Origin of the sequence: Paraburkholderia rhynchosiae (genome assembly GCF_002879865.1) — a bacterium.
Taxonomy (GTDB): Bacteria; Pseudomonadota; Gammaproteobacteria; order Burkholderiales; family Burkholderiaceae; genus Paraburkholderia; species Paraburkholderia rhynchosiae.
This window is the reverse complement of record NZ_PNXY01000002.1, coordinates 229,956-287,626: the sequence shown is the minus strand read 5'-3', so window position 1 is coordinate 287,626 and position 57,671 is coordinate 229,956. Positions and strand designations below refer to the sequence as shown.

Below are 57,671 nucleotides of genomic sequence, written 5' to 3'. Positions count from 1 at the left end.
GACATCTGATCTACTTATGTCACAATTGCCGCCGACGCTAGAGCTAAACGCGATGGGCTGGGCCGCCGCCAAGGCATAGCATGCCGGTGGAACCATGCTCAAACACGACGTTCAAGCGGTCTTGGATTCTTACTATGCAGAGGCGCTTACCGCGGCCGAGCCCGGCTTTATTCCATATTTTCGCGAGCTGTCGGCGCCGTTTCTCCTTAGCGTATCCCAGGCTTACCTCGACACGCACATCCGCGTAATGTTCATCGGGAAAGAAACCAACGGTTGGTGTGACAAGCTGGGGGCCTTTTACGAACGTCCGGATGGGATTGACATCGCGAAAACTCGCTACGAGGATCAACACGCCCGTGGCACCGGCAATAGTGAGTTCTTGAGGCAGTGGAAGCGGTTCGCTGATGCGTTCGCTGGAGGCGATCGAGCGGCCGTCTGCTGGAACAATCTAATGAAGATGGACTGGCATCGCCCGAGGCGCGGCTACTCGCGGACCTCGATCGGGCATTCCGCTCATTTGTTTAACTTCTCGGTGGCGGCCGTCCAGTTTGAAATTGAACTGCTTAAGCCAGACCTAATCATCTTCGGTTGTGGCCACAAGTACGATCGCGCCTTGAAAGCTGTGCTTCCGAAGCGTCGGGCTGTGAAGGTTGAGCCAAAGGCTCTTTGGCACTTCCGGTCGAATGGCATCGAGTGTTTCAGGACTTTCCATCCAGATGCGTGGGATCGTCACGCCCCAAGACCAATCAAAGAGTACTACCAGGAGATTATCGACACCGCTTCGAAGGTGTTTGCTGAGCGACTACCGATGCAGAATGCTTCGGTATAGGCTGCCTTTGTCTCAACGTGACCCTTGGAAATCGATGCTCTTCTGCACGGTCGTCCGGAGTACTGGCGGTGTGTTGACGAGCCGGAAGGCAGGAGCGGACCCACATGTGGCCTTCTCCTGCTTACGCGTCTTCTAGTCGCTTGAACAACTCTTTGTGCTGAGAGTAAATGGCGGCGAGTCGTGACCTATAGTCATCTTCCGCATATACCTTCGTTCCGGCTGCAGGCTTGCGGGCCCCACGCCACTGTGCTTGTCGTCTCTGAACAAGCTTTATCCGTACACTCTGCTTCATGACTCGTGCGAGGTAGTGGTGGATCCGTTCGAACTCATTTTCGCACCGGACATGGTCACAAATTCCGGCGCGACGTCGCCGCCCTGGATTGAAGTGTCGCTGGCTGTCGTGCTGGGGGATGGATTCTCGTCATCGCGTCTTTCGCTTCCCTGAGATCCAGGAAAGACGGAGCCATTCCCGTCAGAGTCTCGGAGTAACGCGCATGAAGTATTTCGTCCATACCAGCCGGAATCTGCGACTCGGTGATGTCAGTGAGCCACTGCTCATTCGGGGCTGCCGTCAGGAAGTCGCCGTTGATGGTGTCTTTACGCGCGGGGCTGATCTCGCCCAGATAGGAGCCGTAGCGACGTCGCATCGTAGTGGCAACGGCCGGACGCTTCTGCTTCATCAGACACCGCACGAATTTCTCGGGGACGAAGACTGGTCAACGCGGCGCCTACGCAACGGGGAGTCCGCACCTCTGGGCTGGGAGGTGCAAACTCTGGGCATTGCAATCATCGACGTCGAGAGACGACAAACCCTAATCGTCAGGTTTCGCCAGGACGACCGCTTCAAGAGAGACCGTCCGACAGCCAAGGCGGCACCTTAATGGTTGGAAGCTCCTCGTCGTTCTGAAGCGTGAGATCAACCTCGAGAAAGTCCAACCAAGCCGGCTCCAGGCCCAGCGGCCCGTTTTTCGCGTGCGGTTGCTGCTCCCTGTCCCTCTCCCATGCCGTCAACCGCTCCCGCATAGCTTTGTCGTCCGCGAAATGCTTGGCGAAAGTATCCAGCCGGGACACGTCCAGGCTCGGCTTCGAAGCTTTGACTAGTTCGCCAAAGGCGCGCCATAGCGAGCCGGACGGTTTCCGCTGCTTCGGCGTCGTACCGACCTTTCCCAACGCATTCTGAATATCTTCGTCCCTGCTAGAATTCTTGAAATGCGACGCCGAATCCTTCTCCAGAGCGCTGTGCATATTCCTTTTGTTTGCGTCCGGATCAAGGAGTTCGACGACCGGTAAGTAGGCCACCAGCACCATCGGCTCGGGCAATAATTGCGGTCGTGGTCGACCGCTCACCACATGGACCGGGTCGAGGTCGACGACAACCATCGCCTGGTCATCCTCCGAAAGCGCACCGTCGGCCTTGGCCGAGAGAATTCCTTTGCGCCAACCGTGATAGGGCGTCAGCGTTTCGATAAGCCCCGCAGAGGCACCATGCTGCTTCGTAGCCGAATCGATTCCGATAAAGCAGCTTCCCCCGCATGAGATAGCGGATATCGAAGCGTTGCAGAAAACGGTAGCCGTTCCCGACGCAAGGACGCTAGCCTGTCCGGCGTGCCAATAGTCATTGCTTCGGGACGTTGCGGCGGGCACCAACAGGATAGTGCGGCGGCTAACACCATGGGCCTGATCCACCGACAAAAAGTTGCCCAAACTTATGATGTCGCCGTCAACCATGTTACGGGCGTCTCCTGCGGCCGAATCAGGAAAGCGGTTGAGCATGGCAGCCGCTTCTTTCCGCAACGGACCTCGATTCGCTGGACTAGTAAGCAAAAATAGTTCAGAGCAGACGAGCTCCATGCAGTAGCGAAGCGACGGCATCTTTTCCGCAACAGCCCTTACGACCGGTCGGATGCGCTCGTTCGGTATGTTGCCAAGCTGGTCAAGCAGCTGATCAATTCCAAAAAGTGGCTGTAACGCACGCCAGTCCGGGCGGAAAAGTTCGTTGGCTGCTACTGCACGGTATTTCTTGCCCCGCACGAACCGCAAAGTCCGATGTGCGCTCTCCTCCCCAAAAAAAGTTTTCGCGAGCGCCTGGTCTGGTCGCCACAGCAATGTGAGCGGCGCCATTAGTGGATGAATGTCGGTGATACCCTCTTTCGAATCGAGACGATCAGGGATCGAGCGACCGAAATGACGGTAAGTCCCCGCAAGCACGGCGATGTTAGGATGTCGGCGCAACTCGTCTTCAAGCCACTCTATCGTTTCCCGGCGCACCGACACTTCGGGAAGCACCAGCAACTCCACCTTAAGATCGTGACACGCCTCAAGAGCGCGCTTAAGGAAGCGGCGCCGCCGATGTTCGGGCCAACTCGGGACGGATGCGGCATCTCCCTCTGGCCAGCCGTGTTCTTTTGCGCGCGCGGCGGCTCCATGCGCCCGCGCAAGAGTGCCATCGCCATCCAACTCCTTGAGCAAGTCATTGCGTTCGAGTGCTGGCATACCCATTCCGGCTAGCCCGACTTCGGCGATCGGATGGCTATAACTTTCCTCAATCCGCCATTGCAGCAAAGCGACACGCATATGTGACTCAGACTTGGCTTCGCCACGCATCGACCATGATGCGTGTTGACACTCTCGAGCCGTGCGGCGAGTCGCGTCCGTTTCCAAAGTCGCGTTCCGCGTCCCGCCAACCGGCGCTAGGGAAGCCTCGGGCGCTTCCGGGGTAATCCCTGCACCCATGCTTTCCGCGCCAGCTGGCTCGGCCCCGGGTACCGTCGTGATAACTGGTGCGGACGTTGTGGATTCGGCGGTAGAAAGCCCAGCTACACCAGGTTCAGCAGTGCCGGGGTCAGCAGTGTCGGGTTCGACGGTCGGTTCAGCGATAGAACGTTCGTCATCGGCGGGCTCAGGTGTAGCTGGCTCCTCCGAAGCGCTTTCAGCAGCCGTCGATTCCGCTTGAGCGGGTTGCGCAGCGACGGCATCTGCCCTGTTTTCGGGAAATTCGGCTGGAGCCGTAGGGGCAACGTCAAAACGTACGTCCGTTTTCGCCGTCAATGGCTCCGTTGTTCGCGTCGCCAATGTCGCGTCATCTTGCTCAGCGGCGGACTCGACGGACCACCATCGCCCCAGCTTGTCGTCCAGCGTGTGAACCGACAAGAGCTCGTTGTCTGAGCGCCGACGAACCTCAGTCCATGTCGCCAGCCGACTACGACCTCGCTGCACGCGAGCTACACTGCCGTTGGACCCGAGTCCGGAATACTGCAACTTCGCAAGGATCCATTGCTGACTGTCGGCATCGGTAAATGCGGTGTCGTCACGATGACGCCGATAAGCTGGGGCCTCGATCTGTCGGACGACCAGGCCCAAATGCCGGTCAACGTACGCGGTTGCCAACGGCAGAGCTGTCATGAGCGAATTCCAATCGACAACGTTGTAGGTCGGCAGATCGTCATACGGCCACGCCCACTGCTGGTTTTCGATACTTTCACCGGGCGCCGACTGCCATAGCCGCAATTGCTCATATAGGACGTGCAGCGGATTTTCGCTGGATCCATCTAGCACTTGCGGGGCAACGCTGGCGAGAATTCCCAGTAGCGCCAGCATCCATTGCCATGGCGTCGCTTCCTTTGCCCCCGCCCAATTGTCATCGCGCAGAAACTTGCACGCGGTCTCGTAGTCAAGCTGGGGATCCTGCCGCCCCGCGTCGGGAGAGTTCCAGCCTGGCGGTATCGGTAAACTCGCAGACAACGGCGCAGGATCCCGATGCCGCGCTGCACCCCACGCAGTCGCGACGAGACCACGCAATGCCGATCCAGTGGCGGCCAGCGAAAGGCCTATGTGCAAGGCATGCGCAGACCCGAAGTCCCCTCCGTGGTTCGATTGCTCGCCGGAATTCCCGGCATGGTCAGCACCAATCAGTTTGGCCAATGCGAGTATCAACGCAAGGTCAGTCCGCAGCGGCTCGCCTCTATAATCATGCGGCAATGGCAACCACTCCAGCACGCTCAGCGGCAGGCGTTGAAGGACGAGTGCGGGAAGCAAATGCAAGCGATCTCGCAGGTCACTCGCGCCCTTGTGCCGCAGACGCATGGCCATGCCGTGTGTCTCGGCCTCCGTATAAAGCACTAGTTTTACCTGCGCCGCCGGATCATGCGCCGGATCAAAACGACGAAGGATCTCCAATGAGCGCCTTACCGTTCTTGGCAGTCCATCCGGACCCTCGCGCTGAACCTGCGCGTCCGCGATTAATGTGCCGCGCAACTTGCTCAGTTGCTGGCGCAGCACATAGTCTTGGATTTGATTCGGATGCGCTAATGCGGTCTCGTCCGCCTCAGCCGAGGTCTCATCGTCCGGCAGATCAAACGCCATCCCCAGTGCGTCGCTTACCGCACACCCGAGACGCCACAATCTGGTGTATTCCCCGCCCGGTACGCTGACGCTACGCAATCCACCGCGTCCGTCCCGCACCCAGGCGCTGACACCGAGGTTCGCGCTTTCTAACGGGACAGAAACCAGATACCACTTGCAGGCGCCGACTTCCTTGACGCTACCCGAGACGGGCTCGTGAGCAACGTGCGCCATGATGACGACCCACTCTTTGCCCTCGTCTGCGTCTGCTTGCTGGATGACATGCAGCGTCTCAAACAGGTCTGCCGCAAAGCGCGCGCGATTTGCCGGCTCTAAAGAGTTGAAGGCAATTCGGAGACTCTGGTCACCACCAAAACGTTGCAGGCCATGTGCCAGTTCTTGTGGCTCCTTCCAATTGAAGGTGAGAGGAGGCACGCCTTGCGGGCCGACGTCGGCCATGGTTGCGCCCGCGAAGTGCGAAGGCAACCGCGCGTCACGACTGGATTCGAATGCATAAAGCTTTACACTCGAGCCGTCGTCGCCTTCCACGTAGGCCAGCATGCCCGCATCGACTACGGGGACCGGCGGCAAGACAAAGATGCTGCGCGACTGGATAATTCCATTGCCGACCAGGTCGCTGTATCTCCTGAGAATTTCCCACCGGCTGTGACGCGGCGGCCCCGCCGTGTTGGCTACCAGAAATTGCAGCGCAATCTTGCTGGCATCGGCGTCAACGCGTTCAACGACGAGTTCACCGCCAATTGCGGGCGCCTGAATATACGCGCAAGCCGTCTTGATTGCATCTGGACCGACGCTGTCGTTCGGCTGGAACCGGCTCGGCAACTGGTCCAGAGGATGAGACTGTCCGTCACGGTTGGTGTCATAGCGATTCAGGAGCATCGCTGCCAGGCAGAGCCAGTGGGTCAACGTCGGGGCCACCGACCGCTGCGATTCCACGTGCAATGGAGCTTTGGCAGCAGGCACGCGCTGCAACGCCTTCCACTGCACCTTCCTGACGCGACTCTGGATGTGCGCGCGATTTCGCTTCAGCGGCACTCCCTGTAGAAGGTCCTCTTTTTGCAAAATGGCTGCGGCAAGAGAGTCAAGGGATCTGCCATGCTGCTTTATCCATTCCTTGGTACGTCCTTGTTGCATGGATGGACTCCAGTCCATCAACATGTCGAGCCCCTCTACCGCAAACAAAACGTCATAGCCCTCACGTCCATAAAGAGCCGCCCATGCGTGCCCGGTGCACACTTCTTCCCACCACTGGCGAAAGACGTGCCAAAGTCTTGGCCACGTCTCAGGAGTGACCGGCTCGGAACGTTCGGCCGCTTGCGCGGCCACTTGCCACCAAAGCGCTCGAGCGCACTTGCCGAGGTCGCCCGGCCGCAAGTCCGGCGCCTGCATGGCTTCATGCACCTTTTGGTGAACGGTTGAAGGGTCATCCAGAAGACTGGGATGTCGCAACAGATGCAAGGCGCTTTGACGATCAATGGCACTGCTATCGTCTCCGTTCATGCCCCAGCCGGTTTCACCGTCGCCAATCATCGGCGGCTCCCACGCTGGCACAGACGGCGCCAATATGCGGCCACTGTTAAGTTGCTGCATGACGTCTTGTGGAGTGCCGGGTGCTACAGCATCGCCCTTCCGTACAAGTGTCAGGTCCAGACGCGACGCCGCGTTCTGCACGGCCTCGCGCAGCGCGTTGAGTCGTGCCTCAGAGTCGGCGAGCAAGACAATGTCGTCTACATATCGCGCGTATCCGACTCGCGGCCTATCCACATCATTCGGGTTACGCTGACTGGGCTGTCGCATGAACGCCCGAGCCGCTGCGTCGAGCGGGAACATCGCGATTGTCCCAATCCACGCCGAAATGACAGGACCTTGAGGAATGCCCTTGACGTGTGCACTATGGCGTTCGCCACCGTCATCGGGATCTCGATAATCATGTTCGAAAAGGCTACCGCATAGCAGATCGACCAGACGTTCTGCTGTCACTCCCGCATCGGGATGCGGCAGTTGCAGAATATCTGCAAAGTCCTCCGCGCCACTGACGGTAAGGGCCTGCTCAATCGACGCCAACAGCCGATCGCGTACAACATAGCGTTGGATCTCGTCGTAGTATCGCTTCGCATCGAGTCGCAGCACATGCACGTGCTCACCAATGGCCTTGGCCTGCCGGTCAAGTGAGCCCATATAGTCCCGCCAGCACTCAATGTACGGCCTGAACATGCCCTGGTCGGTAGGCTTGTGACGCCCTTCCAGCACGTCCATGTCAACCTGATAGGCGAAACTTAGGGTTGCCTCGTCGTGGGGACCACGCCCATCCTCGTCTATCGCAGGATCGAACTCGCGCGCACTGAAATAACCGGTTACGCGAATCTCCTTCTCCGTTCCGTACCACCGTACAGCGGGTATGCAATCAGAAAAGGCACGCGGTCCTTCGTGCGCAAAATCGTGCCGCTCGGTGAGCAGCTCGTTCATGAGGAACTGCTGTAGATGGAGGTCCGCTGGATGAGGCATGACCTTTCGCCTCGGATCTCCTAGCATCGTTTCGTCACTGGACAACTTGCGCGGCAAATGGACCGCATCGCATGCAGCCGCAGGACGCCAGGTTTGCTGCTGCAGGCGATCGAGGGCCAGCAAGTTGAATATCTGTGCGTTGCGATCTAGGACGCGCCAACTCTCGTCATCGCAGGGCAATTCGCCACGCCGGGAGCCGTGTTCAGCTAGCATCCGCGCGTGGTTCAGACGTGCCTCTTGATTTAACAGAACTGCCGGCACCGTGGCCGCGACCTGCCCGGAGGCGTTCTTCAAATGGGGCCGCAGGAGCGGTAGAAGTGCTTCAGCCCATTGTGGACGAGGCTCCGCCAATCCTTCGAGCCGCTGTTCCCAGTTGGCAGCGCCTCCGCTCAAGGCGCGCAACGCACGGGCGGCTTGCAGCAACGCTCTCTCTCGGGGATAGTGGGAGATCGCGCGCCACAGCTCATCGCTGACCAGCGGTGTCGCATCTTTGTATCCCAGGCTCGCAGCTAGCAGAATACCGACGGCCGGCAGGGAATGTTGCTTGAGTATGGCTTCCGCGCTGAATTGATCAGCCAAAGCCAGGATTTCGTCCGGGTCCTTCCCGCTCGCGGTGTGATCGCCGGCGGCGAAACCAACCCACATCGTCTCCACACCGGAGTGGCCAATAAGTTGCCGGACTGCCCGATTCGCGCCATCGAAGCCAGCTGCATCGCGATCAAAGAAGAGGCGTAAGCTGAGATGCGTGTCCTCGGGAAGGTTGACTCCATCAACCAGATCAATAAGGCCTTTGCGCTGGCTCTCACTCAGACTCGAACCCATTACAGCGACAACAGGTAGTCCGAGTGATTGCAGCCGCACGGCGTCCAGAAATCCTTCGACCACATACAGCATCGGCCTGGATTCGCCGGCTTTGACCAAGGTGTGCAGCGCTGCTCTGGCGAGGTCGGCGTTAAACAGGACTTCGGCTTTCCGAAATCCTGGCGTCAGCAGATATTTGGCAGCGACATTGCTCGACGCGCTGCCGCCGGGCACCGGGCTTGGCCGGTAGCGTCCAGCAAAGCCGACCAACCTGTTTCGGTCAGCGCGGATAGGGATTAATACGCGCCCGTCGTGAAAATAGTCTCGGAACTCCTCACTGAGATCCAGCGATGTCTGGAGATCAATTTTCCTTTCAGGCCGTAACCGCAGCAGCAACCCGACGGAGAGCAAGCCGTCAATCAGTTCCTGGCGGCGACCGAAAGTTTCGCCCCTCAGGGCGCGCACGAGAGAGGATCCAGCTGGCAAGCAACGCAGACCGAAGTCGTACGCGAAATCGCGGTCGAAGTGTCTCGCGGCACACCATTCGACGAATTCAGACTCGTCGTGCCTTTCCTCGAAGACCCGCTGTGCAAAAGTAAGTGCATCTTCGCGCGGCGCTTGCCTCGTAACACCGCGCCCAACGAGACCTGGCCTCGGCGTAACGCCCACGCTGCGGGCCAGCCACTCCACGGCTGGCCTGAACTCAAGGCCCTGCACTTTCTTGACGAGGTCGACAGCGTAGCCGTGTTCATGGCACGAGAAACAGTGGTAATGCGAATGTCGTCCAGCTTCTCGCGGGTACAACACGAGTGATGGCCGTGTGTCCTCGTGAAAAGGACAGAGAGCGACCAGATTCGCCCCGCGCTTCTCCACTTCCATCCCAAGGCGGCGAGCAACCTCCGGCACGTCCGCCGCCGCGAGCACCTCATCAAGGTCGTACCAGTCCATCCAATTTCCTGTTCTTTTTTTCCATAGATGGCTTCAACCCGCATGCCATACATGTCGGCGGCGCAATCGCGATCTCACGATTGAACGTCCACTTGCGAGACTAGATCTAACGTCAGGACCAAATTCTATATCAGCTTATGTACGCATCGGGTTTGCAATGCCGTCAAACTCATGTTCCGTCCCGCCTACACCTCGAACGTGAATGCCAGCGCAATATCCAACTGATGCGGCCGATGGGGCGTCTTGCGCCGGACTTCACGACCGTCGTGGACTTCCGTCGCGACAACGGCCCCAGCTACCTGAGCTTCGAACCAACCATGACACGAACGGCGGCAATGCGCTTATGAGTTGCCTCACAGCGGCCGATACTCCAACGGCAGCAAAGGCCGGCGGATTCAACCGGTCGATGCAACACAATGAACGTCGCATGAGCGGCGGGAGTGTTGCAAATGAAACAGAGGCGCCGGATCTATTACAGCGAAAGCCAGAAGGCATTGATGTGGGAACGCTGGCGTAAAGGCGAGTCGTTGCAGCACATCGCCCAGCTATTTGACCGCAATCACTCGTCAGTACAGGGAATTCTGGCGCAAACTGGAGGAATCCAGCCGGCACCCCGCCAGCGATCCAGGCTGGCGCTGACGCTTGCCGAACGCGAGGAGATTTCGCGAAGCCTCGTCGCAGGCGATTCGATTCAGTCAATCGCCCGGCGACTGTCGCGATCACCGTCCACGATCTGTCGCGAGATCAAGCGCAACAGTGGGCAGGCCGGCTATCGGGCCAGCCACGCCGACCAGCTGGCATGGGATCGGTCGCTGCGCCCGAAAGTCTGCAAACTGGTCGAGCACCGGATGCTGGCTCATATCGTGGCCAACAAGCTCCAGTTGCAGTGGTCGCCCCAGCAGATTGCTGGATGGCTCAAACGCGCCTGGCCAGGCAGCGAGGACTACCACGTGTCACACGAAACCATCTATCGCAGTCTTTTCATCCAGGCACGGGGTGCACTGAAGAAAGAGTTGCTGGAGCATTTACGGCGCACCCGGGCCATGCGCCGCTCGCGCCATCACACGCAGAAAACGGACGATCACGGCAGGATCCGTGACGCGGTATCAATCAGTGAACGCCCCGCCACCGTGGAAGATCGCGCGGTGCCGGGACACTGGGAAGGCGATCTCCTGTGTGGCAGTGGCGGCAGCCAGATTGCAACGCTTGTAGAGCGTCAGACGCGCTATGTGATGCTGGTGAAGATCGCCAGCAAGGACAGCGAAACAGTAGTCAATGCGCTCATCAAACACGCTGGAAAGCTGCCTCAGGAACTCTATAAATCGCTTACGTGGGATCGGGGAACAGAGATGGCGGACCACAAACGGTTCACTATCGCCACCGACATTGCGGTGTATTTCTGCGATCCCAAACATCCTTGGCAACGCGGCTCGAATGAAAATACCAACGGCCTGTTAAGACAGTACTTTCCGAAAGGCATCGACCTGTCGGTCTACTCACAGGCCAAACTCAACGCAGTAGCACGAAGGCTGAACGAGCGACCACGAAAGACTCTGGATTACGAAACACCGGCTGAACGGTTCCATCGAACTATTGCATCGACCGGTTGAATCCGCCCCGAGCAGCAGCCATACCGAAGTAACGCTCGGCGTCATGTTCGGACGGCGAGCCTTTCCCATGGACACGGTGCAACGGGAACTGCGCGGTTCTGCCTCAAGTGCCATTGGGAAATCACGGCCCGGGCCAATCGAGCAGCCCGATCCTGAATTAGCGAGTCGGTTCTCAATCGCCCCTACCAGATCGTCGGAGCGAGACTCGCCTCGCAGCATGTGCACTACCAGCCGATCTTGCAGTCCGGGATCAGTCAAAATACGGACGATCAGTTCCTTTGCTTTCCGCACAAGCGATCAACGCTATATCCATTCCGAGCAATCTAGGACCAGCACGCTCGAACACATAATCGCACGCTGCCAGCAACGGCAACTCTTCTCCGTAAAGCCTGTCGACGTTGCCCGCAGCAGCATAGTTTTCCAGCGGGTACCGGAAATCCACGGCGTCTTTTGGCTTGGACTGTCCGCGGTCCAGCCACGCGATCACTTTCGTCATCACGAGGCCAGGTATCGACGCAACGGGGATCTCGCAATGATCTGCGATGTGTACAGTCACCGCGCTATTCAGCGCTTCGGCGTAGCCCGCGACATTCATCACGATTGCCATGTCGGGCGGCCACGCCAGTTGCGATGGCGAAATCTCGACACCGCCGAAGGGAACCAGATCCGCTGGAAAGCCCTCTCGAACCGCTGACGAATAGTGAAGCCGATGCAAAATCGTCGTGTCCGGTCGGAAGGTCGGCTCCTGAAGAAGCGCAGCTCTGAGCGCTTTAAACGCCGGCAACTCTCGATGGCCGTGGCGAAATCGATGTCAGGACTTGCGCGATTGAGAGGGAGGCCATGAAGGTGGTACATCGCAATATCTCGCGCCGTCGCGCCGACAACGAAGTGCTGTAGGTTCATCAGCCGGGCAACGCGGTCCAGAATCTCAGTACAGCCCGCTTTGCTTCCGGCAGCGGCGGCGTCAGTTGCTTCATCCGTGTCTCATCGAGATGCCAGAAGGCGTCGATGATTTCCAGCGTGCCGGCGGGATCGGCACGCAATCGGCGGCGCTTGGCTAGCGCCATGATTGCGGCTGGTCTCGCCGCCGGTTCGACATAGAGCGTTTGCGAGGCTGGCCGAAGCTGTCCAGTCAATTTTGCAGCAGCAACTTTCCCACTCCGCCATGCTTGCCGCGCAGGAAGTTCTGCATGCTGCCACCACAATGGATCGCCCACTCCAAACCGTTGCACGTTGAGCTTCGGCAACAGGCGAAGCGGATAGTTGATCGTCCACGCTTCCCTCAGTGCGGCGGGGTCGAGCAATCGCCGGCCATCCGCGCCTGCCAGCACGCCGCGTTCGCGTAGGTCGTCGAATACGCTGCCAACAGTACCAAGCGCCACACCCGCGGATGACGCGATTTCTCGGTACGGACGGTTGACCAGTTCTTGAGCGGATAACAACACAAAAATCATCCGGAGCGCCGAGACACTCGCGGAAATGGCAGGCTTTCCTGATCTCGAGGCAAGACGCTTGATGTCCGGATTCATCGGCCGGCATGTCACAAGGATGTACCGACCAGGCGTGCGCACATACAGATTACCGGCGAGGTCGATGAACTGTAGACCTTGTTCGACACATTCATCCGCTAACGCAGGTGTCAGGTAGCTAGTGGCCAGAAGGATTGGAAAGTCTGTGGTGGCGCCTTTGGCAACGATAGCCCTCACGTCCTCCCGCGATTTTATCCGGCCGCGGGCCGCAAGTGTGTATGACTGGCTGATACCGCTCACCTCCAGCGTGACCTTCCCTTCCCTCGCCGACGCAATGGTTCGCCCTGCCGGACGGAAGTCGACGACACACAGCGGAACGCTCAGACGTCCGGTGGCCGCATTGACGAGTTGTATGAGGAGCGTTTCGGTTGGGCGGTCAAAGTTCGCAAGCCGTACTGGCTGTCGTCGTTAATAAACTGATTATTAACGATGTTCTGGTGGTATTGGCGTTGCCGTGTACTCAGTGATGTACTCATTTGCGGACGACTCAGGCCGTGTCGTTGCGTGACCGCAACGCGCACCGCCATTGAGAGGCCGTGTGCCTTTGCGAAGCGGACGCTAGGGCAGTGAGCGTTGTGCACGCAGCGGTTTCCCGGTGCCCATCAAGCGGGGGAACGTTTGTTCAAGATTGGCTGTAGTTCAACACTTAGAACGTAATGAGAGGTTGAACGACCCGCTGTTCCTGTTCATGAGGTATGCGTGTTCATCTTTTCTGAACAAACGACATTGCGCTCCACCGTTTCCTTGCCCTTGCCGGTCCCCGACGAACCCGGCGTGTCGTCGTCCAGGGGTCCACATGATCTTCGGCGCCGACCTGGGCACGCCGTGGCGGGAGAACGAGCTGCGAGAAACGAAGATCGTCTTTATCGGCAAACAGCTTCCGGCAGACGTCTTCACAGCGGGGCTGGACGGTTGCCTGTAGGCTGGCTGGCTGCGATGCCGCCAGCGGTCCCACACTGGCGGCATCGGCGAACGGGACCTACGCCCGTTCGCCCCGTATCAGCCACACAAGGCACGCACCGCCAAAGAGCGAAGTAACGACGCTGATGGGCAGATCGTCGGGCGCGGCGAGCATGCGCGCGGCCACGTCCGACCAGACCAGCAGCACGGCGCCGAAGAGCGCCGACGCGGGCAACAGCCGCGCATGGCCGGCACCGACCAGCCGTCGGCACACATGCGGCGCAACCAGCCCGACGAATCCAATAGCACCGCTCACCGCGACCATCGCGGCCGTGACGAGTGAACTCACGACGAACACTTCACGACGCACCCGCGCGACATCCACGCCGAGCGTTGCGGCGGCGACATCGCCACTCATCAGCGCGTCGAGCTCACGCCGGCGTGCGGCCAGCAGCACCATGCCGCCGGCGGCGAACGCGGCTGGCGCGCCTAGCAGGTCCCATCGCGCCAGTCCAAGACCGCCCAGCATCCAGAACAGCACTGACGACGCCGCGCGCTGGTCCCCCAGATAGAGCAGCAGATTCGCCAGCGCCATCATCACGAACGACACGGAGATACCCGACAGCAGGAGGCGTTGCGAATCGAGCCGGCCGGCGCGCATAGCCAGCGTGACGGCGAGCGCCATCGCCGCGAGCGCGCCGGCGAACGCCATGGCTGGCAGCGTCAGCGGGCCGAACATGGCGCCGAGCCACAGCGTTGCAGTCACCGCGCCGAGCGTCGCGCCCGAGCTCACGCCGAGCAGATGCGGATCGGCCAGCCGGTTAGCCGTCGCAGCCTGCAGCGCCACGCCCACCACCGCAAGCGCCGCGCCGACGACCACTCCGAGCAATACGCGCGGCAGTCGGATCATCCAGACGATCGCATCCTGCGCATCAGCCGGCACGGCTCCAGTTAGATCGCCCGACAGATGATGGAGCAGAATGCGGACGGTCATGCCCGGCGAAACCGGCACCGGTCCGAGCCCTGTTGCGACCATGATCGACCCGGCGAGCACCAGACCCAGCAAGGTGAAGGGAATGAGCGCGCCTCGACGTGTTCGCATCGCCGGCCTGCCGCCCGATAGCGTATCCATGCTCAGCGCGCCTCCCCGGTAACGGCACCGGCCAGTGCGCCGAACAGCTCCGGATGCAGCCCCCGCGCGAGGGTCTCGACGGCCCCGGCGTTACGCACGCCCGGCGTCGCCGCATCGTAAGGCACGACGATGAAACGGCGTGCGCGCACTGCGTCGACTTTTGCGAGCACCGGATTGCCGGTGAGAAAGCGGATTTTCTGTGTGGCGGTCACGGCGCCATAGTCGACGATGACGATGGCCTGCGGATTGCGTGCGACGACGCTCTCCCAGCTGACCTGCGTCCAACTCTGCTGAACGTCGTCCATCACATTGCGACCGCCTGCCGCGTCGATCAGGGCGGTCGGCATCGCCAGCGCCCCGGCCGTAAACGGCTTGTCCTCGCCGCTGTCGTAGACGAACACGCGCGGGCGCACCGGGTTGGGCCCGAGCGCGCGCGATACAGCCGCGATACGCGCCTGCATCGCCCCGATCACACCCGCCGCACGCGCGTCTACATTGAAGATCGCGCCGAGGTTGCGCAGGTCGCGAAAAACGTCGTCGAGCGACGCCGCCGGCATCGGCATGACGTGTGCGCAGGACTCCGTGAGCTCGTAAGACGCGATGCCGAAGCGTGCAAGCGCCTCAGGCGTGACGGGACCGCCGACGCGCATGCCATAGTTCCAGCCGGCCAGATAGAAATCCGCACCGGCGCCGACGAGCGTCTCGATGGACGGATAGCGGCGCGCCAGTTCCGGGATCCCCGCAAGGCGTACGCGCAGAGACGGATCGTCCGTCTTCCAGCCGCCGATTCCCGTGAACCCCGCCATCCGTGTCCTGAGCCCCAGTGCAAGCATCATCTCCGTCAGGTTCGAATCGTTGCTGACCGCCCTGGCCGGCGCACGCGCGAACGTCACATCGCGGTTGCAGCTGCGCACGGTAACCGGATAATGGCCAGCCTGTGCATACGATGCGGCTGCGCAGAGAATGGTGGCCGCCGTTGCGCGCCAGAGGGAAGGTTTCATTTTCGTCATGTCCCGGACTCCGGTCCTGTAATCAGCGTGATGCGCGGACGTCCCGTCACCGGGTGCCGGTCGACAAGCGCATCGACGCCATACACCGTCTTCAGCAAGGGCTCGGTTAGTACCGCCTGCGGCGTGCCGCACGCGACGATCTCACCCGAGGCAATCACGTACAGCCGGTCGCAGAACGCAGCGGCGAGATTCAGGTCATGAATCGTGGCCAGCGTGGTGATCCGCTGCCGCCGCACGAGGCCGAGCAGTTCGATCTGATGCCGCGGATCGAGATGATTGGTCGGCTCGTCGAGCATCAGCACACGCGGCTGCTGCACCAGTGCACGGGCCAGCAGCGCGCGTTGCCGTTCGCCGCCCGACAGCGAAGCGAACGGCCGCTGCCGGTGCGCATCGAGTTCGACATCGTGCAGCGCGGCGTCGACGAGCGCGGTGTCCACGGCGGTGTCGCCGTCGAGCAGCCCCTTGTGCGGCGTACGGCCCATCGCGACGACCTCTTCCACCGTCAGGCCGAAGTCGTCGGGCGGGTCCTGCTGTACCACCGCGATGCGTTGCGCCGCCCAGCGCCCGGACTTGACCCAGACGTCGTCGCCGTCCAGCCTGACGGCGCCGCTGCGCGGCCTTGCGTAACGGAACGCACACCGCAGCAGGCTCGTCTTGCCGCTGCCGTTGGGTCCGATCAGGCCGACGAATTCGCCCGGCTGCACTTCGAGCACGATCCGCCGCAGCAGGCTCTCGCCGTCGTCCGGGCGTCTCGCATCCCGCGACGACGGCGACCAGCCTAGCCCTTCGATATGCAGTGAGGTCATGGCTTTGCAGATCATTGAGGCTAGAAAGTCATCGTCGCGGTGACCCACCCCGAGCGCGGCGCGCCGAGCAGCCATTGGGTGCCGTCGTTCTGCGTGGAGACCGCATAGGTCCGGTTGGTCAGATTGCGCAGATAGAGCGCGAGCGTCAGGTTGCGCGTTGCGCGCCACGACGCGGACGCATCGACCAGTGTGTACGACGGAATCGACACGCTGTTCGCGTTGTCGCCGAAGCGCCGTCCGACATACTGCACCCCGGCTCCCGCGCGCCAGCCAGGCGCGAACGCCCAGTCGAGCCACACGTTCGCGGTCTGCTCGGGGATGTTGTAGGGCACGTTGCCCGCGCGCGACACGCTCTGACCATCGACCGCCTCGTCGAAATCGTCGTACCGCGCGCGCAGCAGCGCCGCATTCGCCTCGACCGACCAGCCGCCGCCCAGCCGCAGCGCGCCCGACCATTCGACGCCGCGCGACGACTGCCGGCCGACCTGCTCGCTCAGATCCGGGTTCAGCGGATCGGTGCTCACGAGGTTACGTTTCACGATCTGGTACACCGCGAAGGTCCAGGAGCCGCGGCCGCCGAGCACTTCCTGCTTGACACCCGCCTCCCACTGCTGACCGGTCGACAGCGTGAACTGACTGTTCGATTGCGACAGCGTGATCAGCGAACTGACACCGTCGGTGCCGGTGGTGTACTGTCCATACACGGACAGCGTCGGCGTAAGCGCGAACACAAGGCCCGTGCGCCATCCGGTATGGGCGAACGTCCTGTCGAACGACGCCGCCGCAGTCGTGGCAGTCGCGAACGTGTCGCGATGGAAGTCGATATGGTCGTAACGCAGGCCACTCACCCACGCGAGCCGGTCGGTCAGCTCGAACCGGTCCTCTGCAAAAAGGGACGCCTGATGCGTGACGGTGCGAAACGCGGGCACGGTCGGATCGGGACTGTCGAACACGCCCGGATCGAAACCGGATGCCGGCACGATCGACGAGCCGCCGTATGGTGAATTGCTTGTATCGACAAACGAGATCACATTGAAGTCCGCGCCGACGACCAGCCGGTTCTGATGGCCCCATGCATGCCCGTCGATCGTCGTGTCGAGCTGGTCACCGATCTGCCGCTGATGATGGAGGATCTCGATGTAATCGCTGCGCAACACATCGCCATCCGGTTGCAGGGCGTAGCTCTCGCTATCGTGCCAGTGGCGGTTGGTCAGCAAATAATAGAGCTGGTTGCGCACCGTGATGCCAGGCATGGCGTGCCACTTCGCGTTCAGCCGCGTCCACTGGTCGTAATAGGAGATCGCGGAATCGGCGACGTTGTAGTTCTGGTACCGGAACGCCGGATTGAGCGCGCCGTCGAGCACCGGAATCCCGAAATAACGTGCCGGCTTCTGGCGCCCGTAGTCGTAGTCGAGTGTGAATGACAAGGTCGGATCGACGTCGAGGCGCAATGCGCCGCCGAGCGCCGTGGTATGCGAATCGCCGCGCGGTACCCAGCCGTTCGAGCGGTCATCGCTCACGTAAAAGCGGTATGACAGCATGGGCCCGAGCGCGCCCGTCGTATCGAGCGCCACGCGCTTCTCGCCATAGGCGCCCGCGCCGAGCTGGACCGTGGTCGCGTAGTCGCGCTGCGGCGCCTTTGGCACGACGTTGATCACGCCGCCGATGCCACCCTCGCCATAGAGCACCGACGCCGGACCGCGCAGCACCTCAATCCGGTCGACCGACCACGTATCGAACGGAAAGGTCACCGTGCCTGCGCCAGGATACATGCGCGTGCCGTCATAGAGCGTCGTGATCGACTCCGGCCCGCTGAAGCCGCGCACCGAGACCGAAGTGCCGCCATTGCCGGGTGCCGCGTCGGTGGCAAAGCCGGCCGCACGCGTAATGGCCTCGTTGACCGTGGTGTCGCCGCGCACCTGAATCTGCTCACCGGTGAGCGTCTCGACGCTCGCCGGCGTATCGAGGCTCGATAGTCCAAGCCGGCTGCCGGTACGGATCGGCGTGCTCAGGTCCGGTGTATCCGTATGGCCCGATGCCTGGACCTTAACAGCCGGCAGCGTCTGTGCCGGCTCCTGCGCAGATTGCCTGCTCTCTGCGGCCGGGCCGCTGCCGTCATCAGCAAACGCGGATGACGCGCCGATCAGCCACGCGCAGCCGAGCATCCCCGCTGTGAGCTGACGTCTGCGGCGTCGCTGCGCTCGCGACGGCGAAAGGATCGAGGTTTTCTTCATTGTCCTGCTCTCTTTTCTTTTTTCTCTGGCGCTACCGTATCCGGTGCGCCTGTTTTTTATGCGCTCGACACACGTGCCGATCCACCATGTCATCGACGCAGTGAAACGCCGCACGATTGCCGGAAACACGAACCAGGCATGCCGTGCTGACCGGCGACACTTACCGGGTCAACACAGACGACGGGAGAAAAAGAGGAAGCAACGGGCAGCCGATGCCCGGTGGACACTGAGGATGCAGGTCATGACGGTTCTCCTGGGGTTTCGCGCCCCATGACAGGTGAAGGAAGACAAGGCCCAGGTCTGACTCCCGGTTTCAGGAAACCGGTCACAGTGGCGCGACCGCGCTGGATTTGCACCAGCTTCCGGGCTTTGCGTGCGCAATTCTAATCGATCGCACACTCAATTCCCCCGCGCCCCGGCCTGGCTACCGCATGCCTGCACGTGCAGGCTGCCCGCTTTATGTCCGGGTCATCGCGCCAGCGGTCGGATCGCCCGCGATTCCGGCAGAACGATACCTAACCCGCATCGTAAACGCAACATAGTTGCGATAATTAGAAAAGTGAACGCTATACTTGAGTCTGCTTCACCGCATACATTCCTGCATTCATGCCCCGCCTGATCCAGATCCGACGCAGTCCCATCCATGGCAAGGGTGTCTTTGCCGTTGCCGACATTCCGCGCGGCTTGCGCATCATCGAATACAGGGGGCGCGCATTACCCACGCGGCAGCACGACGCCAGCATCCCGTCAACGCCGAAGACCCGTTCCACACCTTTCTGTTTGCGCTGAGTGACGGACGCTACTGCATTGATGCGGGCACCGGCGGGAACGCCGCCCGCTGGATCAATCATCGTTGCGCACCGAACTGCGAGGCGGTTGAAGACTACGACCGCCAGGGGATCCTGCGCGTGTACCTCCATGCGAAACGCCTGATCCACGCAGGCGAGGAACTGAGCTTCGACTACAGCCTTCAGTTCGATCATCCCGCCACTGAGGAAGACCGTCGCAACTACCTGTGCCGCTGCCGCTCATGGAACTGCCGCCGTACGATGCTGGCGACGGTTGAGGTCGACGGCATCGCCACCCCCCGGAAACTTTGTCGATGAACAGGAGCGCAAACCGGGACCCTACACGAGCGCAGGTCATCACGTCGTACGTCGATACGTTCGCCGCACTGCTGCGCGAGCCGATACCCCTTCCGGACATCTCGCAGAGCACAGCGACGCCGAGGAGCGTGGACCGCACGCGGCCGCTTGCGCTGATCGTTTCGCCCCACCCCGATGATGAATGCCTGACCGGCGGACTTGCGCTCAGACTGCAGCAGGAAGCAGGCTTTGAGGTACTGAACGTCGCCGCTACACTAGGCAGTAATCCGGGCCGCCGCAGTGAACGATGGAACGAGCTGTGCCATGCGTGTACCCGGCTTGATTTTGCGCTCCTGGATCCAGCCTTCGACGGTCGCCAGCCGGTCACGCCGGCGCGACGCCGCGCCGACCCGGCAGGCTGGGCCCGTGACGTCGACCGCCTCGCCGCGCTGTTCGACGACTACCGGCCCCGCGTGGTCTTCTGCCCGCATGAGCGCGATGGCTCTGCGACGCACATCGGTGTCCACTGGCTCGTGCATGACGCCCTTCAGCACCATGCCCACGCCGTCTGGCTTGCGCAGACAGAATTCTGGGGCACCCTGGAGCAGCCCAACACGCTTGTCGAACTCGACAGCGCAAGCGTCGTGACCATCATCGAGGCGCTGACCTGCCACCGTGGTGAAATTGCCCGCAACCCCTATCACCTGCGCCTGATGTCATGGCTCGCGGACAGCGTGCGGCGCGGTGGCGAGGCTGTGTTCGGTGCCGGAATGCAACCGCCGTCCTTCGCCTTCGGCGCGTTGTACCGGCTCGAGCGCTGGGCAGGCGGCCGGCAGACGGCAGTCGGGCGTCCGATGGCCATCGCTGCGGAGGATGGCCTGCAACCGCTGTTCGACCAGGGCATGCCGCCAGGTCCATGACGACGACCATACGACACGCGTGACCTTGCCCGCGCAGGACGATGTATCATTCCGTTATTGGACAGTTGCATCCACGGTCATTCATGCCTACCCGCCACTCTCCGCGCAAACATCCACCACACGCTCCTACCGACTGGCCATCGCGCCTGCGCGAGGCGGGGCTGCGCTCCACTGCGCTTACCGTTGCCGTGCTCGAACGCCTGGAGGGCGCCGATCAGCCCCGTTCGCACGAAGAGCTCGCCCGCGATCTGGGCGCCGCTACAGGTGCGGGAAAAGTGGATCGCGTGACCCTCTACCGGATCCTCGACCGGCTGACTGCCGTTGGCCTGCTCACCCGAATCCAGGGATCTGACCGGGCTTGGCGCCATGCAATCGCAAAGCACGAGAGCTCCACTGGTTATTTCGAGTGCGATCATTGCCACAACATTTCTGCGCTTCCGGAAGATCCGGAACTGGCCGGTGTGCTCGCCCGGATCGAGCGCAAGCTTAGCCGCCGCGGCGTTCATAGCACGAACTCTGCCGTCACGATTCACGGTACCTGCCACGACTGCTCGACCCACGGCGTGTGAGCACGCAGGATCATTGCACCTGATTCGGCGGGTCGAAAGCAGGTTATTAACGCCACTTTGTTGCATTAATAACCAACCCTGTTACCATGGGATTTTCTGCTGGCGCCCGCCGTACCCATGACCTCGCCGATTCCCCAGAGCTTCGATGACTGGCAGCACTGCATTGAGCACGAGTGCGGCATCACGCTGACACCGGCGTTCATCCAGGAACGGCTGGCCGTACTCGGCGACCCCGGCAATGCCGGGACGCAGCGGTTTTCGCGGCTCTACGGCGAAGTGCACCTGCAACGGGTACTGGACTGGTTTGCTGCCGCGCTCGAAAACACGTCACTTCGGGCATGACGCATCGGGTGTGAACCAAGTCCCTCGTCTGCTGACCGCCCCCCCTCAGGAGAACCTTCCCATCATGACTGCCTCGCTCCAATTCGCTCCTCGCACATCCGTCGCCGAAGTCGAGGAAGGTCGCTCGTTCTCGCCCAGATTTGGCCCTGATGGACTGATTCCCTGCGTCGTCAGTGATGCGGGCCGGGACGACGTCCTGATGGTCGGCTACATGAATCGGGAAGCCCTTGCGCGGACGATCGAGACCGGTATCGCCCACTACTGGAGCCGCAGCCGCCAGACGCTCTGGTCCAAGGGTGCGACGAGCGGACTGACCCAGCGTGTAGTCGAGATGCGCATCGACGACGACCAGGACGCGCTGTGGATCCGCGTCGAGGTGGCGGGCAGCGGCGCGAGTTGCCACGTCGGTTACCGCAGCTGTTTTTACCGCGCGGTCGACCTGCCCGAAGCAACCTTGCGGTTCACGGAAGGTGCGAAGACGTTTGACCCCGTCGCCGTGTACGGCGAGGCGCCCAATCCCACGCAGCTCTGACCGCTTCCGGGCGTCATGCCGGCGTGATCGCCATCGCCCTGTCGAAGCGGACCGGCTGTCCCACCGGGTATCCCTGCACGGCGTCATCGCGCATCACCAGACAGCCACGAATGATTGTCGCGACCGGCCACCCCGTCACCCGCATGCCATCGTAGGGCGTCCAGCCACAGACGCTTGCGATCCAGCGGTTCGTGATTTCGCGCCTTGCCTTGAGATCGACGAGCGTCAGGTCGGCGTCGTAGCCCACGGTGATGCTTCCCTTTTCCGCTATCCCGAACACCCGCGCCGGACCCGCGCTCGTCAGTTCCACCAGACGCTGCAGCGACAGCCGTCCCTCGCTGACGTGATCGAGCATGACCGGCAATAACGTCTGCACGCCCGGCATGCCGCTGGGTGACTGCGGGTACGGGCGGCCCTTCTCTTCCAGCGTATGCGGAGCGTGATCACTGCCCAGCGTGTCCACGCGCCCCTCCCGAAGCGCGCGCCACAGCGCCTCCCGGTGCCGGGCCTCGCGGACCGGCGGATTCATCTGCGCAAGCGTGCCCAACCGCTCATAACATTCGGGCGCACACAGGGTCAGGTGGTGCGGCAGTACCTCGACTGTCACCCGGCTGCGGTGCGACGCCAGCAACGCGATTTCTTCCGCCGTCGAAACGTGCAGGATATGCAGCGGCCGTCCTGTTTCGCGCGCCATGCCGACGATCCTGCGCGTCGCATTGAGCGCGCTATCCACGTCACGCCAGCGTGGATGGTCGCGCACGTCGCCCGATGCTTCTGCGATTGACCGGCGCTCGCGCAGTCTCGCCTCGTCCTCCGCATGCACGGCCACCCGCCGCCGGCCGTGCTCGAGGATGCGCCGTAGTACAACGTCGTCATCCGCGAGCAGATCGCCGAACGAGCTGCCCATAAAAACCTTGATGCCGGCGCAGCCCGGCAACGCTTCCAGGTAGCGCAGCTCACCAGCGTTGACGGACGAGCCACCGATGTAGAACGCGATATCACACCACGCGCGTCGTGACGCTGCCGCGATCTTCCGTTCGAGGTCGTCGCGGCGCAGCGTCAACGGACTGGTGTTGGGCATCTCGAAAACGGCCGTCACGCCGCCGAGCACCGCGCCTCGCGTGCCCGCTTCGAGATTCTCCTTGTGCTCGAGGCCCGGTTCGCGGAAATGGACCTGTGAGTCGATCACGCCAGGCAGCACGTGCAGGCCGTGTGCATCCACGACCTGGTCAGCGCTCCAGCCGCGCGCGTCGATCGAAACGATCCGGCCGTCAACGCAGGCAATGTCCGCCTGCCCACTTCCTTCCAATCTGACCACGGTACCGCCGCGCACGAGCAGGTCGGCATGACGGCTTGCGGCGCCCTTCGACGTCAGCATGCCGGTGCGCACGCCACAGCGCTGGTCAGTTCATCCAGGATACCGGTCGTCGCCTCGCGGCGCACGGCATCCGAGAATCCGATCAGGGCGGGACTGATCAGCCCCATGCGCGGATTGTATGCATCGCGCCGGAAGCACTGTGCGTAGCCGGTCGCCGTCTCATGCACGATCACCGACTGGACCCTGACATCCGCCTCGCCGTTACGCATCGGCATCGCACGCATCACCACATCAACCAGCACGAAGAACACGCGCGAGAGTTGCTCCGCGCTGGGCGACACCGGCAGAGCAATCCAGCGCTGCGAATGGCTGCGGCACATCTCCATGTACCCCGGGTCGTCGCAGTTCCAGAACACGAGCGTATGGTCGAACGCATCCACGATCTCCCGGACCTCCCCCTTGAGGAGACCGAAGTCATAAACCATCTGGCCGTGATCGAGCGCATCGGCCTCGAGAATGATCTCCACGCGATAGGAATGGCCGTGGATCGACCATGCACAACGATGCGATGACGCATGCCGCACGACATGCGCACCTTCAAACGAAAACAGCTTGCGGATCAACATCAGTCATCCCCTACGGTCACAATTCGTTCGCGATGCGGCGGTATCCCTGAACGAGCCTCACATTGGTCTGCGCGACGTCCTCGGAGAACTCTGACGCACTGGCAGTCACCTTCGGAATCGTCGACAGGTCGGTGCCCGGCCCGATGCGCTGGGTCGACGGCACGTAAAAGCCTGCTGGAAGGTTGCAGCCGTCAACTACGGCATTGTGGCGGACCACACAGCCTTCACCGACGGTGCAGTTGAACAGCACGCTGTTAAAGCCGATAAACACACGGTCGCCGACTTCGCAGGGACCATGCACAATCGCGCGGTGAGCGATCGATGTATGGCTGCCGATCGTTACCGCAGCGCCCGACTTCGAGTGGATCACAACGCCATCCTGGATGTTCGAGTGCGCGCCGATATGGATCGGTTCAATGCCGCCCTGCGCATCCGTCTCGTCGGCACGGATCACCGCGTACGGGCCGATGAATACATTCTCGCCGACGATGACCCGTCCACACAGGATGGCGGTCGGATCAACAAACGCGCTTTCGTGGACCACAGGCAGGTCCCCACGTGGATTTTTTCGGATCATGCCCGGACTCCGTGACTTCGATGCCAGACTGTCCCTTCCAGCGTGTCCTCGATCTGGATACCGGCGCGCAGCAGTTCGTCACGCAGCGCATCGGCCTCCCCAAACGCCTGCTGCCGGCGTGCCTCGCCGCGGCGGGCCACGATTGATTCCACCCACGCGTCGTCCGTGACGGAAGTCGCGTCGATACGGCCGCGCAGTGCGACCAGTGCCTGAGCAGGATCCTGCTGCAGCAGGCCGAGCAGTTGTGCGGACGCCAGCAGGCGCGCCTTCGCCCATTGCTGCGACGGTCCCTGGGAAGCCTGCTCAAGATCCTGCAGCAGCCGATACAGACGGGCGAGCGCGCGCGGTACGTTCAGGTCGTTCGAGAGGGTCGCCTCCACCTCGCTGTCGGGTCCGGTCCCCAGATGCGGAAGTCCCGAGACGGCATCGAGCGCCATATAGGCCCGCTGCAGTGTTCGGCATGCCGCCTGTAACCGCTGCACGGTCCAGTCGAGCGGATGACGGTAGTGGGTCGAAAGCAGCGCCAGCCTGACCGCCTCGCCGGGCGCGTGCGCGAGCAGATCGCGCACCAGCAGCACGTTGCCGAGCGACTTCGACATCTTCTGCCCGTCCACGGTGACGAAGCTGTTATGTACCCACATCCGGCAGTACGGCTCACCATCGTGCGCGCAGACGCCCTGCGCGATCTCGTTCTCGTGATGCGGGAAGATCAGGTCCTGGCCGCCACCGTGGATGTCGATGGTACGTCCCAGATGTCGCCCGATCATCGCTGAACATTCGATGTGCCATCCCGGGCGGCCGCGCCCCCATGGACTGTCCCAGCCAGAGATGTCGTCGGTCGAAGGTTTCCAGAGCACGAAGTCGAGCGGATCGCGCTTGTATGGCGCCACTTCCACCCGCGCCCCGGCAATCATGTCCTGGGTACGGCGCCCCGACAGCCGGCCGTATGCCGGAAAGGACGGCACATGAAAGACCACGTGCCCCTGCGCGACATAGGCATGCCCGCGCTCGACGAGTGCCTCGATGAGCGCAATGATGTCCGGGATGTGCGCTGTCACGCGCGGCTCAATGTCCGGTGGAAGGACGCCGAGCGACTGCATGTCCTCGTGGTACGCATCGATGTATCGCGACGTGACCTCGCCAATCGGTACGCCATCGCGGCGCGCCATCTCGTTGATCCGGTCATCCACGTCCGTGAGGTTGCGCGCGTAGCGCACCGCCCGGTAGCGCCGTCGCAGCAACCGCACCAGCACATCGAACACGACGGCTGGCCGTGCATTGCCGATGTGCGCATGGTTGTACACGGTGGGACCGCACACGTACAGCGTGACCGCATCCGGCACGCCCGTCTGCAGCGGCTCCCTGCGGCGGGTCAGCGTGTTGTAGAGCGCAATGGGAGGCATCGTCATCCGGAATGCGCCTCCTGCGCACGGATCGCGCCCACCTCGCTGAACAGCCGGAAAGTCGATTCGACCGTTTCACGTTCGACCGCGCGGGTAATGAACACAATGCGCGAGCGGCGATCGTCACCCGGCCATGCATCGAGCGGCACCGGCGGATGGAACACGTGCTGCACGCCGTGAATGACGATCGGCCTGTCCTCGCCTTCCACGTTCAGGATCCCCTTGATGCGCAACATCGACGGGCCCATCAGCGACAGCAGCACGTCGAGCCAGTCGGTCAGCACCTGTTCCGGAATGGGGTCGTCGACCGTGAAGCAGAACGCGCAGATCTGGTCGTCGTGGCGGTTGACATCATGGGCGTGGTCATGACGGTGATGCGGGTGTTCATCATGTTCATGCGGCTCATCGGCATGAGCATCCTGCGCATCGTGATGGCCGTGTTCGGGCCCGTCATCTTGCGCATGCTGATCCACATGGTCGTGGTCGTGATGAGCTTCGCCGGGGTGATGTCCATCGTCGCCCGAACCATACCGCTCTTCGGCGAGCCACCGTTCGACGTCCGCAATCTTGCCGTCTGCCGTGAAAAGACCCAGATCCAGTATCCGGCTTGCCACCAGCTCGCCGTGACTGACGCGGATAATGCCCGCGGCCGGATTGATTGCATGCAGCCGGCTGGCGAGCCGTTCCAGCGTCTCCACGTCCACGAGATCCGCCTTGGTCAGCAGCAGCCTGTCTGCCATCGCGGCCTGTTTGACCGCCTCGGCGTGCGCGTCGAGCGTCGCCTCCGCGTTTCGCGCATCGATCGTCGTCACCAGCCCGTCGAGCCGGTAACGCTCGCGCAGGTCGCGATGCGTAGCCAGTGTATGCACAATCGGCGCCGGGTCCGCGAGCCCGGTCGTCTCGATCACTACCCGGCTGAACTGCCGCCGGCCGTCGCGCGAGAACCGCCAGTGGATATCCTTGAGCGTGCGGACCAGGTCGCCCCGGATCGTGCAGCACAGGCAGCCGCTGCTCATCTCGACCACGATGTCCTCGCGGCTGTGGGCGATGAGCATGTGATCGAGCCCGATCTCACCAAACTCGTTGATGAGCACCAGCGCATCGGCCATTTCCGGCTGCTGCACCAGCCGGTTCAGTAGTGTCGTCTTGCCACTGCCAAGAAAACCCGTCAGCAGCGTTACCGGAATCAGGTCCATCGCGCACTCCCCGTGTCGTATGTCCAGCTTTCCAAGATGTGGCGGTTGCGCCTGGGTGCCGGTGCGGGACCCGCGCCCCCGCCGCGTCGGGCGTTGCCCGCCACGCTGCGAACGGCGTGTCATCGCGCCGGCTCGCAGAGTCACACCGCGCCTTCTTCCTCTGGCACCCGGCCGCCCCACGCAGGGAACGGGTCGTCATACTGCGTCCATGCCTGCGGACCTTCAGCCATTTCAGCGTCGGTGAGCAGGCACGCATCCAGGCGTTGGCGCAGTGCCGGCTCGTTCATGTCGACACCAATCAGTACCAGTTCCTGGCGCGCATCGCCGACGTCCGGCTCCCAGTTGCGGTTGATGAATTCGAGGGATTCGGGATCGGTCGGCCAGTGCGATTTCGGCACTGCCGCCCACCAGAGGCCCGCCATGCCGTGGCGGCACACTGCGCCCGCCTGCGACCACGAGCCCGCGTGCGTGGGACGGCTCGCGAGCCAGAAGAACCCCTTCGAGCGCACGACGCCCGGCCATTCGCTGTTGACCAGCGCCCCGAAGCTCCCAGGATGCATCGGACGCCGTGCGCGCCACACGAAGCTGCGGATGCCATATTCTGCCGTCTCGGGCGGGTGCTCCCCGCGCAGTTCCTTGAGCCACCCTGGCGCCTTCGACGCTTCCTCGAAGTCGAACAGCTTCGTATCCATTACGCGGGCGAGCGGCACGCGACCGAATTCCGAGATCTCGATGCGGGCCCGGGGATTCAGACTGTGCAGGATCGCCATCAGGCGCTCACGGTCAGCATCGCCGATCAGGTCGGCCTTGTTCAGTACAATGACATCACAGAACTCGATCTGCTCGATCAGCAGGTCAACGACCGTACGCTCATCTTCATCGCCGAGCGACTCACCGCGCGACTGCAAACTGTCCTGTGAGCTGTAGTCGCGCAGGAAGTTGAACGCGTCGACGACCGTCACCATCGTGTCGAGCCGTGCGACGTCGGAGAGGCTCTGACCGCTCTCGTCGGCAAACGTGAAGGTCTCGGCCACGGGCAGCGGCTCGGAGATCCCGGTCGATTCGATCACGAGCTGGTCAAATCGTCCCTCTTTCGCCAGGCGGTTGACTTCGAGCAGCAGGTCCTCGCGCAGCGTGCAGCAGATGCAGCCATTGCTCATCTCGACCAGCTTCTCGTCGGTGCGCGAGAGCTGCGCGTCACCGTCACGTACGAGCGCGGCATCGATGTTCACCTCGCTCATGTCGTTGACAATGACGGCGACGCGCCGCCCTTCCCGGTTGTTCAGAATGTGATTGAGCAGCGTCGTCTTGCCCGCGCCGAGAAAGCCTGAAAGGACCGTAACCGGCAGTCGTGCATCCATGAAATGACTCCTCGTATTTCTGTATCAGGGGATATCGATCGCAACCATGACACGGGGGCTGGCGCCGGGCGGCATTGCCGGCGAACGGTGAATCGCCCCATGCGAGCGCGTATCGGGCCACCACTCGCCCTTGAGGACGGCAACGGTGAAGGTGGGAATCTCGTGAACGCACGCACTGTCGGGAATCAGGCCCGAGCGCCCGTCCGGCAGGCCGCCGCCGTTCGGCCCGAGCCGGCTGCGATGGGCGCACCGGCGCTCAAGATATTCGGTGCCGGGGCCCCGCCACGTGCATGGCAACCGCGCCGGCACGTTGTCCACATGAAAGCGCGGACACGTCGTCTGCCTTGTTACCTCAATGCGTAGCCTTGCACTGCGACTGTCGAGCAGTATGCAGAGCGTCGCCGCAAGCGTTGACAGCTCGCGCCCGAACACCGCGCCCCCCTGCAGCCGTGGCCACGGGCCATCGACCACCGGCTCACCCTTCTTCCACTGCGCCATCCAGCGTACGGAATCAATACCCGAACGGATGACGGCATCCAGATAGCCGCTCACACGCGCGTTGCGCTCACGCGCTGCCGATGCGACCTCGCGCGACGGATCGTGGATCGCCGACAGTTCGCATGCCAGGTTTTTGTACGCCTGATCGCAGACGTCGGCTTCTTGCGCATGCATGACAGCCTCCTTAATCGGGTACTGGACAGGGAGCGGGCTTGCGATGCGCTCCGGCACATGCCCCCATTATACATAAACGCAACTATGTTGCATTATTAAGGTTGGCAGGATTGTGCGTATATGCACGTATTGAGAGGTGACAGCAGGAAGAGATCCGTCGCGTCGCGTAACAGAATGGCCACCGGCTGGATGACGGCATGTGGCACAATCCGTGCCGAGCTGGGCCGCGTCGACGTTGCCCTGAAACGGGGGCGACATGCGCCGGTCCCTACTGCCGATGCATGTCCGGCGGCCAGGCTAGAACGTTGTGCGCAGTCCCACCATTACACTGCAACCACCTTCGGGAGCGATATCCCGGACGACCGAACTCGCATAACGGATGTCCTGGTTCGTCAGGTTATCGCCGCGGACATAAGCCAGCCAGTTCGTTGAACCGACGTGAAACCGATACGTCAGGATGAGCCCGAGTTTCGTATAGCTGGCAGTAGGCAAGTCATCCTGGGGAACGCGGTGCTGCCCCCACGCATGCTCCATTTCGGCGCGGGCGCCGAACGGACCATAACCGTAGTCCACCGCGAGCGTCGCGCGCAGCGGCGAAATGCGGGGCAGTGGTTCATCATTATCCATGTTGCGCGCGTGCGTGTAGTCGCCGACCAGTTCGACATCGACCTGGTGCGCCCCCCTCTGGAATAGCCGCCACTTGCCGTCGAGCTCGATGCCGTAGAATTCGGCGCGCACGCCGCGATACACCGCCTCGTTCAATGCGTCGTCGGTACCGGGCGCGACCACCTGGTCATCGTCATCGACCAGCCGTCCCGTGTTGTACTCAGTCAGATAGTTTTTGAAGCGGCTATAGAACACGCCGACGCTACCCCGGTTCGGACCACTCTGATAGCGCAGCGACAGGGCGGTCGAGACGGCCTTCTCCTTCTGCGCACCGGGATTGCCGATCAGGTACTCCGGGTCGCATCGTGGGGACCGTTCGCGAACAGTTCATAGAGCGCCGACGCACGGTCCGTGTAAGCAACGTTGCTTACCACCGACCACGCAGGCGTGCATTTGTACAACGCGCCAAGCGACGCACTGACGGCATTGAAATCACGGTCCATTGCACTCGCGAACCTGTCGTGTCAAACGCCTGATCTCGGAATTCGCGGGCCTGCCTGTTACAAGTATGTACTGGCCAGGCGCGTGCACGTACAGACTACCGGCCAGATCGATGAACTGCAGGTCACGCTCGACGCATTCCTCCGCCAACGCGAGCGTCAAATAGGCAGTGGCCAGCAGGACTGGAAAAGTCGCGGTGCGGTTCTTCGCCACGAGGACGCTCACTTCCGCCCGCGATCTTATCCGGCCTCGTGCCGCGAGCGTGTATTGCTGGACCGCGCCGTTCACATCGAGCGTCAGCTTCCCCTCCTTGGTCAAACCATCACTTCGCCCAGCCGGACGAAAGCCGATAACATTCAATGGAACGCGGCTGCGCCGGGTTGCGTCGCTGATAAGCTGGTTCACCCTTTATGAACGCATAAAAAATCTGAACATCCCCTGACTTCCCTGCGACACGTGTGGGCGCAGGAGAACCGTAACCTGAAACATCCATCACTGTATCGTCGACCCGGCGTTGCGTTTGCGCAAAAAGCGTCACAATTTCAAGCGAGCCGCAAATGAGTACGTAAAGAAGTAAGTTTTAACGGCGACTTTGAAAAATAATCGTTAACAATCAATGCACTACAAGACAAATGCGAGTCCTCTCCTGGACACTCAAAGCTTAAGCGGCGCAAATTAATCAGTAATCCACATTAATTCTCAAACTCAAAACATGGCAACACAGAAATGATTACCCGACACTGACATGCAATGAAACGCGTGCCTAGGTACTCGGTATATCAGCAACCAACTCGATAGGGGCATGCCTTGGTGGCAACTCGTCGCCAATCATCGCGCCGCCCGCCGGCAATGTGCTTTCCCTAGCGCGCATGGCCAACGACATATCGTCATGTTTGTCCTTGCTACCCGCAAGGCGAGGGGATAGTCGGCCCGGCCTTGACTCATCCGTTGTCGTTGCTCGATGAATTGAGTCCGATCGCATGCGTCCCGGAGCTCCTCGTCGCTGACGTGACCGAGATGTCGCTCAACGATTTCCTTGTCAGACTCAACGCGCTTTAGAATGAGTGTACGACCAGTGGAGCGAGAACCGTGAGCCATCATTTCTTGCCCAAAGACCCGCGGGTCCGCAGCGCTGCGTCAACAGTACCGTCCAACATGGACAGACCGGCCTTGTGGCTTGAGAAAACGCGTCCCTCCGGACCGATCAGCAGATATAAGTCCCAGAGGATTAAACGGCCTCCTTCACTGCGCAACCGCCGAAATCTACGTCCACGACTCATGATCTCGAGAGCTTTGCGATGCTTTGTGCGCTCGCCCTAGTCGACGACGCTTTCGATCCGCTTCTTGTTCATCAGTTCGCAGTTCCACCCGACGCTTCCTCCCTACAGCCAGCCACCCTCACGCAGTTGCGCTTCGCTCGCCGTGGTCACCTCGCGGTGGGGCTTTCACAAGAGTGCGCCCATATTCGACGCGCAAAGAAAAAGGCCCTGTCCACCGAAACGGACAGGGCCTTTTTTCTTTACTGCGCCACATTGCCCCGCATGGGTACAAACGTGGGTACTGCGTGTTCCGCCTTAGGAAGCACCTTAAAATCAAGCACTTACAGACCAGATTGGCGGAGACGGAGGGATTCGAACCCTCGATCCAGGTTTTGGCCCAGATGCTCCCTTAGCAGGGGAGTGCCTTCGACCTCTCGGCCACGTCTCCCAAACTTTCGCTCGCGCAGGGAGTCAGCGCGACGAAGCCAAGATAATAGCGGGCCGAACCGCCAAGGTCAATGTCTGACGAACACTTTTTGTGCCAATCTTTGTCATCGGCGGTGAAATCTTTTCACCTCGGCCACGCGGACAAATATGAACAAACCGAACGCTCCTGTACGCCCCGCTGTTCGAATCAATTTACGCCTGATCCAGCTCAAAAGCCTTGTGCAGCGCGCGCACCGCGAGCTCCATATATTTCTCGTCGATCAGCACGGAAATCTTGATTTCGGAGGTCGAGATCATCTGGATGTTGATGCCCTCTTCCGACAGCGTGCGGAACATCGTGCTCGCAATGCCCACGTGCGAACGCATGCCCACGCCCACCACCGACACTTTCGACACCTTCGGATCGCCCAGCACCTGTTCGGCCTGCACGTGAGCCTTCACCTGGTTCGTCAGAATCTCCATGGCGCGCTGATAATCGCCACGGCCGACCGTGAACGTGAAAGCCGTTTTGCCTTCGACGCTCTGGTTCTGGATGATCATGTCGACGTCGATATTCGCTTCCGCCACCGGGCCGAGAATCTGATACGCGATGCCCGGCTTGTCGGGCACACCCATCACGGCGATACGAGCTTCATCGCGCTGAAACGCGATACCCGAGATGACTGCTTTTTCCATGGTCTCGTCTTCTTCAAAAGTAATCAGGGTGCCCGACTTCATTTCAGCGTCGAGCGGGATGAGCGGATCGGTCAGGCTCGACAGCACGCGCGTCTTCACCTGATATTTGCCGGCGAATTCCACCGAGCGGATCTGCAGCACCTTCGAACCCAGGCTTGCCATTTCCAGCATTTCTTCGAACGTCACGCGATCGAGCCGGCGCGCCTCTTCCACCACGCGCGGGTCAGTCGTATACACACCGTCGACGTCCGTATAGATCAGACACTCGTCGGCCTTCAACGCAGCCGCGACCGCGACCGCCGACGTATCCGACCCGCCGCGGCCGAGTGTGGTGATGTTGCCGTTGGGATCGATGCCCTGGAAGCCCGTGATCACCACCACTTTGCCCGCGTCGAGATCGCGCAGCACGCGCTCGCCGTCGATTTCGCTGATGCGCGCTTTCGTGAACGCGCTGTCCGTTTTGACCGGCACTTGCCAGCCGGCATAGCTGACCGAGTCGACGCCGGCTTCCTGCAGCGCGATGGCGAGCAGACCCGAGCTGACCTGCTCGCCGGTCGCGGCGATCATGTCGAGTTCGCGCGGGCTCGGCTGGGTCGTGATCTCTTTTGCGAGGCCTAGCAAGCGGTTGGTTTCGCCGGACATTGCCGACGGCACCACGACCATCTTGTGGCCGGCCTTATGCCATTTCGCGACGCGCTTGGCGACGTTCTTGATGCGCTCGACGGAGCCCATCGAAGTGCCGCCGTATTTATGTACGATGAGTGCCATTGTCGTTCTGAACTGAAGGAGAAACCGCGCTGGCGCTGGCGACGTCCGCACAAAAGCACAGGGGCGCAACGTCTTGTGAACGGCGGCAAAGTGTGTAGCGGCGTGGGTGCAGCGCGCGTGCAGCACGCGCGGATTTGCCCGTGATTGATCGCTAATGGCTTACCGGGAAATTCGGATCACGATCGGAAAACCGACAAAAGCGAGGGCAAAAGGGGGCCGGGCAAACAAGTTAACGTACCCGATCGAGCGCAAAAAGACAAGCCGCACGGGCCGTGGACAGGCGCGGCGCGCCGTCTGCAAAGCCTTGCCGGGTGCGTATTCACGTCCTATTCCGCGGTTCACCGGCTGGATCGCCGGGTGTCCGACCGGCCGGTCAGGCGATCAGCAAATCTTCGCGCCAGATGATCCGGACGCGCGCTTCGGTCAGCGGCACGTGCGCCGGCAACGCCGCGCGGTTCACGCCCAGCAACGGGACGAATAGCAGTTCGTCGCCGATATAAAGCAGCGGCACGTCGCGCTTCCACGCGGGAACGCCGCGCTCCTGGAACAGGTTCTTCAGCGTCCGACTGGACGCGCCGGGGGCGTCGCTCATGCGCATGCGTTCGCCGCCGCGGCGTGAACGTGCGCTCAGCAACGCGCGCTGAAGCACGCTGACGGGAATCGCGTCGGGACTGCGTGCAGCATCGGAAGCAGCCGGGTCCACGGCTGCGAACACGAAGGTGCCGCGCCATTGCGGCAAGCGCCACGTCGCCTCCCCTTGCCACGCGAGTTCGCTGGTCTCGCGTGCCGAAAGCGCGGTTTCGTCAGCGGGATCGCTGCTGTCTCCCGCTTCCCAATAGACCAGCCCGCGATAGCTGCGCAACGCATGCCCCGCATGGTCGATACGCAGACGGTGCCCGTCGCCGTTCGAGCCAAATTGCGCCACTTCGCGCAGTTGACGCAGCGCATCGCCAAGACGCGCGCTCGATGCTGCGATGAACCCTTGCAAACGCATCCAGTAGCGCAGCAGGTTGAGCGCGCGGTCGTCGTCGAGCGCGATGAGCGCGTCGTGCGATAGCGCGCGCCCTTCGTCGCGTGAAACCGTTTCGAGGTCGATGCGCGCGAGCTCGTCCAACAAGCGCTGTGCCGATGCCGCATGCGACGCCGTGCGCGCGAGCGCATCGCGGAAACCAGGAAAGTGAACCGCTAACGCCGGCGTGACTTCGTGGCGCAGTGCGTTGCGTGCGTATCGCGTATCAGCGTTCGATTCATCGTCGATCCAGCGCAGATTGCGTGCGCTCGCATACTGCTCGAGTTGCGCGCGCAGCAGATGAAGCAAAGGCCGCACGCGCGCCGCCGCTGCACCCGGGGGTGAAAATTCCGGCGCCATCGCCGCAAGACCTGCGAGGCCTGCTCCGCGCAGCAGTTGGAGCAGCACGGTTTCCGCTTGATCGTCAGCGTGTTGTGCGAGCCATAGAGAACTCACGCCGTGCTCCGCGCAGAGCGCGTCCAACGCGCGATAACGCGCGTCGCGCGCCGCAGCCTCGACGCTCACACCCACGTCGCGCGGCACGTCCACGTGCCGCGCCGCGAATTCGACGCCACGTTCCCGTGCAAACGCCTCGCAATGCGCGAGCCACGCATCGGCGTTCGCGCTCAGTCCGTGATGCACGTGAAGCGCGAGGCAATGTGACGGGCCGGCCACACGCACGGCCGCATCCAGCAGCACGCTCGAATCGACGCCGCCGCTAAATGCAATCGCAATCCGCGCGTTCGCGGGCAGCGCGGCAAGCGCAACGCCGACCGCCTCGCGAACGAGGCGGTCGGCGGGCGATTCGGCGGTGGGAGTCACGTCGTTAGCGCGGTATTAACGCGTCAAGCGTCAATGGACGGAGGAGAACGCGCGCGGGTTCAGGCACCCGGCGTCGTTTCCTTGAACTTGCCGTACGACATCAACCGTTCGAAGCGGCGTTGACGCAGGTCGTTGATGCTCATGCCCTGGAACTGGCGCAGCGAATCGGCGAGCGCACGGCGCAGCATGGCGGCCATGCCCTTCGGATCGCGATGCGCACCGCCGAGCGGCTCATTGACGATCTTGTCGATCAGGCCCAGCGCTTTCAGGCGATGCGCGGTGAGGCCCAGCGCTTCCGCTGCTTCCGGCGCTTTCGCAGCGCTCTTCCACAGAATCGACGCGCAGCCTTCCGGCGAAATCACCGAATAGGTCGAGAATTGCAGCATCAGCACGCTGTCGCCGACCGCGATGGCGAGCGCGCCGCCCGAACCGCCTTCGCCGATGATCGTTGCGATCAGCGGCGTTTTCAGCTCGGCCATCACGTACAGATTGCGGCCGATTGCCTCTGACTGTCCACGCTCTTCCGCGCCGATACCAGGATAGGCGCCCGGCGTGTCGATAAACGTGAAAATCGGCAGGCTGAATTTCTCGGCGAGACGCATGAACCGCTCCGCCTTGCGATAGCCTTCCGGACGCGGCATGCCGAAGTTGCGCAGCGCGCGCTCCTTCGTATCGCGGCCCTTCTGATGGCCGATCACCATGCAGGCCTGGCCATTGAAACGTGCGAGGCCGCCGACGATCGACAGGTCGTCCGCATAGTTGCGGTCGCCGTGCAGTTCGTGGAAATCGGTGAAAAGCTCATTCACGTAATCGAACGTGTACGGACGCTGCGGATGACGGGCGATTTGCGAAACCTGCCACGGCGTGAGATTCGCATACAGATCTTTGGTGAGCTGCTGGCTTTTCTTGGACAGCCGCTCGATCTCTTCCGAAATATCGACGGCCGAATCGTCCTGCACGAAGCGCAATTCTTCGATCTTCGCTTCGAGTTCAGCGATCGGCTGTTCGAAATCCAGAAAGGTGGTCTTCATTGGTTTTAATCCTTGGACTTACCGGCAGCGCGTATTCTAACCGCGCTCGCCGATGTCAAAACCACTTCGCAACTATCGAAGTCTAACAATTGATAGGTTCCAAAGCGGCGTTGCTTCTGCTTGTCGTTGTTCAGTAGTCGACCGGCAGCGGGTCGAGACTACGCCACATATACCAGGTGGCGACCGTGCGCCACGGCTCCCAGTTCGCCGCGACCTCGCGCGCTTCACTGCGCGTGACCGGCTCGCCGCTAAAGTAATTGACGCTGATTGCGCGGATCAGACCGAGGTCGTCGAGCGGCAGGACATCGGGACGCGAGAGGTTGAAGATCAGGAACATCTCCGCGGTCCAGCGCCCGATGCCGCGAATCTGCGTAAGCTCCGCGATCACCGCCTCGTCTTCCATCGACCGCCACTTGCCGACGTGCAACGCGCCCGACACGAAATGCTGCGCGAGATCGAGCACATACTCCGCCTTGCGCCTGGACAAGCCGCAAGCAGTCAGCTTTTCCTGGCCGAGCTTGATGAACTGGTGCGGCACGAGCTTCGGACATGCGGCTGCGACTTTCGCCCACACGGCCTGCGCAGACGCAACGGAAATCTGTTGACCGACCACCGAACGCGCAAGCGTGACGAACGGATCGCCGCGGCTTAACAGATGCACCGGACCGAACTTCGGGATCAGCTTCTTCAGAATACGATCGCGCTTGACGAGGTCGGCACACGCCTTGTCCCAATAGTCCGGACGCGTGACCTCAGGCGTGAGGCCGCCGATCTGCACCGGCACGGCGACTTCGCTCGTGCCCGCCGCTTCGCCGCCCGTCGTGGACGACGCCCGCGTCTTACGCACGATCTCGCCTTCACTCCCTTCTTGAGCCTTCGGGACGCGCGCGAGTTCCTGCACGTCGTCCGCGAGTTCGGCCGGCAACGCGCCGTTGCCGCTTCTGCTGTTGCTCTTTGCGCGCGACGTCGTGGTGCGCGAACCGACGGTGCGCTTTACAACCGGCGCGTGCGCGGAAGCGCCGTTGAGCGCACGCTTGACCGCCGTCTTTTTCGAAGCGCCCGCTGCGATTTTTGCCTCCGCCCCGGCGCCTTTCGACGATGCTTTCTTTACCGCTCCGCTTGCCGTGCGAGCCGACGTTCGGGTCGACTTTGCCGCGGCTGCCGCGTTTGTTTGAGACGTGGCTCGTTTAGCCGGCGTCTTCGTGGCCGTTGCCATCCTGCCTCCTGCCTGGCGAGTCGTTCAGAGGGAACTGCGAGGTGCGCTCACACGCGCCGCCACTCAGTCAACCCGCCGGGTTTGTCTTCAAGTGCAACGCCGGCCTCGAGCAATTCGGCCCGGATCCGGTCTGCTGCCGCATAGTCCTTCGCCTGCTTGGCGGCCACGCGCTCAGCGATCTTCGCTTCGATCGCGGCGGGCTCGAGCGCGCCTTCTACCGCTGCGCCCGCTGCCTGCTGCAGGTATGCACGCGGCTCACGGCCGAGCAACCCGAGCACCGCGCCGAGCGAACGCAGTTGACGGGCCAGCACGGAGTCGCGCGTGCGGTTCACTTCAGTTGCCAACTCGAACAACACCGACACTGCAACCGGCGTGTTGAAGTCGTCGTTCATGGCTGCCTGGAAACGCTGCGCATGCGCTTCGTTCCAGTCGAGCGCGGCGCCGTCCGGCGTGACGTCCTTCAGCGCGGTGTACAAGCGGCTGAGAGCGTTGCGCGCGTCGTCGATATGCACGTCGCTGTAATTCAACGGCGAGCGGTAATGCGCGCGTGCGATGAAAAAACGCACGACCTCGGCATCGTACTGCGCCAATACTTCGCGAATCGTAAAGAAATTATTCAACGACTTCGACATCTTCTCATTGTCGATCTGGACATAGCCGTTGTGCATCCAATAATTCACGAAGGTTTGACCGGTAGCAGCTTCACTTTGCGCGATTTCGTTTTCGTGGTGCGGGAACTGCAAGTCCTGCCCGCCGCCATGAATGTCGAAACGTTCGCCAAGCAACGTGCAGCCCATAGCCGAGCATTCGATATGCCAGCCGGGACGGCCGCGCCCGTACTTCGAATCCCAACCGGTGTCGGAGGGTTCGTCGGGCTTCGCCTGCTTCCATAGTACGAAGTCGAGCGGATCTTCTTTCGCGTCGTTCGCGGCGACGCGCTCGCCCGCGCGCAGATCTTCCAGCGACTTGCCCGAGAGCTTGCCGTAGCCCGCGAACTTGCGCACCGCGTAATTTACGTCGCCGTCGCTCGCCTGATACGCGTAGCCGTTTGCTTCGAGCTTCTCGATCATGCCGAGCATCGGCGCAATGAAGTCGGTGGCGCGCGGCTCGATGTCGGGCCGCTCGATGCCGAGCGCGTCCGCGTCTTCATGCAATGCATTGATGAAGCGATCGGTCAGCGACTTGATCGTCTCACCGTTCTCGACGGCGCGGCGGATGATCTTGTCGTCGATGTCGGTGATATTGCGCACGTACGTCACCTGGTAGCCGAGCGTGCGCAGCCACCGCTGCACGATGTCGAACACCACCATCACACGCGCATGACCGACGTGACAATAGTCGTACACGGTCATCCCGCAGACGTACATCCGCACGACGCCTGCCTGCAGCGGCACGAAAGTTTGCTTGTCACGCGCGAGCGTGTTGTAGATGCGCAGTGATTCCATAGAGAGCGGTGCGTGGGCCGAAAGAAATCCGCAATGTGTTTCGTGCGCGCAGCCCCGCGAAGAAGACGGCGGGGGCCAACTGTTGCTCGACTGTTGCAACACGCACAGCAGCAAACCGGTGCACCTGGTGCGGCGGTCAGACTGCTATCAAGGCGGAGACGACCACGAGTGGCGAAAAGACAGCCGGCGGTTCGACGGAACGCGCAGACCTTTTGTTAGAATGGCTCGGAGTATAACATCCAGACCCGAGCCTATGAAACCTTCCAGCGGCCGCGCGCACAGCGCTGCGACCCTCGCCGCGACGGCCTTCAGCGGCCCCATGCGCGGCCATGCAGGCTGCCATACACGCGGCGCCCGCCGTGACATCGCACGTGCGTTCGCGCGCGCCGTTACATTGCGTGTCACCGTGGCTGTCGCCCTGGGCATTCTGCCGGGCGCCGCCGCCTTCGCACAGAAAACGCCGACCATGCCGCAAGGCCCCGCCGTGCGCGATAACACGCCTGAGATCGACGCGTCGATTGCGCAAAAAGACTGGCAAGCATCATTAACGCAACTCGACGCGCGTATCGCCTCCAATCCGCGCGATGCGCAGGCGAAGTTCAAGCGCGCCACCGTGCTCGCGCATCTGAATCGCGACGACGAAGCGATCACCGCGTTCACCGAACTCACGCAGTTGTACCCCGAGTTGCCCGAGCCGTATAACAACCTGGCCGCGCTTTATGCGAAGCACGGCCGCTACGTCGAAGCACGCGCGGCGCTCGAAACGGCGACCAAGGTCAATCCGGGCTACGGTCTCGCGTACGAGAATCTCGGCGACCTCTATCTGCGCATGGCTAACGAAGCGTATCGTCGCGCGCAAAGCCTCGGTAAGGCGAGCGCCACCACCACGCAGCGCATCGCCGACATCCAGAAGATCGTGTCGCCGCCGAAGGCGGGTACATCGGCGAAAAAAGCCGCCGCCGCGCAGGAGAACTACACGGCCCGCGCCACCGCGAACATGACGCAAACGCCGAGCTTCCAGTACGGCGGCGCGAACGGCTCGCTCGCCATGCCGCCTTACATGGCGCCCTCGCAATAAGCCGCTACGTTTTCTGTCACACGTTTTATCCAACCCTGAGGATCTTCATGAAATGGTTGATGTTGGCGCTCGGCAGCGCCGCCCTGATCGCAAACGCACCCGCGTTTGCCCAGTCCGGTTCGCAAGCCGCGCATCCGTCCGTCCTCCTCAAGACGTCGGAAGGCGATATTCGCGTCGAGTTGTATCCTGAGAAAGCGCCGAAGACAGTGGCGAACTTTCTCGACTATGTGAAGTCCGGCCAGTACAGCGGCACGATTTTTCATCGCGTGATTCGCGGCTTCATGATCCAGGGCGGCGGCTATACGCAGAGCTTCGCCGAGAAGCCCACGCGCGCGGCGATTCCGCTCGAAAGCCGTAACGGTCTGAAGAACACGGTAGGCACACTCGCAATGGCGCGCACCAGTGATCCGAATTCGGCCACCGCGCAGTTCTTCATCAACACGGTAGACAACGCCGGTCTCGACTATCCGAATCCGGACGGCAATGGCTACGCGGTGTTCGGCAAGGTCACGAGCGGCATGGACGTCGTTAAGAAGATCGAAGGCACGCCGACCACCACGCGCGGCCCGATGAGCGATGTGCCGCAAAAGCCGGTCGTGATCGAATCGGCCACGGTCGTCGGCAACAAGTAACAGGACAGCGCGAGGACACCCGCGAAGAACCCGCGAGAACGCTCGCGCAGAAGCGTCAAATCCACGCCCCGGCGCGGCCCGCCGTCGAACGCACGTCAATGCACACTGCGCACGACAGCTCGCCACGCCTTCCACCCACCCCGTTCATCAAAGGATTCCATCATGGTTGAACTGCATACGAACCACGGCGTCATCAAACTCGAACTGAACGCCGAGAAGGCGCCGAAGTCGGTTGAAAACTTCCTCAACTACGTGAAGGCCGGCCACTACGACAACACGGTGTTCCACCGCGTGATCGACGGCTTCATGATCCAGGGCGGCGGCTTCGAACCCGGCATGAAGCAGAAGCCGACGGCCGAGCCGATCAACAACGAAGCGAACAACGGTCTGAAGAACGTGAACGGCTCGGTCGCGATGGCTCGCACGAACGACCCGCACTCAGCTACCGCGCAATTCTTCATCAACGTGAACGACAACGAGTTCCTGAACCACTCATCGCCCACGCCGCAAGGCTGGGGTTACGCGGTGTTCGGCAAGGTGGTCGAAGGCATGGACATCGTCGAGAAGATCAAGAAGGTCAAGACGGGTTCGAAGGGCTTCCATCAGGACGTACCGGTGGACGATGTCGTGATCGAAAAGGCCGTGGTCGTCGACTGAATGCGAGCGCGTTCGAACTAGAAAACTGACACTCAGGCACCTTCAATGCTGCAAGAAACGCCGCTGCGAAGCGTCGCCGCGGGCGTGCCTGGCGAGGGCAAACGCCCGCACGCCGCACGCCCGTTTTTTTTCCTCTCCGATATTCATTTGAGCGAGGCGATCCCGCGAACGGTCGCCGCGTTCGAACATTTCATACGCGTCACCGCAGACCAGGCGGATTCCGTTTTCATTCTCGGCGATCTGTTCGAGTACTGGATCGGCGACGACATGCTCGCGGAGCCGTTCGTCGCACGTATGGCCGCGCTGTTACACACGCTGACCGAGCGCGGCATCGCGCTCTACATCATGCACGGCAACCGCGACTTTCTGCTCGGCAAGCGCTTCATGAAAGCGGCCGGCGCGATCTGGCTGCCCGATCCGTTCGTGATCACCGCATTCGGCACGCGCATCGCGCTCGCGCATGGCGATGGCTTGTGCACCGCGGATCGCGGTTATCAAATTTTCCGGGGTTTCGCGCGCAACCATCTTGCGCAGATGCTGTTTCTCGCGTCGCCATTTTCATGGCGCCAGGCGCTCGCGGAAAACATGCGGGCCAAAAGCGAGCAAGGCCGTTCGCGGCCAATTTCGCCGAAATACGACGTGACGCCGAAGGCCGTCGCGGCGCTGTTCAAATCATCGAAAGCCGCGACTATGATTCATGGCCACACGCACCGGCCGGCGCGCCATCGCGAGCCAGGCGGGATACGGTGGGTGCTGCCGGATTGGGATCTGGATCACGGCGAACGCCGTGGGGGGTATCTGCGTATCGATTCGGACGGGATCAGGGCGCTGCCCGTCGATTGAACTTGTGCGCGGTTGTGTGCCGCACGCGCGGCACCGCTACCAACCTTCAACGCTCTTCCGTCACCGTCCCATCCACCTTGCCTGCAATCGCCGCGGACAACCGCCGCAGATCGAGCAACGCTGCGTCGGCGCCTTGCAGTCCTTCGAGACTCGTGCCGAGGCGCTCGAGCGCAACGACGATTTCATCGATGCGTTTGGCTTGCGTGGCCGCGTGATCGATCAGCCCGTGAATGGCCAGCGACACAGGATCGTCCGCGTTCGGCGTGATGCCATAGGCGCAGAAGTCGCTGCGCTCGGTCACGCGCTTGTTGCCGCCACGCACGGCGTCATTCGAAGCGGCGCGCTCATTGGCTGCGGTGTTGCAAGCCGCGCTCGCGCTGCCATTGGCACTTGCGCCGACAGCCGTGGCCATCGCCGGGACAGAAGCCGCGGAAACCGAAGCCGCCGCCGGCACGATCACCCGAGCCGGATTACCCACCGCGGTGCCGCCTGCGGGCACGGGCTTCGTCACCACCGCATTCGATCCGATCTTCGCGTCCGCGCCGATCGTGAAACCGCCGAGCACCTTCGCGCCCGCGCCCACGATCACGCCGCGCTCGAGCGTCGGATGCCGCTTCGCGCCGCGCGTGAGCGACGTGCCGCCGAGCGTCACGCCCTGGTAGATCGTGCAATCATCGCCGATTTGCGCGGTCTCGCCGACCACCACGCCCATCCCGTGATCGATGAACACGCGCCGCCCCACTGTGGCGCCCGGATGAATTTCGATGCCCGTCATGAAGCGCGCCATCTGCGAGACGAAGCGTGCGAGCCAGCGGCGCCGCCCTTGCCAGCACGCGTGCGCGAGCCTGTGCAGCACCAGCGCGTGCAAGCCTGGATAACACGTCAGCACTTCCCAGGCGCTGCGGGCGGCGGGATCGCGCTCGCGGATCGTGGCGATGTCTTCGCGAAGTCTCGTGAACATGGCAGGGACTATGTTGTGTGGGAGAAAGACGCATGCGCGAAATACGATGCACGCGTGCATGGCTGCCGCATAGCAGGTCGGCAGCTTTGCTTAGAACGTTTCGTGGATTGTAGGACGGTTGCCAGAAACCTGCCGGAAGTCCATGTAGCGCAAAAGGTCGTCGCCGTAGTCGACGCCGGCCCTGCCCTTATTGCGCGTCGCCGTCCTTGCGTCCTGTTTTAAGCAGAATGTGCTTGGCGATGCCGCGCACGATGTTGACTTCCTCGCGTTCCAACCCAGAACGCGCGAAGAGTCGCCGCAAGCGGGACATCAGCTTCTTCGGGTTAGCGGGATCGAGAAACTCCAGCGCCACGAGCGCGCTTTGGAGGTGCATGAACATGCTTTCGATCTCATCGCTCGCGGCGCGTACGCCGGCAGGCTCGGCATGCGTCCCGGGCGCCGCAGCGGTTGGAACGGCCGCCGACGCCGAGTCCGCCGCGCTAGCGGTCACAAGGTAAATCATCCGCAGTTCATACGCCAACACCTGCACCGCCTGGGCGAGATTAAGCGAACTGTAGGCCGGATTGGCCGGAATATGCGCGAGTGCGCTGCACCGCTCAACGTCTTCATTCGACAAACCGGTGCGCTCGTTGCCGAACACCAACGCGATCTCGCCGAGCAACGCCTCGTCGCGCGCGAGACTGGCGGCCGCACGCGGCGTCCATTGCGGCGGTCCATATTCGCGCTGCCGGGCGGTGAGCGCGATTGACCAATGCACGCCGCTCAAGGCGTCGGCAAGTGTCGGCACGACGTGCGCGGAGGCGAGCACGTCGTCGGCGCCGCTTGCCATCGCGATGGCTTCCGGATCGCTCTGCACATGCGGCACACGCGGCGAGACCAGCACGAGCCGCGAAAAACCCATGGTTTTCAGCGCACGCGCCGCAGCTCCTACGTTGCCGGGGTGGCTCGGCTCGACAAGCACAAAGCGCGTCGATGTGAAGCCGCCGCGCAAGTCCGCCACGGCCGGATCGGAAGAATGGTGGGTGTGGTCCACGGTAAGGTTCTGCAAGCCAAAGAACGCGTATGGTAGCGCCAACGCGCCAGGGCGCGGAATTACGCATGGAATTGCGCGCGGCTCATACACCGAATCACACACCGAATCGCGCACCGAATCGCGCACCGAGTCGCGCAAGAACGCGCCGCATCCGTCCAAACGCTGTCGCAAGCTGCGGACTCAGGTAAAATACCGAGATTCGCGCCCGGCCTGAGCACCTGTTTGCAGATGCGCAAACGGCCCATGCAAAGCCGGGCGCCTCGTTCTTATTCAATTCGTCTCCGTTGGCGGAATGCGCACCGGTCCTGTACCAGGCAAGCGTTCCGTGCTGTTTTCGCGCCTCGTAGAGGTTGCCAATTAGCGCGCGCCTAGCGCTCATTTACCGGCAAGCAGCCGTGCTGCCCCGGCACAAGGATTTAGTCCATGCATCCCATGCTCAATATTGCTGTGAAGGCCGCGCGCCGCGCAGCTCAGATCATCAACCGCGCGTCGCTCGACCTCGATCTCATTCAGGTCAGCAAAAAGCAGCACAACGATTTCGTCACGGAGATCGACAAAGCGTCTGAAGCGGCGATTATCGACACGCTGAAGACCGCCTACCCCGATCACGCGATCCTCGCCGAAGAGTCCGGCAAATCGGACAACGAGTCCGAGTACCAGTGGATCATCGATCCGCTCGACGGCACCACCAACTTCATTCACGGTTTTCCGTACTACTGCGTGTCCATCGCGCTGGCTCACAAAGGCATCGTGACCCAGGCCGTGATTTATGACCCGACCCGCAACGACCTGTTCACCGCTTCGCGCGGCCGTGGCGCATTCCTGAACGACCGTCGCATTCGCGTCGCCAAGCGCGACCGTCTGGCCGACGGCCTGATCGGCACCGGCTTCCCGTTCCGCGAAACAGACGGTCTCGACGCGTATGGCCGCCAGTTCGCGGAAATGACGCAAGCGTGCGCGGGCTTGCGCCGTCCGGGCGCGGCCGCGCTCGATCTGGCGAACGTTGCCGCGGGCCGCATGGACGGCTTCTTCGAGCAAGGCCTGAATCCGTGGGATGTCGCCGCAGGCAGCCTGCTGATTACCGAAGCCGGCGGCCTGGTGGGCAACTACACCGGTGATTCCGACTTCCTGCACGTCGGCGAAGTTGTCGCGGGCAATCCGAAGATTTACGCGCAAATGGTGCCGATCCTCTCGCGCTACAGCCGCACGCGTCAGCAAGCGGCTTAAGGCCTGACCCGGGGCCTGGCTCGGGACCTGGCTCGGGGCCTGTCTCGACGAAACTCCCCGCAACCCCGGCAACACGTGCGCCCGTTCGCTCGACACTACGCCGTGCAACGGGAAACGCTGCACCACCCCGAGCACGAACGCAGCAAGCGGAATCACGACGGATAGAATCACGACAAGCGGCTTCGGCCGCTTTTTCGTTGGCGCGCCTGCATCCGGCGAGCGTTCGTGCTACAAAGCGGGAAGCCGCGCTGGCGTGCTTCATCGCCGGCTGCATTTCGCGTTCCTCGCTGCGCCCTTGCCTGCGCCCTTGCCGGCGCCCTTCTCGTGCGCTCTTGCCCGCGCCAGCATCTGCGCCTCTTCTGCGCGCAGCTTCCCATCCACTTCATGAAAAAAGGCTTCTACACCATCATCGCGGCGCAGTTCATTTCGTCGCTTGCGGACAATGCCCTGCTGATCGCCGCCATCGCGTTGTTATCCGTGATCCGCTCAGCCGCGTGGGTCACGCCGTTGCTGCAGATCTTCTTCACCGTCTCGTACGTGCTGCTCGCGCCGTTCGTCGGCGCGTTCGCGGACGCCATGCAAAAGCGCCACGTGATGTTCATCTCGAACGCGCTGAAGGCAAGCGGCTGCCTGATGATGATCGCCGGTGTGCATCCGATGATCGCTTACGGCGTGGTCGGCTTCGGCGCGGCCGCTTATTCGCCCGCGAAGTACGGCATTCTCACCGAGCTGCTGCTCGCCGAAAAACTCGTCAAGGCAAACGCATGGCTTGAATCGGCTACCGTGCTGTCGACGATCGTCGGCACGATGCTGGGCGGCGCGCTCATCAGCACGTTCGCCGATAAATTCGTCGCGCACGCGCACCTGCCGCTGATCCGCTCGTCCGCCGATCTCGCGATGTTCGCCGTGATGCTCACGTACGCGATCGCCGCCGCGATCAACATCTTCATTCCCGATACTGGCGCGCGCTATCCCAACCGCCTTTCCGAGCCGACGAAACTGGCCGGAGACTTCTATCATTGCTTCAACGTGCTGTGGAGCGACAAGCTTGCGCAGATCGCGCTGTGGGTGACGACGTTGATGTGGGGCGGCGCCGTGACGATGCAATTGCTGGTGCTGAAGTGGGCCAACGTGAACCTCGGCTTGTCGCTGTCGAAGGCGGCGGTCATGCAAGGCGTCACGGGTTTGGGCATTGCATTCGGCGCAGCTGCGGCGGCCGCGCTGATTCCGTTGCGCCGTTCGCTGCGCGTGCTGCCGGTGGGCATCGTCACCGGCGTGGTCGCGATTGCGATGGCCTTCTACAACAAGGACCTCTTTCCCGCGGGCACGGGCATCCACATTGGCTCATATGTGGCGCCGATCTACATTCTGCTTGCCTACCCGTTGATGATTCTGCTCGGCGCGCTGTCGGGCTTTTTCATCGTGCCGATGAACGCGATTCTCCAGCATCGCGGTGCGACGCTGCTGTCCGCCGGCCATTCGATCTCGGTGCAAAATTTCAACCAGAATCTCGCCGTGCTTCTGATGCTCGGCGCGTACGCTCTGCTGCTGACTGCGAAGATGCCTGCGCAGTGGATCATTGTCGTGTTCGGCATCTTCATCACGTTCATGATGTGGCTCGCGAAACGGCGCAGCATGGCGAACGAACGCACCGCCGATATGCGCGCGCTTCTGGAACAGTGACGACGGCGTGAGCGCACGTCTTGAGCGTTACGCGCATGGTTCCCCAGGCGCAAGAATCGAGCGGCGCAATACGCGCGACTTCGCGCGTTGGCCATCCGGCCAGGGTCCGCTCGCCGCGTCGGCGGGTTAAACTCACGCCCTGAACAGCTAACGCAAAAAGACACCGAGGATGGGCATTCAAACCGCAGCGGCCAGCGACGTCGCACAACACACGCCAATGATGCAACAGTACCTTCGCATCAAGGCTGAGCATCCGGACACGCTTGTGTTTTACCGGATGGGCGACTTCTACGAACTCTTTTTCGAAGACGCGGAAAAAGCCGCGCGTCTGCTCGATCTCACGCTCACGCAGCGCGGCGCATCGGCGGGCAATCCGATCAAGATGGCGGGCGTGCCGCATCACGCTGTCGAACAGTATCTGGCGAAGCTGGTGAAGCTCGGCGAATCCGTGGCGATTTGCGAGCAGATCGGCGACCCGGCCACATCGAAGGGTCCGGTGGAGCGCAAGGTGGTGCGCGTGGTCACGCCCGGCACGCTGACCGACGCGGCGCTGCTGTCCGACAAGAGCGACGTTTTTCTGCTCGCGTTGTGCGTCGCGCACAATCGCCGCGGCGTTGCGACGAGCGTGGGGCTCGCATGGCTGAATCTCGCGAGCGGCGCATTGCGGCTCGCAGAAGTCGCGCCGGATCAGGTCGCGGCAGCGCTCGAACGGATTCGCCCCGCGGAAATCCTTGTGGCCGACACGGCTGCCGATTCATCAAGCTGGACGCCGCCCACGAATGCCGGCGCGCTCACGCGCGTGCCCGCATGGCATTTCGATATCGCCTCGGGTACGCAGCGTCTGTGCGATCAACTGGAAGTCGCAGGGCTCGACGGCTTCGGCGCGCATTCGCTCACCTGCGCATGCGGCGCGGCCGGCGCGTTGCTGCTGTATGCGGCGGCCACACAAGGCCAGCAACTGCGGCACGTGCGCAGCCTGAAGGTCGAATACGAATCCGAATATATTGGCCTCGACCCCGCCACGCGGCGCAACCTCGAACTCACTGAAACGCTGCGCGGCACCGAATCGCCCACGCTGTGCTCGCTGCTCGACACCTGCTGCACGACCATGGGCAGCCGTCTGCTGCGTCACTGGCTGCATCATCCGCCGCGCGAATCGGCGGTTGCACAGTCGCGTCAACAGGCTATCGGCGCGTTGCTCGAGGCGCCCGCGGGCGCGAGCGTCGACTCGCTGCGCGGCGCGCTGCGGCATATCTCCGACATCGAACGGATCACGGGCCGTCTCGCGCTGTTGTCGGCGCGGCCTCGTGATCTGTCGAGCTTGCGCGACACCTTCATCGCGCTGCCCGAACTTCGCGCGCAACTGGCGGCCGTTTCGTCGAACGCGGACGCGCTTGCGCGTATCGACGCGTCGCTGGAACCGCCGCAAGCTTGCGTGGAGTTGCTCACGCGTGCCATCGCGCAAGAACCGTCCGCCATGGTGCGTGACGGCGGCGTGATCGCGCGCGGCTACGAAGCGGAGCTCGACGAACTCAGAGATATTTCGGAGAACTGCGGGCAATTCCTGATCGATCTGGAAACCCGTGAACGCACGCGCACGCGCATCGGCAACTTGCGCGTCGAATACAACAAGGTGCACGGCTTTTATATCGAGGTCACGCGCGGCCAGACCGACAAAGTGCCTGACGACTATCGCCGCCGTCAGACGTTGAAGAACGCCGAGCGCTACATCACGCCGGAACTGAAGACGTTCGAAGACAAGGCGTTGTCCGCGCAGGAACGCGCATTGACCCGCGAGCGCTCGCTCTACGACGCGTTGTTGCAGATGCTGCTGCCTTTCATTCCGGATTGCCAGCGCGTCGCGTCGGCGCTCGCGGAACTCGATCTTCTGACGGCCTTCGCCGAGCGCGCCCGCGCACTCGACTGGGTCGCGCCGAGTTTCTCGCCGAATACGGGCATCGAAATCGAACAGGGCCGCCATCCGGTTGTCGAGGCACAGGTCGAGCAATTCATCGCAAACGACTGCACGCTCACACCCGAGCGCAAACTGCTGCTGATCACCGGCCCCAACATGGGCGGTAAATCGACCTTCATGCGTCAGACGGCGCTAATCGCGTTGCTGGCGTATGTGGGCAGCTACGTGCCTGCACGGCGTGCCGCATTCGGCCCGATCGACCGCATCTTCACGCGCATCGGTGCCGCGGACGATCTCGCCGGCGGCCGCTCGACGTTCATGGTCGAGATGACGGAAGCCGCTGCAATCCTGAACGACGCCACGCCACAAAGCCTCGTGCTGATGGATGAAATCGGTCGCGGCACCTCCACGTTCGACGGCCTTGCGCTCGCGTGGGCCATCGCGCGGCATCTGCTTGCGCACAATGGTTGCCATACGCTGTTCGCGACACATTACTTCGAGCTCACACAACTGCCGGCCGAGTTCCCGCAAGCGGCCAACGTGCATCTGTCGGCGGTCGAGCATGGACACGGCATCGTATTCCTGCACGCAGTCAACGAAGGACCGGCGAATCAGAGCTACGGTTTGCAGGTCGCACAGCTCGCTGGAGTGCCCAACGCAGTGATTCGCGCGGCGCGCAAACATCTCGCGCATCTCGAACAGCAATCGGCGGCGCAACCGGCGCCGCAGCTCGATCTGTTCGCGGCACCCTTGCCGATGCTGCTGGAAGACGCGGACGACGCGCGCGACAGCGCCAATCAATCGCCTGCGGCATCTCCCGCTATGCAAGCGCTCGTCGAGCGTCTGCGCGCCATCGATCCTAACGACCTGCGCCCACGCGAAGCACTCGATCTGCTGTACGAACTTCATGAGCTGGCCGCCGCGCGGGATGCCAATCATTGACGCACGCCGTCACTCGCAGCGTCCGCGCACATTCCGTGCGGCGCTGAGCATTGCCTCCATGCTAGCGGGCGGCCTCATGCCGCTCGCCGCGACCTTTGGGTTTCTGATCGCAGCGGCGCCGGCGTATGCGGCGGCGCGGAACTATAGCTTCGCGGTCATCGCCAACACGATGCAGAGTTCCGCCGACGAAGCGCCCACGCAACGGCTGATCGATGCGATCGGCCGGGAGCGCGACGTGTCGTTCATCGTGTATGACGGCAACCTGAAGGGCCCGAAAGAAACCTGTCACGACGCGCTCTACGAACGCCGGCATGCATTGCTCGAAACCTCGCGACCCGCGCTTATCTTCATTCCGGGGCAGCACGACTGGGTCGATTGCGCCACCGCACAGGCCGGCGGTTTCGATCCGGTGGAACGACTCGACCAGTTACGCCAGACGCTCTTTAGCGACCCGAACTCGATGGGCCAGAACCCGATTGCGTTGACGCGCGAGAGCGAAGTATCGCGCTTTCGTCCGTATCGCGAGAACGTGCGCTGGCTGATGGGAGACACCGTGTTCGTGGGCCTGAATGCGCCGGGTCCGAACAATCACTACCTGACCGCGGGCGGCCGTAACGGCGAGTTCGAAGACCGCGTGATCGCAAACGCGTTCTGGCTCGAACACGCGGGCGAATATGCAAAGCGCCGCGACGCACGCGCAATCGTCGTGTTCATTCAGGGCGATCCCGATCCCGAGCGCTATGAACGGCCCGAGCGTTTTGCATGGCTACGCTTTGGACGCAATCCGCGCCGCGACGGATTTCTCGAGTTCAAGCGCAGCCTCGTGAAGCTCGCGCAGACTTTTCGCGGACCGGTGCTCGTGATTCATTCCGACGACGAACGCGCAAGCGCCGGCTTCGTGATCGATCAGCCGCTACGCAATGACAAGGGAAATCTGGTGACGAACCTCACTCGCGTCGCGCTCGCGCCGCATGATCGTCTTAACCAGTGGATTCAGATAGAAACGGACTTCGGCAGAAAAACGCCGTTCCGCGTGAGTGTGCGCGATGTGCCGCGGCAGATGCCCATGCCGACCACGCAACCCGCGTTGCCACGCGAGGAGCCGGCCGCGTCGATGCCGGCCGTGCCAGCGCTCGGGCCAGCGTCCGAGTTGCCGCCGTTGTTGCAGACGCCCGGCCAGCCACAACCCGACTCGCAGCAACTCGAGCAGTTGCCGCGCATTCCAGCCGACCAGGGCGGCGGCGGATACGGACCCGCCACTTCAATCCCGCCCGCGCAGTCGGTCCCGCCCTCACAGCCACACGCGCCGGGGGCTTCAAGCGCTCCCGGCGTGCCCGCAAGCTCAGTGCAGCGTGGGCCCTGACTTGTCGTCGTCGGCTTCGTCGTCTTCATCGAGGACTTCGAGGCCGTCGGCACCGTGCGCGTGTTCGTGCTGGATTTCGTCTTCAGTCGCCGGACGCACGTCTCTCACCGTCAACGCAAAACGCAAGGCCATGCCGGCGAGCGGATGGTTGCCGTCGAGCACGACCTTGTCTTCCGCGACGTCGGTCACCACGTAGACGAGCGAATCGAGATCCTCGTCCCCTTCTTCCGGCGTGCCTTCGAACTGCATGCCGACTTCGAGCGGTTCCGGAAAGCGATTGCGCGGCTCGATCTTCACGAGGTCCGGATCGTACTCACCGAACGCATCTTGCGGCTCGAGCTGGATCTGGGTCTCGAAGCCGGCCTCGTGGCCGTCGAGCTCTTCCTCGATCTTGGGGAACGTGCCATCATAGCCGCCGTGCAGATAGACCATCGGCTCGTCGCTCTCTTCAATCAGATTGCCCTGCGCATCCGACAGCTTGTAGGCGACCGACACGACGGTGTTCTTTGCGATTTTCATTCGATTCTCCAGAATACAACTCACATTATACGATGCCCAAGCGGCCCACTGACCACCCGGCCGAAGCAGCTTCGGCACGCAATTCGCCACTGGCTACAAAGCCGGATCCCGTGATTCTCCCGCCTTCACCCGACACGCCGACGCCGCTGCTCGGCAACCTGACGCCGTCGCAATTCATGCGCCGGTACTGGCAAAAAAAGCCTTTGTTGATTCGCCAGGCGATCCCGAACGTCGAGTCGCCGCTCGCACGCGACGAGTTTTTCGAACTGGCGGACCGGGATGAAGTCGAGGCCCGGCTTATCACGCATTTCCGCAACAAATGGCAGCTCGAGCATGGACCATTCGCGGCCGACGAACTGCCGTCGGTCAAGCAGCGCGCGTGGACCCTGCTCGTGCAGGGCGTGGACCTCTACGACGATCGCGCGCGCGCCCTGCTCGACCGTTTCCGCTTCGTGCCGGATGCGCGTCTCGACGATCTGATGATCTCTTATGCGACCGAGGGCGGCGGTGTAGGTCCGCACTTCGATTCCTACGATGTGTTTCTTTTGCAAGTAAAAGGCAAGCGGCGCTGGCGCATCAGCGCCCAGAAAGATCTGACGCTGCAAGCCGGCCTGCCCTTGAAAGTTTTACAGAACTTTGAGGCGGAACAAGAGTGGGTGTTGGAGCCTGGCGACATGTTGTATCTGCCGCCGCACATCGCGCATGACGGCGTGGCCGAAGGCGAATGCATGACATGCTCGATCGGTTTTCGCGCACCGTCCGCGGGCGAACTGACGGCGCAGTTCCTTTACCACCTGGCCGAACGCGGCGAAGCGAACGGCCAGCCGGGGGCGCTCTATCGCGACCCTCGGCAACCGGCCGTGGACCGGCCCGCGGAGTTGCCCGCAGCGTTGGTCGAACGCGTTGGCGCAATCCTTGCTGGGATTAGCTGGAATGAGCAGGACGTTGCGTCGTTCCTTGGCACGTACCTCAGCGAGCCCAAGCCGAGTGTCGTCTTTGATCCGCCGCAAAGGCCGCTCAACGAAGCCCGTTTTATCAGTCAGGCATCGAGGTTGGGTGTTCGGCTGGACCGCAAAACCAATCTGTTGTACAACCGCCGTTTTTTCTTCGTAAATGGAGAGAAAACGTCATTCGACGGCGCAAAAAAGTGGTTGTTTGATCTCGCCGATCGCCGTTGCCTGAGTGCGAAACGCTTTGTAACACTCTCACACGATTCGTCGGTGACAGCACGGCTGCACGAGTGGTATCGTGCGGGCTGGATACAGGTGGGCGAGCTTGTGTAGCGCCGCTTGCCTGTTATACACGTACGTTGGAATTTTTGTATGAGAAAGACAACGTATTGACCCCGGATTTATGGATTGTCAGTACGAAAGTGCATATAATTTCCGCCCAAGCCGTAGGGAAGATTCCTGCTCGTCAAAAGAGCGTCTCCACCAGCGGCCCAGGTCGGTGTTGGAGCACATTACCGGTATTATTTTGCGCTGTTGCTTACCTTTAACCATAAAAGGACGTGATCATGAAGAAATCCCTCCTCGTAGCATCCCTGTTGGCAGCTGTGGCACTGGCTGCATGCAACAAGAGCAACGACCAAGCCGCTGCCCCCGCTAGCGACGCAGCTGCCGCTTCGGCACCGGCTGCCGCAGCTTCGGATTCGGCTGCTGCTGCTTCGGGTGCGGCTGCTGCTGCGAGCGACGCTGCTGCTTCGGCTACGACCGCTGCTTCGGACGCAGGCGCTGCTGCTTCGGCTGCTGCTCCGGCTTCGGGCGCAAGCCAGTAAGCTGTCGCATAGGGTTCGCCTTCGGGCGAAACTGCATCGGGAAATCATCGCGATTTCCTGAGCAGGAAAACAAAACGCCACGGATTCGCATCCGTGGCGTTTTGTCATTCAAGCGCCGTTTTCTGCGACGGCACTCTCAGAATTGAATTCGGCTATTGAGCGGGCTTCCCGTTCTCTTCAAAGAACTCGCGCACGACCTCGATCTCACGAGTGCGCTTGAACGGCGGCAAGCTCTGCCAGATCCGGCGCCCATAAGGTTTATCGACGAGACGCGTGTCGCAGATCATCAGAACGCCGCGATCGGTCTCCGCACGAATCAGCCGTCCCGCGCCCTGCTTCAGCGTGATGACAGCCTGCGGCAGTTGATGAACCGCAAACGGGCTCAGACCTTTCTTCGTCAGCGCATCGAGCCGCGCAGAGAGAACTGGATCGTCAGGCGGTGCGAACGGCAGCTTGTCGATGACCACGAGCGACAGTGCGTCGCCGCGCACGTCGACACCTTCCCAGAAGCTCTGACTGCCAACCAGAATCGCGTTGCCGTAAGCGCGAAAGCGATCGAGCAGTTCCGTGCGGCTTGCGTCGCCCTGAACTAGCAGCGGATAGTTCCAGCCGCGCGATTCGATTACGTCGCGCAGTTTCGCCGAGATCCGGTCCACGGCGCGCAACGTCGTGCACAACATGAACACCCCTCCTCCCGATGCTTCAATGGCCGGCAACGCCGCATCGAACACGGCGTCGGTGAACATCGGCGACGACGGCTGCGGCAGATTGCGCGGCACATACAGAAGCGCTTGCGACGGATAGTCGAACGGACTCGGCAACGTCATCGAACGTTTTGCGTTCAACCCCATTTGGGCCGCGTAGTGCGTGAAGTCGCCGCGCACCGATAACGTGGCCGATGTGAATATCCAGGCGCGCGGCACGCCGGCGCGCTGCTTCGCGAAAATCGGCGCGACCGAAAGCGGCGTTTCGTGCAACTGCACCGTATGCGCGAAAACCTCGATCCAGCGCACCTTCTCATCAGGATCGGCACGTTCACTCTTGCTGTCGGCCGGGCCGCTGTGAGCGGCATCTGCCGCTTGACGCTCGCGTTCGGTAGGCGGCGTGGTCCACCCGGCGAGCACGCCGTGCAACTCGCGCGCGCGGCGCAGACATACGCCAATCGACTCGGCACGTTCAGCCTGCCCCCCGAGCGCCGACTCCAGTGCATCGAGTTCGGCCTCCAGCGCTTCGAGCGCAGCGAACAACGGATGATCGTCCGGCAACTGACCGATCGACAAGCGCACGGAGTCTTCCTTGAACGCGAGCCGCACGTCACGCGCGGCACGTTCGAGCGTCGAGCCGAGCTTGACCCAGTCGACCGCGTCGCGTGCATGGCCCAAGCCCTCGGCGACCGAATCGCGCGCAAGCTCGAGAAACTGCGCGGTGGAAAGCGTCTCGCCGAAAAACAGCGTGGCGGTCTCGGGCAGTTGATGCGCTTCATCGAAGATGACCGTGTTGGCCGTGGGCAGCAATTCAGCCATGCCGGTATCGCGCAGCATGATGTCGGCGAAAAAGAGGTGATGATTGACCACGACGATGTCGGCCTGCTGCGCCTCGCGGCGCGCCTGCATCACGAAGCAGTCCTTGTAATGCGGACACTCCTGGCCGAGACAATTGTCGCGTGTCGACGTGACCATCGGCCAGACCGCCGCCGTTTCCGGCACGCTCGCGAGTTCGGCCTTGTCGCCCGTACGCGTGATCTTCGCGAAGCGAACGATGTCCTGCAGATACGAAGTTTCCTGGCGCGACGGCAACCGGCCGTTATCGGCGGTGCGCTGCAGATAGTAGTGGCACAGATAGTTCGCGCGGCCCTTGAGCATCGCCACCGAGACCGGCACGGCAAGCGCATCGCGCACGGTCGGAATGTCGCGTTGAAAGAGCTGATCCTGCAGGTGCTTGGTCCCCGTCGAGACGATCACCTTGCCGCCCCACAACATGGCCGGCACCAGATACGCATAGGTTTTGCCGGTGCCTGTGCCCGCCTCGACGATCAGCGTGTTTTCGCTACCATCGAGGCCCGGCGTGTCGTCGCCTTGTACGGTTGCGGGCGCTGCCTCGGCGCCGGCAGATTGCAGACGCCGCGCCGGACGCTTCTGCGCCTCCAACATCGCGGGCTCGGGCAGCGCCCGGCCCGATGCTTCCATTGCGGCCGCGACGGCGCGCGACATTTCGACCTGCGACGCACGCGAGCGATAGCCGTCGATCTGCCTGGCCAGCAAGCCGTTGTCGGCGAAGATCTCGTCCAGTTCCGCCGCGCGGCGTGGATCGAGCGACGCGCTCAGCGCGGACGCGGCAGAACGCGGCGCGGGCGTGCCGGTTCCTGAGACGTCGTCGGCGGCCGTGGCGCGGTGTGAAGTTTCAAGCGGAGAATTCAAGGCAAGCGTTTCCTGCAAAATCCGGCTCGCGCGGCGCGCGCCCGGCGCCTGCCAGGCCGCGAACTCAGGCGCGTACGTCCGGTTCGAGCTGCAATTGCAGCAAGATGATGGTGTCCTTGACTTTGAGTTTGCGCTTTTTCAGGCGCTGCAACTCGAAGTCGTCGATGCCGGGCTCATCCGACATTCGGTCGATCAAACGGTCGAGCCCACTATGCTCCGATTCCAGTTGCAGAATACGGTCGCGAAGTGTGTCCGCGTTGATGACGGGATGTTGATCGCGCATGCTCGCCTCCGCTCGTCTGCGGCGCGGGCTGCATGTTCGGCATGTTCAGCCCGTTGCCTGAGGTTGCTGTCCGGCCTAAAACGCGTTACGGCGACTGTCTGCACCACCGCGTGCACTACTGCGATACTACAACCGCGCTTGCGCCCGCTGAACAAGCGCGGGACGCCGCGCGAGGCTCACTGTTGCTGCTGTTGCTGCTTCTGCTGTTCTTCCAGTTGCTTCTGCTGCCTCAACTGGTCCTGACGTTTCTGCTCGGCTTTCTCGGCAGCCTGCTTCTGGCGCGCTTCCACTTCGGCTTTATGCTGGGCGGCGTCGGTCTGTTTCTTCTTGAAGCTTTGCTGTTTCTGTCCGCGTTCCTGAGCCTTTTGCGCGCCCTGCTGACGAGCCTCGTCGAGCTTGCGCTGAAAGTCCGCCTGCTTTTGATCGTAAGCCTGCTGATTGGCCGTGGCTTTCGACGGGCTGATGCCGCGCTTGGCCTGGTCGATCGCATGCTGACGCTGCTTCTCCTCATAGGCCTCGGCGTTAGCGCTGCGCTGCGGCGCCTCGGCGTTGCGCTGCGCTTCGTTGAGCTGATGTTGGCGCTGCTTCTCTTCGTAGGCCTCAGCGTTACGTGCGTCGTCGGCGGCGCGCTGCGGCGCGCTCGCTTCCTCCTGCGCGCGTTTGAGCGTGGCCTGCTCGTCGCGCTTGCGCGCACGTTGCGCGCGCTCCTCGCCGTCAAGCGCGAGCTGTTCCTTGCGGATCTGCGCCTGCACCGTGCGCATCTGATCGCGCGCCTTGTTCAGGCAGTGGTTGACGAAAAACGTGCTGTAGCAGTTATGCTCGGCGACGCCGTAGCGATAGTTGTTTTCGTCGCTGCGTTGGTTCAGCACTTTCTGCCGTGCGTCGAACTCGCTGTCTTCGGATGCCGCGCTATCGGCGCTCGCCGCGCTATCGGCAGTCGTGTTCGCTGCGGCGTTCGCATTCGCTGAGCCATTAATCTCTCCACTGGCGCCAACGGCCGGCGCCGACGATGCCGCGCCTCGTGTAGCCGAGCCCGCAGGCTTTACCGCCGGCGTAATAGCGCCGCTTTCAGGCGCCACGGACTGCGCCGAAGCAGGCGCCGATAACGCAAACGCAGCAGCCATCACACACGCCGCGCGCGACGCCACGAACATCCCGCTGGAAAAGAGCGTGCTGACGTCGACGCGACGCGACGCCGGCCCACGCGAACTGAACGGCCAGCGCAATGCGAACGGCGGCAAATGTGGCAAGCGGGAGACCGGGCGCGAGCCCAGGCGGTTGAAGGAAAAGGAGAT

At 62.2% G+C, this 57,671-nt stretch carries 44 protein-coding genes, 1 tRNA gene, 2 pseudogenes and 1 riboswitch; of the genes and pseudogenes, 18 read left to right on the top strand and 29 right to left on the bottom strand.

The genetic code is table 11. The features are described from left to right. Positions 1-94 precede the first annotated feature (94 nt). Positions 95-829, top strand: a complete 735-nt coding sequence (locus tag C0Z16_RS03590; protein WP_102630837.1) for a uracil-DNA glycosylase family protein — start codon at positions 95-97, stop codon at positions 827-829. A 512-nt stretch (positions 830-1,341) separates the two neighbouring features. Here C0Z16_RS03590 and C0Z16_RS38560 read toward each other — a convergent pair. Together C0Z16_RS38560 and C0Z16_RS03580 are read right to left on the bottom strand one after the other, a co-directional pair. Beyond that, positions 1,342-1,542, bottom strand: a pseudogene (locus C0Z16_RS38560) (IS3 family transposase); the annotation flags it as partial. A gap of 130 nt (positions 1,543-1,672) precedes the next feature. Further along, a complete protein-coding gene (locus C0Z16_RS03580) occupies positions 1,673-9,445 on the bottom strand; it encodes a CHC2 zinc finger domain-containing protein (RefSeq protein WP_102630835.1) in 7,773 nt (2,590 codons plus the stop codon). A 449-nt stretch (positions 9,446-9,894) separates the two neighbouring features. Between C0Z16_RS03580 and C0Z16_RS03570 the strand changes: the two genes are divergently transcribed. Beyond that, the gene (locus tag C0Z16_RS03570; RefSeq protein ID WP_102630833.1) at positions 9,895-11,055 is read left to right on the top strand and encodes an IS30 family transposase; all 1,161 of its coding nucleotides are present in this window, start codon (positions 9,895-9,897) and stop codon (positions 11,053-11,055) included. Between the two features lie 250 nt (positions 11,056-11,305). Here C0Z16_RS03570 and C0Z16_RS03565 read toward each other — a convergent pair whose 3' ends face one another. Together C0Z16_RS03565 and C0Z16_RS03560 are read right to left on the bottom strand one after the other, a co-directional pair. Then, positions 11,306-11,839 carry a nucleotidyl transferase AbiEii/AbiGii toxin family protein gene (locus C0Z16_RS03565; protein WP_102630832.1) on the bottom strand — a complete coding sequence of 178 codons (534 nt, stop codon included), beginning with the start codon at positions 11,837-11,839 and terminating at the stop codon, positions 11,306-11,308. A gap of 118 nt (positions 11,840-11,957) precedes the next feature. Beyond that, a complete protein-coding gene (locus C0Z16_RS03560) occupies positions 11,958-12,824 on the bottom strand; it encodes a type IV toxin-antitoxin system AbiEi family antitoxin (protein WP_244201145.1) in 867 nt (288 codons plus the stop codon). A gap of 556 nt (positions 12,825-13,380) precedes the next feature. On the opposite strand from C0Z16_RS03560, the gene C0Z16_RS03555 reads away from it, so the two are divergent. Next, a complete protein-coding gene (locus tag C0Z16_RS03555; protein ID WP_244201144.1) occupies positions 13,381-13,506 on the top strand; it encodes a GTP-binding protein in 126 nt (41 codons plus the stop codon). Positions 13,507-13,563: 57 nt separating this feature from the next. Here C0Z16_RS03555 and C0Z16_RS03550 read toward each other — a convergent pair whose 3' ends face one another. Genes C0Z16_RS03550 through C0Z16_RS03535 form a run of 4 tightly spaced genes read right to left on the bottom strand, consistent with a single transcriptional unit; the run spans position 13,564 to position 18,666 of the window. Then, positions 13,564-14,616 (bottom strand): FecCD family ABC transporter permease, encoded by a 1,053-nt coding sequence (locus C0Z16_RS03550; protein WP_102630831.1) that lies wholly within the window; start codon positions 14,614-14,616, stop codon positions 13,564-13,566. Positions 14,617-14,618: 2 nt separating this feature from the next. Further along, on the bottom strand, positions 14,619-15,617 hold the full coding sequence (locus C0Z16_RS03545; protein ID WP_407070651.1) for an ABC transporter substrate-binding protein: 999 nt from the start codon (positions 15,615-15,617) through the stop codon (positions 14,619-14,621). A 5-nt stretch (positions 15,618-15,622) separates the two neighbouring features. Next, complete coding sequence (locus tag C0Z16_RS03540) at positions 15,623-16,432, bottom strand: ABC transporter ATP-binding protein (protein ID WP_102631001.1); 810 nt, start codon at positions 16,430-16,432, stop codon at positions 15,623-15,625. A gap of 20 nt (positions 16,433-16,452) precedes the next feature. Beyond that, on the bottom strand, positions 16,453-18,666 hold the full coding sequence (locus tag C0Z16_RS03535; RefSeq protein WP_102630829.1) for a TonB-dependent receptor: 2,214 nt from the start codon (positions 18,664-18,666) through the stop codon (positions 16,453-16,455). 243 nt (positions 18,667-18,909) lie between these two features. After that, positions 18,910-19,054: riboswitch (adenosylcobalamin (AdoCbl) riboswitch) on the bottom strand. 184 nt (positions 19,055-19,238) lie between these two features. On the opposite strand from C0Z16_RS03535, the gene C0Z16_RS03530 reads away from it, so the two are divergent. The 5 genes from C0Z16_RS03530 (at position 19,239) to hisI (ending at position 22,114) form a co-directional block, all read left to right on the top strand. After that, a complete protein-coding gene (locus C0Z16_RS03530) occupies positions 19,239-19,772 on the top strand; it encodes an SET domain-containing protein (RefSeq protein ID WP_244201143.1) in 534 nt (177 codons plus the stop codon). After that, a complete protein-coding gene (locus C0Z16_RS03525; RefSeq protein ID WP_102630828.1) occupies positions 19,769-20,671 on the top strand; it encodes a PIG-L deacetylase family protein in 903 nt (300 codons plus the stop codon). Before C0Z16_RS03530 ends, C0Z16_RS03525 begins: the two co-directional genes overlap by 4 nt. A gap of 41 nt (positions 20,672-20,712) precedes the next feature. Next, positions 20,713-21,240 carry a Fur family transcriptional regulator gene (locus tag C0Z16_RS37300; protein WP_146014269.1) on the top strand — a complete coding sequence of 176 codons (528 nt, stop codon included), beginning with the start codon at positions 20,713-20,715 and terminating at the stop codon, positions 21,238-21,240. 117 nt (positions 21,241-21,357) lie between these two features. Further along, positions 21,358-21,582: a hypothetical protein gene (locus tag C0Z16_RS03515; RefSeq protein WP_102630826.1), complete on the top strand. Its 225-nt coding sequence runs from the start codon at positions 21,358-21,360 to the stop codon at positions 21,580-21,582. Positions 21,583-21,646: 64 nt separating this feature from the next. Then, a complete protein-coding gene (gene hisI, locus C0Z16_RS03510; RefSeq protein WP_102630825.1) occupies positions 21,647-22,114 on the top strand; it encodes a phosphoribosyl-AMP cyclohydrolase in 468 nt (155 codons plus the stop codon). A 13-nt stretch (positions 22,115-22,127) separates the two neighbouring features. Here hisI and C0Z16_RS03505 read toward each other — a convergent pair whose 3' ends face one another. The 15 genes and pseudogenes from C0Z16_RS03505 to cysS (C0Z16_RS03435) all read right to left on the bottom strand — a co-directional run bounded on the left by C0Z16_RS03505 (position 22,128) and on the right by cysS (C0Z16_RS03435) (position 39,046). Continuing rightward, positions 22,128-23,492 carry a dihydroorotase gene (locus C0Z16_RS03505; RefSeq protein WP_102631000.1) on the bottom strand — a complete coding sequence of 455 codons (1,365 nt, stop codon included), beginning with the start codon at positions 23,490-23,492 and terminating at the stop codon, positions 22,128-22,130. Continuing rightward, positions 23,486-24,058, bottom strand: coding sequence for a 6-pyruvoyl trahydropterin synthase family protein (locus tag C0Z16_RS03500; RefSeq protein ID WP_102630824.1), 573 nt, complete (start codon positions 24,056-24,058; stop codon positions 23,486-23,488). Before C0Z16_RS03500 ends, C0Z16_RS03505 begins: the two co-directional genes overlap by 7 nt. A gap of 16 nt (positions 24,059-24,074) precedes the next feature. Beyond that, complete coding sequence (locus tag C0Z16_RS03495; protein WP_102630823.1) at positions 24,075-24,635, bottom strand: gamma carbonic anhydrase family protein; 561 nt, start codon at positions 24,633-24,635, stop codon at positions 24,075-24,077. After that, entirely contained in the window at positions 24,632-26,044 is a 1,413-nt protein-coding gene (gene cysS / locus C0Z16_RS03490) for a cysteine--tRNA ligase (protein WP_102630822.1), read from the bottom strand. Before cysS (C0Z16_RS03490) ends, C0Z16_RS03495 begins: the two co-directional genes overlap by 4 nt. Then, entirely contained in the window at positions 26,041-27,234 is a 1,194-nt protein-coding gene (locus C0Z16_RS03485; protein ID WP_102630821.1) for a CobW family GTP-binding protein, read from the bottom strand. The genes cysS (C0Z16_RS03490) and C0Z16_RS03485 overlap by 4 nt, the downstream gene beginning before the upstream one ends. Positions 27,235-27,374: 140 nt before the next feature. Then, complete coding sequence (gene zigA / locus C0Z16_RS03480) at positions 27,375-28,595, bottom strand: zinc metallochaperone GTPase ZigA (protein ID WP_102630820.1); 1,221 nt, start codon at positions 28,593-28,595, stop codon at positions 27,375-27,377. A 24-nt stretch (positions 28,596-28,619) separates the two neighbouring features. Then, a complete protein-coding gene (locus tag C0Z16_RS03475) occupies positions 28,620-29,267 on the bottom strand; it encodes a DUF1826 domain-containing protein (RefSeq protein WP_102630819.1) in 648 nt (215 codons plus the stop codon). Between the two features lie 297 nt (positions 29,268-29,564). Continuing rightward, positions 29,565-30,394: pseudogene (locus C0Z16_RS03470) on the bottom strand (TonB-dependent receptor); the annotation flags it as partial. Beyond that, positions 30,366-30,692, bottom strand: coding sequence for a hypothetical protein (locus C0Z16_RS38060; protein WP_102630818.1), 327 nt, complete (start codon positions 30,690-30,692; stop codon positions 30,366-30,368). The pseudogene C0Z16_RS03470 and the gene C0Z16_RS38060, both read right to left, overlap by 29 nt. Positions 30,693-31,987: 1,295 nt before the next feature. Further along, a tRNA-Ser gene (locus tag C0Z16_RS03460) sits at positions 31,988-32,081 on the bottom strand. A 191-nt stretch (positions 32,082-32,272) separates the two neighbouring features. Further along, positions 32,273-33,523, bottom strand: coding sequence for an aspartate kinase (locus tag C0Z16_RS03455; RefSeq protein ID WP_102630817.1), 1,251 nt, complete (start codon positions 33,521-33,523; stop codon positions 32,273-32,275). A 373-nt stretch (positions 33,524-33,896) separates the two neighbouring features. Then, positions 33,897-35,354 (bottom strand): tRNA lysidine(34) synthetase TilS, encoded by a 1,458-nt coding sequence (gene tilS / locus C0Z16_RS03450; RefSeq protein ID WP_102630816.1) that lies wholly within the window; start codon positions 35,352-35,354, stop codon positions 33,897-33,899. 59 nt (positions 35,355-35,413) lie between these two features. Further along, positions 35,414-36,385 carry an acetyl-CoA carboxylase carboxyltransferase subunit alpha gene (locus C0Z16_RS03445; protein ID WP_102630815.1) on the bottom strand — a complete coding sequence of 324 codons (972 nt, stop codon included), beginning with the start codon at positions 36,383-36,385 and terminating at the stop codon, positions 35,414-35,416. 130 nt (positions 36,386-36,515) lie between these two features. After that, positions 36,516-37,601, bottom strand: coding sequence for an endonuclease III domain-containing protein (locus tag C0Z16_RS03440; protein ID WP_102630814.1), 1,086 nt, complete (start codon positions 37,599-37,601; stop codon positions 36,516-36,518). 47 nt (positions 37,602-37,648) lie between these two features. After that, positions 37,649-39,046 (bottom strand): cysteine--tRNA ligase, encoded by a 1,398-nt coding sequence (gene cysS / locus C0Z16_RS03435; protein WP_102630813.1) that lies wholly within the window; start codon positions 39,044-39,046, stop codon positions 37,649-37,651. Positions 39,047-39,299: 253 nt separating this feature from the next. On the opposite strand from cysS (C0Z16_RS03435), the gene C0Z16_RS03425 reads away from it, so the two are divergent. The 4 genes from C0Z16_RS03425 (at position 39,300) to C0Z16_RS03410 (ending at position 42,256) form a co-directional block, all read left to right on the top strand. Then, positions 39,300-40,124, top strand: a complete 825-nt coding sequence (locus tag C0Z16_RS03425; RefSeq protein ID WP_102630811.1) for a tetratricopeptide repeat protein — start codon at positions 39,300-39,302, stop codon at positions 40,122-40,124. A 47-nt stretch (positions 40,125-40,171) separates the two neighbouring features. Further along, positions 40,172-40,756, top strand: coding sequence for a peptidylprolyl isomerase (locus C0Z16_RS03420; protein WP_102630810.1), 585 nt, complete (start codon positions 40,172-40,174; stop codon positions 40,754-40,756). Between the two features lie 162 nt (positions 40,757-40,918). Then, positions 40,919-41,413, top strand: a complete 495-nt coding sequence (locus C0Z16_RS03415; protein ID WP_102630809.1) for a peptidylprolyl isomerase — start codon at positions 40,919-40,921, stop codon at positions 41,411-41,413. 45 nt (positions 41,414-41,458) lie between these two features. Then, positions 41,459-42,256, top strand: coding sequence for a UDP-2,3-diacylglucosamine diphosphatase (locus C0Z16_RS03410; protein WP_102630808.1), 798 nt, complete (start codon positions 41,459-41,461; stop codon positions 42,254-42,256). A 46-nt stretch (positions 42,257-42,302) separates the two neighbouring features. Here C0Z16_RS03410 and cysE read toward each other — a convergent pair whose 3' ends face one another. Together cysE and C0Z16_RS03400 are read right to left on the bottom strand one after the other, a co-directional pair. Further along, a complete protein-coding gene (gene cysE, locus C0Z16_RS03405) occupies positions 42,303-43,217 on the bottom strand; it encodes a serine O-acetyltransferase (protein ID WP_102630807.1) in 915 nt (304 codons plus the stop codon). Positions 43,218-43,404: 187 nt separating this feature from the next. Continuing rightward, complete coding sequence (locus C0Z16_RS03400) at positions 43,405-44,250, bottom strand: RNA methyltransferase (protein WP_102630999.1); 846 nt, start codon at positions 44,248-44,250, stop codon at positions 43,405-43,407. Between the two features lie 423 nt (positions 44,251-44,673). Between C0Z16_RS03400 and C0Z16_RS03395 the strand changes: the two genes are divergently transcribed. From C0Z16_RS03395 to C0Z16_RS03380, 4 genes are all read left to right on the top strand, one after another. Beyond that, the gene (locus C0Z16_RS03395; RefSeq protein WP_102630806.1) at positions 44,674-45,477 is read left to right on the top strand and encodes an inositol monophosphatase family protein; all 804 of its coding nucleotides are present in this window, start codon (positions 44,674-44,676) and stop codon (positions 45,475-45,477) included. A gap of 384 nt (positions 45,478-45,861) precedes the next feature. Continuing rightward, complete coding sequence (lplT, locus tag C0Z16_RS03390; protein WP_102630998.1) at positions 45,862-47,160, top strand: lysophospholipid transporter LplT; 1,299 nt, start codon at positions 45,862-45,864, stop codon at positions 47,158-47,160. Between the two features lie 169 nt (positions 47,161-47,329). Beyond that, complete coding sequence (gene mutS, locus C0Z16_RS03385; RefSeq protein ID WP_102630805.1) at positions 47,330-50,017, top strand: DNA mismatch repair protein MutS; 2,688 nt, start codon at positions 47,330-47,332, stop codon at positions 50,015-50,017. Next, positions 50,004-51,380 (top strand): hypothetical protein, encoded by a 1,377-nt coding sequence (locus C0Z16_RS03380; protein ID WP_102630997.1) that lies wholly within the window; start codon positions 50,004-50,006, stop codon positions 51,378-51,380. Before mutS ends, C0Z16_RS03380 begins: the two co-directional genes overlap by 14 nt. On the opposite strand, the gene C0Z16_RS03375 is transcribed toward C0Z16_RS03380, so the two are convergent. Next, positions 51,360-51,899, bottom strand: a complete 540-nt coding sequence (locus C0Z16_RS03375; RefSeq protein ID WP_102630804.1) for an FKBP-type peptidyl-prolyl cis-trans isomerase — start codon at positions 51,897-51,899, stop codon at positions 51,360-51,362. The genes C0Z16_RS03380 and C0Z16_RS03375 overlap by 21 nt on opposite strands. Before the next feature lie 32 nt (positions 51,900-51,931). Between C0Z16_RS03375 and C0Z16_RS03370 the strand changes: the two genes are divergently transcribed. Together C0Z16_RS03370 and C0Z16_RS38555 are read left to right on the top strand one after the other, a co-directional pair. After that, positions 51,932-53,182, top strand: a complete 1,251-nt coding sequence (locus C0Z16_RS03370) for a cupin domain-containing protein (RefSeq protein ID WP_102630803.1) — start codon at positions 51,932-51,934, stop codon at positions 53,180-53,182. A gap of 233 nt (positions 53,183-53,415) precedes the next feature. Then, positions 53,416-53,676: a hypothetical protein gene (locus C0Z16_RS38555; RefSeq protein ID WP_093633513.1), complete on the top strand. Its 261-nt coding sequence runs from the start codon at positions 53,416-53,418 to the stop codon at positions 53,674-53,676. Positions 53,677-53,828: 152 nt separating this feature from the next. Here the strand turns inward: C0Z16_RS38555 and C0Z16_RS03355 are convergent, their stop codons facing one another. The 3 genes from C0Z16_RS03355 to C0Z16_RS03345 all read right to left on the bottom strand — a co-directional run bounded on the left by C0Z16_RS03355 (position 53,829) and on the right by C0Z16_RS03345 (position 57,530). Further along, the gene (locus tag C0Z16_RS03355; RefSeq protein WP_102630802.1) at positions 53,829-56,093 is read right to left on the bottom strand and encodes an ATP-dependent DNA helicase; all 2,265 of its coding nucleotides are present in this window, start codon (positions 56,091-56,093) and stop codon (positions 53,829-53,831) included. Between the two features lie 64 nt (positions 56,094-56,157). After that, a complete protein-coding gene (locus C0Z16_RS03350) occupies positions 56,158-56,376 on the bottom strand; it encodes a DUF465 domain-containing protein (protein WP_102630801.1) in 219 nt (72 codons plus the stop codon). Positions 56,377-56,552: 176 nt separating this feature from the next. After that, positions 56,553-57,530, bottom strand: a complete 978-nt coding sequence (locus C0Z16_RS03345) for a hypothetical protein (RefSeq protein ID WP_102630996.1) — start codon at positions 57,528-57,530, stop codon at positions 56,553-56,555. Positions 57,531-57,671: the final 141 nt, after the last annotated feature.

Excerpts from the sequence above, each read along its gene's own strand:
- C0Z16_RS03555 (WP_244201144.1), top strand. The coding sequence starts at position 13,381 with ATGATCTTCGGCGCCGACCTGGGCACGCCGTGGCGGGAGAACGAGCTG.
- C0Z16_RS03485 (WP_102630821.1), bottom strand. The coding sequence starts at position 27,234 with ATGGACCTGATTCCGGTAACGCTGCTGACGGGTTTTCTTGGCAGTGGC.
- C0Z16_RS03380 (WP_102630997.1), top strand. The coding sequence starts at position 50,004 with ATGCCAATCATTGACGCACGCCGTCACTCGCAGCGTCCGCGCACATTC.
- C0Z16_RS03375 (WP_102630804.1), bottom strand. The coding sequence starts at position 51,899 with ATGAAAATCGCAAAGAACACCGTCGTGTCGGTCGCCTACAAGCTGTCG.
- C0Z16_RS03500 (WP_102630824.1), bottom strand. The coding sequence starts at position 24,058 with ATGTTGATCCGCAAGCTGTTTTCGTTTGAAGGTGCGCATGTCGTGCGG.
- C0Z16_RS38555 (WP_093633513.1), top strand. The coding sequence starts at position 53,416 with ATGAAGAAATCCCTCCTCGTAGCATCCCTGTTGGCAGCTGTGGCACTG.
- C0Z16_RS03350 (WP_102630801.1), bottom strand. The coding sequence starts at position 56,376 with ATGCGCGATCAACATCCCGTCATCAACGCGGACACACTTCGCGACCGT.
- C0Z16_RS03550 (WP_102630831.1), bottom strand. The coding sequence starts at position 14,616 with ATGGATACGCTATCGGGCGGCAGGCCGGCGATGCGAACACGTCGAGGC.
- C0Z16_RS03525 (WP_102630828.1), top strand. The coding sequence starts at position 19,769 with ATGAACAGGAGCGCAAACCGGGACCCTACACGAGCGCAGGTCATCACG.
- cysS (WP_102630822.1), bottom strand. The coding sequence starts at position 26,044 with ATGACGATGCCTCCCATTGCGCTCTACAACACGCTGACCCGCCGCAGG.
- C0Z16_RS03440 (WP_102630814.1), bottom strand. The coding sequence starts at position 37,601 with ATGGCAACGGCCACGAAGACGCCGGCTAAACGAGCCACGTCTCAAACA.
- C0Z16_RS37300 (WP_146014269.1), top strand. The coding sequence starts at position 20,713 with ATGTATCATTCCGTTATTGGACAGTTGCATCCACGGTCATTCATGCCT.
- cysS (WP_102630813.1), bottom strand. The coding sequence starts at position 39,046 with ATGGAATCACTGCGCATCTACAACACGCTCGCGCGTGACAAGCAAACT.
- C0Z16_RS03345 (WP_102630996.1), bottom strand. The coding sequence starts at position 57,530 with ATGTTCGTGGCGTCGCGCGCGGCGTGTGTGATGGCTGCTGCGTTTGCG.
- C0Z16_RS03425 (WP_102630811.1), top strand. The coding sequence starts at position 39,300 with ATGAAACCTTCCAGCGGCCGCGCGCACAGCGCTGCGACCCTCGCCGCG.
- C0Z16_RS03540 (WP_102631001.1), bottom strand. The coding sequence starts at position 16,432 with ATGACCTCACTGCATATCGAAGGGCTAGGCTGGTCGCCGTCGTCGCGG.
- cysE (WP_102630807.1), bottom strand. The coding sequence starts at position 43,217 with ATGTTCACGAGACTTCGCGAAGACATCGCCACGATCCGCGAGCGCGAT.
- C0Z16_RS03475 (WP_102630819.1), bottom strand. The coding sequence starts at position 29,267 with ATGCATGCGCAAGAAGCCGACGTCTGCGATCAGGCGTACAAAAACCTG.
- C0Z16_RS03420 (WP_102630810.1), top strand. The coding sequence starts at position 40,172 with ATGAAATGGTTGATGTTGGCGCTCGGCAGCGCCGCCCTGATCGCAAAC.
- C0Z16_RS03590 (WP_102630837.1), top strand. The coding sequence starts at position 95 with ATGCTCAAACACGACGTTCAAGCGGTCTTGGATTCTTACTATGCAGAG.
- zigA (WP_102630820.1), bottom strand. The coding sequence starts at position 28,595 with ATGGATGCACGACTGCCGGTTACGGTCCTTTCAGGCTTTCTCGGCGCG.
- mutS (WP_102630805.1), top strand. The coding sequence starts at position 47,330 with ATGGGCATTCAAACCGCAGCGGCCAGCGACGTCGCACAACACACGCCA.
- C0Z16_RS03535 (WP_102630829.1), bottom strand. The coding sequence starts at position 18,666 with ATGAAGAAAACCTCGATCCTTTCGCCGTCGCGAGCGCAGCGACGCCGC.
- C0Z16_RS03410 (WP_102630808.1), top strand. The coding sequence starts at position 41,459 with ATGCTGCAAGAAACGCCGCTGCGAAGCGTCGCCGCGGGCGTGCCTGGC.
- C0Z16_RS03370 (WP_102630803.1), top strand. The coding sequence starts at position 51,932 with ATGCCCAAGCGGCCCACTGACCACCCGGCCGAAGCAGCTTCGGCACGC.
- C0Z16_RS03415 (WP_102630809.1), top strand. The coding sequence starts at position 40,919 with ATGGTTGAACTGCATACGAACCACGGCGTCATCAAACTCGAACTGAAC.
- lplT (WP_102630998.1), top strand. The coding sequence starts at position 45,862 with ATGAAAAAAGGCTTCTACACCATCATCGCGGCGCAGTTCATTTCGTCG.
- C0Z16_RS03445 (WP_102630815.1), bottom strand. The coding sequence starts at position 36,385 with ATGAAGACCACCTTTCTGGATTTCGAACAGCCGATCGCTGAACTCGAA.
- C0Z16_RS03570 (WP_102630833.1), top strand. The coding sequence starts at position 9,895 with ATGAAACAGAGGCGCCGGATCTATTACAGCGAAAGCCAGAAGGCATTG.
- C0Z16_RS03455 (WP_102630817.1), bottom strand. The coding sequence starts at position 33,523 with ATGGCACTCATCGTACATAAATACGGCGGCACTTCGATGGGCTCCGTC.
- C0Z16_RS03505 (WP_102631000.1), bottom strand. The coding sequence starts at position 23,492 with ATGCTGACGTCGAAGGGCGCCGCAAGCCGTCATGCCGACCTGCTCGTG.
- C0Z16_RS03515 (WP_102630826.1), top strand. The coding sequence starts at position 21,358 with ATGACCTCGCCGATTCCCCAGAGCTTCGATGACTGGCAGCACTGCATT.
- C0Z16_RS03395 (WP_102630806.1), top strand. The coding sequence starts at position 44,674 with ATGCATCCCATGCTCAATATTGCTGTGAAGGCCGCGCGCCGCGCAGCT.
- C0Z16_RS03495 (WP_102630823.1), bottom strand. The coding sequence starts at position 24,635 with ATGATCCGAAAAAATCCACGTGGGGACCTGCCTGTGGTCCACGAAAGC.
- hisI (WP_102630825.1), top strand. The coding sequence starts at position 21,647 with ATGACTGCCTCGCTCCAATTCGCTCCTCGCACATCCGTCGCCGAAGTC.
- C0Z16_RS03580 (WP_102630835.1), bottom strand. The coding sequence starts at position 9,445 with ATGGACTGGTACGACCTTGATGAGGTGCTCGCGGCGGCGGACGTGCCG.
- C0Z16_RS03545 (WP_407070651.1), bottom strand. The coding sequence starts at position 15,617 with ATGAAACCTTCCCTCTGGCGCGCAACGGCGGCCACCATTCTCTGCGCA.